The sequence below is a fragment of the Pseudoalteromonas sp. SG43-1 genome (assembly GCF_014164415.1).
Classification (GTDB): domain Bacteria; phylum Pseudomonadota; class Gammaproteobacteria; order Enterobacterales; family Alteromonadaceae; genus Pseudoalteromonas; species Pseudoalteromonas distincta.
The window spans coordinates 1-57,671 of the sequence record NZ_JACJFD010000001.1; the positions used below are offsets into that span (position 1 = coordinate 1).

The window sequence follows — 57,671 nt, forward strand, 5'->3', positions numbered from 1 at the left end:
GTGAAACGAAACAGCGCCGATGATAGTGTAGCATTTGCTATGTGAAAGTAGGACATTACCAGGCTTCAAATTGTAGAGAGCCCGACTAGAAATAGTCGGGCTTTTTTACGTCTGCAGAAAAGTGATTTAGGTATTCCTCTAAGCGAAGCGCTTCTTGGCGAATAATTTGTATCAATCAGCAATAATATTTAATCAATTTGAGGGATTAAATCTGACCCTAACTGCGTTAAAAACCTCAAATATGAAACAACTGGATAACGAATTTTTGTCCTTCTTTTATCGACTCCGCTTAGTTATTGCTCTAATCTCAATTTATGATCTGTTCAATTATGTAGTTTATAAAATGTGACAGAGTTCGTTTAGGTGAAATTAGAATAATAAGGGCTTAATCATGAGTAAAGTTGAAAACCATCCGCATGGTATTTTTTGTTGGTCAGAGCTTTGTACGCACAATTGGAAAGACGGTAAGGCGTTTTATACATCTTTATTTGATTGGGGGCATGACGATCAACCTATTGGAGAGAACATATACTACACCATGCTACAAAAGCAAGGTGATGATATCGCTGCAATGTACGAAATGCCTAAAGAGCAAATTAGTGCAGGTATCCCAAGTCATTGGTTGGCTTACATTGCCGTCGATAATGTTGATGATTGTGCGCTAAAAGCAAAAGAACTGGGTGCTGAAGTTATTGCCGGCCCTCATGATGTTATGAATGCAGGTCGCATGCTTATGCTAAAAGATCCAGTAGGCGCAACTGTTGCACTATGGCAGGGGAATGAGCATACAGGTTGTAAGCACTTAGGTGAATTAAATACGCCTTATTGGCATGAGTTAGCAACAAGAGATAGTAAAGTAAGTCGAGACTTTTACTGTGCTTTACTAGGCTGGGAAAGCGAAATAAAGCCTATGGAAGGGATGGACTACATTTTATTTTTAGTCGATGGACAACCAATTGCCGGTATGCTTGAAATGACAAGTGAATGGCCTGATGATACCCCTGCTCATTGGATGATTTATTTTGCAGTAGAGAGTTGCGATGTAATTGTTAGCAAAGCCGCTAGCTTAGGTGGACAAGTATGTGTTCCTGCAACAGATATCCCCGATGTTGGTCGTTTTAGTGTTATATGCGACCCTCAAGGTGCTGTATTTTCGGTGATCGAATCTGTTATGGATGACGTTTAAACACAGTTACATTAGCTTTAGCGTTAATTTGCTCGCTAGTTTGATATAATACTCGTCAATTAAATCGTCAGAAAGTGCAGAGAACGCAATGGAATTTGAACAAGATAGTAATTTAACCCTCCCTTTATTTCTATTAGATGAATCATTAAGTAATAGAGACTTAGAGCAGCCTGATTTTGAAATATCAATTGGACTTGATGATGAGTTACTTGCTCAAATTTGCCAGAACCCAAGTGAAGATAGCAGTGTCGCTATTACTGTTAGCGGTTATGAGTTGCTTATAACTAATCCACTGTACTTAGCTATATTAGATCAAGAGCACGATGCGCAGATAACATTAACGCATGGCCCTCTTTTAAGTATTGTTTTGAATACTGAAGGTCAGAATACATTCGTTTCTCCTCAAATGGATATGATGCCCACCTTTGATTTAGGTGATGAGGACGACGAATGAGAAAAATACTAATAAGTACGATAGTACTCATTATTTTAAGTGGTTGTGCATATTTGGGAAATGCTCACTACGATGATCTTTTTGGACCTGAACAAACACAAGAGAGAATGGTGCCTCATACAACAGGTGCTGGTGCTGATTTTTTACAAAATGTAAAACCTGTACTCGATACCCGCTGCGTAGTTTGTCATGGTTGTTACGATGCACCATGTCAACTGAAGCTCTCATCCCCTGAAGGTATTGACCGAGGTTTGAGTAAAGAGCTCGTTTACGATGGAACTCGTTTATTGGCAACAACCCCAAGCCGTTTATTATTTGATGCAACTAATACTCAGCAATGGCGAGAGAAAAACTTTACGCCAGTGCTAAATGAGCGCGTGCAAAGTGAAGAAGCTAACTTAGCGGGCAGTGTGTTATTTAATAGCTTAGTGTTAAAGCAAAGCCATGAATTGCCAGTAAATGAAGTGTTAGGTGATGAGTTTGACTTTTCGTTAGCGCGTTCGCAAACCTGCGCAACAATGGGTGAGTTCGATCGATTGGCAAGTGAACAACCTCATGGCGGCATGCCTTATGGTTTACCTGGTGTTTCGCGTGAAGAGTTTAATCACTTACAGAACTGGCTTAAAGGTGGTGGTAAAATGTCACATATTCAGCCACCAAGTAAATATGATCAGAATAAAATAGCGGGCTGGGAAGCATTTTTAAATCAAGATAGCTTAAAGTATCAGTTATCAGCACGGTATATTTATGAGCATTGGTTTTTAGCACATATTTATTTTACTTCAGAAAACCCACAAAGCTTTTTCAAATTAGTTCGCTCAAGTACGCCTCCTGGTGAGGAAATAAAGTTAATTAACACGCGCCGCCCATACGATGACCCTAAAGTTAGCCGTGTTTATTATCGTTTTATGCAAGAACGTACAACCATACTTTCTAAAACACATTTACCACTTGAGCTTAATGAAGCTAAATTACTGCGTTTATATGAGCAGTTTATTGCGCCAGATTATACTGTTACGAAAATGCCTAGTTATGAGGCTAAGGCAGCATCTAACCCTTTTAAAACTTTCGAAGTTATTCCAATTAATTCTAAGTATCAATTTATGCTTGATGAGGCAGAGTTAATTATTATGGGCTTTATAAAAGGGCCTGTTTGTCGTGGTCAGATTGCTTTAAATGTTATAAACGATCATTTTTGGGTGGCTTTTGCTGATCCTAATAAAGTAGCGACTCCGGCTGTAGGGGAAATGCTAATGCAACATGAAGAGGCATTAGAACTTCCTGCCGCTGAGGAAAGTAATGCCTTACCCATTTCTAGCTGGGTTAAATATTCAGTTCGCGAGAAAAAGTATTTACAGGCGAAAGTTGAGCTGGCTAACAAAATGTTCAAAGGTGGTGAGCACCTTACAACAGACTTACTTTGGAAAGGTGATGGGCATAATAAAAATGCGGCACTAACTATTTTCCGCCATTTTGATAGTGCAACTGTAGTTAAAGGTTTTATTGGTCAAGAGCCTAAAACCACCTGGATATTAGATTATGCTTTGTTTGAGCGTATTCACTATTTGCTTGTAGCAGGCTTTGATGTGTACGGAAATATAGGCCATCAATTAGTAACACGCCTATATATGGATTTTTTACGTTTAGAGGGAGAGCAAAACTTTTTAGCATTGTTACCTGAGGCTAAACGTAATCAAATTAAAAAGCAGTGGTATCGTAATTCACCACCTGACTTATCTAAGTTCTTTAAAAATAACCGAGAATTTAGTCAGCCAAGTGGTATTAACTATAAAACTGATGATCCACAGCATGAGCTATATACTTTGATGAAAGAAGCCTTAGCGCCAGTTTTAAGTGAAAGATACAACTACACTGAAGTACCAAAGCCGTTAAATGTAGTAAGTAATATGCCAGCAAAAGCGGTAAACTTGTTACCCCAGCTTTCTTTTGTACTTGTAAAGCAAAAAGATAATAGTCATAAGGGCTACACTATTATTCATCATAATGCGCACTACAATATATCTAGTTTACTAAACGAGGATGGTCAACGTGCTTATGATGAAGATACCGCGACTATTGTTCCTGGCTTTATCGGTGATTACCCAGCAGCTATTTGGTATTTAAATAACGAGCAGCAAGTAAATGCTTTTGCCGAGCAATTGCCTATGATGCAAATAGAAGCCGATTATGGTGCTTTGAAATCTAAGTTTGGTATTCGACGTACTCATCCACAGTTTTGGCAATACAGCGATATATTGCACGATACAGCTAAAAAGTATCGTGGGATAGAATATGGAATGTTCGATTATAATCGATTAGAGAATCGCTAATATAATTTTACTACAATGGCCCAGCTTGATGCTGGGCTTTTTTATTGGGTATTAATAATTCGCTTAATTATTTTGACTGATTCTTCGTTTTAAAAAATTAGTCTACACTTATATAAAAAAACTGGTATATACATGTTCAATATTATTAAAAGCGTGAGAACACGTTACCGATGGGCACTAATTGCAATAGCGCTATTAATAAGTGGCTCTGCTTTATTAATGCAGCATAGTTTTTCTGTTCAAAAGTTTGATGCAAAAATTATTAACATCGCTGGTAGCCAGCGCATGCTCTCACAGAAAATTGCTTGGCACAGTAATGCTATGCTTAACATCAGTAATTACTCGCCAGCTCATACTGAGTCACTTGAGAAGTCCCTCAATACATTTAAAAAGTCCCATCAAACATTATTAACTAAAAACTCTGATGACGAATACATTTACTTAAATCCAGCGTTAGTAGACTTATATTTTGGTGAAACGATAGGGTTAGATAAAGCGGTATTTGACTATATAGAACAAACAGAGCGGCTTTTGTATCAGCAAGGAGAGATAAACCACTCAGTATTTTCTATTAAGCATGTTGAAACGTTATTAACAAAGCTTGATAAGGCAGTGAGCTTATTTGAATCTCAAGCTGTTAAAAAAGTAAATTGGGTCGCCAACCTAGAGATACTATGCTGGTTATTGACAATGACATTATTACTTATTGAGTTAAGATTTGTTTTTATACCAATGGAAAAAGAGGTTTCAGACACGCTTTTAGAGCTACAAAAACAAAAAGATTTTGTTTATCAAACAAGTCAAAATAAAGAACATTTTATTGCCAGAGCTAGTCACGAATTCAGAACACCTTTGCAGGGACTTATTACGTCTATTGAGGAGCTAGAGGTTTCTGATAAACAGCAAAGCGTTAAAACCCAAGCTAACTATTGCGCGCTTAGGTTAATAGCCATATTAGATGAATTACAAGACTTGCAGGCTTTAAGTGCAGGTAAATGGGTACCGCATTTAAATGATGAAAACCTTTTAGAGTCGTGTAATAAAGTAGTAATAGCTTACAAGCATGCGTGTAAGCAAAAAGGCCTAAAACTAGTTAGCTCTTTAGATGAATCGTTAAATTGTGTATGTAAACTGGATCATCAACGTTTGCAGCACACACTTACAGAGTTAATTAGTAACGCTATTAAGTTTACACAAAAAGGTGAAATTACTGTTTCAGCTAAGCTTTTAAATGATGAATTTCATTTAACGGTGAGTGACACTGGCAGTGGCTTTTCGAAGAAGATTACCAGTCTTGAATTTGACTCATTTAAACAAACCAATCACTTTCAAGGGTTAAGAACTGGCCTAACCCGGGTTCAATACGTTGTAAAAGCACTGCATGGTGAAATTACTTTTACAAATAATAAAACTCATGGTGCTTTGGTGTCTTTGTATTTACCAGTGACTATAAGTAAAGCCCTCCCAACACCTCTTAAAGTAAACGACAAGCTAACGTGTTTAGTCGTTGAAGATAACCCATTAAACACTATGTTATTAACCCGCATACTTAGCTTATTAGGTTTAAGCTATGATTGCGCTGAAAATGGTAAAGTCGCGTGTGATATGGTGAGTGAAAATCAGTACGATATTGTTTTTATGGACCTAAACATGCCAGTAATGGATGGGTTTGAGGCGATTAAAAGAATACGTTCCGATCTTAATAAAGTAATGCCAATTATTGTTATAACAGCAAATACCTCACAAAATGATATAGAGCGAGTTTATGAATACGGAGCTAACCTCCATATTCATAAGCCAATAAGCCAGCAAGCAATTAAAGACGCATTAAATAGTATTAGCGTTGTTAGTGAAATAAATTAATTTTGCGGATAACAAGCTTGCTAAGCACTTTTAATATACGTTAACTTGCTGTTTTAAGGTTTATTAGGAAAAGTTAGTGCAGTCAATTACGCTTGAGCAATTTAATGGTTACTTACAAGGGCAAGGTAAAAGCCGTTACGATATATGCAACCTAGATTGGCAAGTAAACCTAGGAGAACATTGGTTACTTTTAGGTGCTAATGGAGCTGGTAAATCTGCACTGACAGCTGCGTTAATCGGTGAGGCTAAGTGCGAAAGTGGTAAGCGTATAAGTAGTATTAATAAGCTTATGCTCGTGTCTTCAGATTCGCATAAACAGTTACTAGCTCAAGAATTAGAGCATGATAAGCACACCCTCGTTAAAGACCTTGTTTTTACAGGGCATAGTAATAATGATGAGTTATTAGCGCAGCTAATAGAGTTATTTAAATTTAGCTCATTACTAAATAGGCATTTTAGAGACCTTTCAACGGGTGAAACTCGTAAACTCCTACTTATAAAAGGACTCAGCTCCCATAGTGAGTTAGTCGTGCTTGATGAGCCATTTCATGGACTCGACGTACAATCTTGCCAGCAGCTTAATAAAATACTCATAGAACTTAGCCAAATTATTACTTTTGTTTTTGTACTAAACCGCCTAGACGAAATCCCTTCATTCATTACTCACTATGGCTATGTAAACCAAGGTTGCTTGTTACATACTTTGGCAAAGCCAGGCAGTGAGCAATTGAGTGATTTACTAAAACTACTTCATTTAGAACATACCTCATTGGATGTGCCATCTCCGGATACTGAACAAGAGCAAAAGGCATTCACCGGTAATACCTTAGTTAAATTGAGTAATGCTAAAGTTAGTTACAGTGATGTAAGCATATTCAAAAATCTCAATTGGACTATAAAAAAGCATCAGCATTGGCAGCTTAGTGGAGCGAACGGTTCAGGCAAAACATGCCTATTAAATTTAATAACAGGTGATAACCCACAGTGTTATAGCAATGACATTGAAGTGTTCGGTTTTAAACGTGGAACAGGGGAGAGTATTTGGGATATAAAACAGCATATTGGTTTTATATCTAACGCGCTACATATGGATTACCGCGTAAGTATATCGGCTTTAAATACTGTTATTTCAGGATTTTACGACAGCATAGGTTTATATCAAAAACCGAGCGACGCACAAATTAATATTGCTCAACAGTGGCTGGCATTTATTGGTTTAAGTGATAAACAAAACACCTCATTCACCCAGCTTTCATACGGCGATCAACGTATGCTTTTAATTGTGCGAGCTATGGTAAAACATCCAACGTTACTTATTTTAGATGAACCCTGCTTAGGCTTAGATGAAGCAAACAGGCAACGTGTACTGCTATTAATAGAGAAGATTTGTGCTGCCAACACAAGTACTGTGATTTATGTAAATCATCATGCGGCAGACAAAATTAAAGGGATAGAGAGCTACTTAAAAATGGAAGACTTTAGGTGTTAGTTCGTTTTTTATATTTTTTATTAATGCTTTGTATTAAATAAATAACAATTTCAATTGCAATAAAAATAGAGGCAAGGATTAACCCACCACTTGGTTTAAAATGCCCCTCTTGGTAGTAATATATTCCATTGATAAAAAGCATCGTGAGAAAAAATAAAATCTCAAATTGAAAACGTTTCATAATTTACCTGAACATTATGAGCTTACTTAGCGAGTTTGTTTACGTAAGCTCTATTGGGGCCATTAATTCTAAAGACGAGTAACGCTAAAGCCTTTATCTCGAAGCTGTTTAAGTAACCCGTGTTTTTCAGGTAAATGCAAAGCGCCTACAGCAATAAATAGCTGCTCGTTTGCTAAGCGCGGTGTGAGTTGTTTAGCCCAATTATTATTGCGGTTAGTTAGCATTACTTGCTCGCTAATTTCACCGTAATTACTGTCATCAAAACTCATGTTGTAGTAATCGGTTAGTGTGTCCATGTCACCGCTTTTCCACGCATTAACTAACTTGATCAAGTAAGTATTAATATCGGCGAGTTGCTCAAAGGTTTCTTCAATCATTTCATTGCTTAATAGTGCCATACCATCAAACATTTGTAGTTGTTGCTCTAGGGTTTCAAGCTCGCCAATTTTAATATTATGCTCTTTAGCATAACTAAGCACTTGCTTATCTATGCCGGTTTTATCCGAATAACCTGCATTTTGAAATTCAATTTGCATCATAGTTACCATAACAGCCCAAGGCTTTAAGCCATTAAACATAGCAATATCAATCGACTTTTTAGCAAAGTAATCTTTTAACTTGGTATAATTTTGTTTTGAAAGCTCAGTTTGCAACGTTTTACCGTCACTTAGCATCATAAATGGCATTGAGCGCTGCTGCATCTCAAGGGGAGTAAGTTTGCTTATATCAACTTCAACAATCACTTCTTTGCTTGCACTAATTGCATCGGTTACATTTTTAGGTAAGCCTTTCATGCTGGCATCACCAACGTGTACAGTGCCAAACAAGTAAGAGCTGACGCCATTTTTTTCTATTTTATATAAAGCAGGAGCTGCATAGCTGTTAAGGCTAAATGTTATAAGTAATGCCACAATAAAAAAGTGGCTAACACGGATAAGAGCATTCATGGTTTGTCCTTAAAATCTCAAAATTAGTAGTGTAAATACTAACCTAAATTTACTTCAGAGGTAACGTTAATATAAACGTTAGCGTATTGCTTTCGGTATTACTGGCCGTAATAGTAAAGCCATTTAAGTTACATAAGCTCTGTACAATAGATAATCCTAAACCATGGCGCTGGTTATTAGTTCTAGATGAATCTAGCTGATAGAGCGGGTCAAAAATAGCAGTGAGCTGTTCACTACTTAGTGGTTTATTTACTTTGTTACTAACAGAGATGGTCATGTTTGTGCTGTTATTTACGGCAGTTAATTTAATTGGTGCCTCAGAGAGTCCATAAAATAGTGCGTTATCGATTAAGTTACATAAAATGGTATTTAAACTAAATTCGTCAGCATTAAGTGTAAACTCGTCAGTTATCTCATTATTTAAACGCGCTTTAATACTTAGGTGCTTAAAGGTCAGCTCATCAACAATTTGATTTACTAGGTTATTTAGAATGATATTTTGTGCATTTAATTGCATTGCACTGCTACTTGAGCGCTGCAACAGTAATAGGTTGCTAACAATCGTTTTCATACGCTGTGAAATATTAAGCACATCACTGGTATAGGTGTCGCTAATGCGTTTATCGTCAGGGTAGCGAATAGCCACCTCTGAGAGGCTTATTAGTTCAGCTATTGGGGTTTTAAGCTCGTGTGCAATGTCGCTTGTTAGGCGTTTTTCATTACTATAGAGTTGCTGATTAACGGTAATAAACTTATTTAGCTCGTTACGTATAGGTTCTATTTCTTCCACTTTAAAGTCGCTTTCTATTGTTTGCGCAACACCGGTAATATCGAGTAACTTAATTTGATCGTTTAAGTTGTGTAGTGGGTGCAGGCCTTTATTTACAATACGTGTCACTAAATAGCGCACACCAAACACACCAAGTACACAGGTTAAAATAAAGACCACATCAATAATAATCAGTACTTTATTAAGTTCGGCTGTCGGCGCTGCGATTGCAAGCGTCATGGTATTAAAAACAGCAGAGTGGGTGGGATTTCTATCATCTTTTTGGGCTACAAAGTGACTTATAAGTGCGCGGCCATCACGCCCGTTAGGAAGCTCGTAATCTATAATTTTAGATTCGTTAATCGGCATTTCTAAAAAAGGCAGGTTAGCATTTTCATAAAGCGCTAATGAGTCCGAGCGCTCAAACACATCACGGCCATGCCATAATTGGTAAAACTCCGTGGCATCGGCTGCTTCATACTCCGACATAAACTCACCAGCAAAATCAAATTCAACCACGTTGTTGTCATCTTCAACTAAGGTTTTTAAGTAGTTAGCTTTGTTAGTTAAAGACTGATTGAACTGATCTTCCACCCAAGTATCAACACTTAAATCAACGGTTAAAAATATGGTGAACAAAATAACCGAGATAACGGCGCTAATATTATTAACGAGTTTACGTTTTATTGAGTGATTTTTATTTTGTTGTTGCGACATAACCAAATCCACGTTTGTTTTTTATCGGGAGCTCGCCATCAAACTGTCTTACTTTTTTACGTATGGTTGAGATGTGTGCTTCAAGCGCATTCTTAGAGAGCATATCAAACTGACCTACCACCGCTTCACTTATAAGTTCAAGCCCCAATACTCGCTCTGGGGCGTTAAATAAGCATTCTATTATTTTGTATTCATTACGCGTGAGCTCAATGGCATGTTGCTTGTAATGAAGAGTTTTAAGGGAGAGATCTAATACGCAATCACCTACGGTAAGGGTATTTTGTTGATTTTGCAGTGAACCACGACGAAGTAATGCAAGGACACGAGCATGGAGTTCTTCAAACGAAAATGGCTTAGTTAAATAATCGTCAGCGCCTTTCATAAGGCCGTTAATTTTATCTTGAGGCTCACTTCGTGCCGATAAAATTAGCACACGGCTTTGGCTATTACTGCTGCGCAGTGCTTGTAAAATACTCATGCCATCAACGCTCGGTAGCATTAAATCAAGTACGAGGAGGTCGTAGTTTCCACTCAGTGCCATACTCAGCCCTTCTGAGCCATCACCAGTTTCATCTACGGTAAAACCAAGGTTGCTAAGGCCAACTTGCAAGCTGCGTCTTAGTGCTTCAGAGTCTTCAATAACGAGGATTTTCATGTTTACTCGGTTTATAAAAATAGCCTTGTTACTTTAACAAGGCTTTATTATCAAGTCACTTGGTTAATGATACCAACCATTTGTATAAGCTAGATTACCTAAGTTCGCGTGGGCTAGGGCTTTTTTAACTAGTTGCTCATCGTTTTCACATGGTACAAGCTGGTTATTGCTATACGTATAGGTGGTTGCTGGTTTTTGTGGTTGTAACACCACCACTTTATTATCGTGCATGTAGGCAAAGTTTTTGTCGTATTGCATCATTGCGCGTTGTTTGTTGTCGCTAATTTTTTTTGATAAATCATGACCTATCATTGGGTGCTTACCACTTGCGCCAATTAAAGACAGTAGAGTAACAGGAATATCGAGCTGACTGGCTAGTTGGCTATCTCGTTTATGGGTAATACCTTTTCCAAAAATAACGGCCGGAATTTTAAAGTGATCAACCGGTACTAAATTTGAACCCGATACGCGCGAGTCGTGATCGGCAATAACTATAAATACAGTATTATCCCAGTAGCTCGATTTTTTAGCTTTTTCGATAAAGGTGCCTAGTGCGTAATCGGCATACTTGGCAGCATTATTACGGGTTTGTTTTTGTTTATCGTACAGCGTTATTTTATCGTCAGGAAAGTCATACGGGCTATGATTAGAGCTTGAAAATATAAGGCTAAAAAATGGTTTGTTTTGATTTTTAAGCTTAGTAAGTTCTATATCGGCTTGGTCGTACAAGTCTTCGTCTGATGCGCCCCACGAGCCATTAAAGTCTATTTTTTTAAAGTTATTTGTATCTACGATACTTTTAAAACCGTTGCCTAAAAAGAAGCTGCGCATGTTATCAAAATGGCTTTCGCCACCATAAATGAACTGCGTGTTGTAATTTTGCTTCGCTAAAAAATCAGCAATGGTAAAAAAGTCGCGTTGTGATTTATCAAGCTTAACAACTGCACGCGAAGGCGTTGGTGTAAACCCTGTAATTACTGCCTCAATTCCACGTACTGAACGAGTGCCCGTGGCGTATAAATTATCAAACCCCCAGCCTTGTTTATAAAGGGCGTCTATATTAGGTGTAAGCGGTAAACCGCCAAGCGTGCCTACATAACGAGCACCTAAACTTTCTTGTAAAATAATGACTAAATTTTTGGGTTTACCTGTATTACTTGCGCCATGAAACGTTTTTGTAGGGGCGGTTACATCACTAAATGTGCCTTGCGTATTTTGCATGTTACTACGCACAATACTAAGTAATTCATCGGTGGGCATTTTACCGTAATAGTCTTGGCTCGATTGCTCATTAGAAAGTTGCTTAACTGCAAACGCGACGCTATAAAGTGAGTTAAGGGTTAAGTCGTTAAGTAAGTGATCAGTAGAAAACGAGACCATGGCGGGGTTAAGTGGTCTGTGTCCTAATGAGTTGCGGGCGCCAAAAATAGTTAAGCATACTAAAATAAGCGCTAAAATTGATTGATTTAAACCTGTTAGTGATGACTTGCTTTGCCATTGATTGCTAAATATTTTACTTGCAAATTTACAGCTTAAAATAAGTGCTATAACAGCAATAAATACTTCTAACTTATAGCCTGAAAAAATCATTTTTGAGACTTCTTTAGGATAAATTAAATATTCTATAAATAAGCGGTTTGGGCGTAAATCGTACTCGTTTATAAACGTAGGCGTAATCACTTCAAAAAAAACAAGTAAAGCAGACATCGTCACTAAATAAATTTTAATGAGGCCGCGTACTTTATTTTGCCACCCTACGCTTTGCATCAGTAAAGTAAGTAGTAATGCGGGCATAATAATGTAGCTTAGAGTGGCTATATCAACTCTTAAACCACCTATAAATATAGATAACCACGCATGCGATCCAAATACACGCTCCCCTTGCCATACACTTAATCCAAAGCGAGCAAGTGTTAAAAAGCTAAGTGCCAAAACAGCAAATACAACAAAAGTCCATACAGGGCCAAGTGCATTTTGTATTTTAGGTATAAAAGTTAGCTTTATGCCCATAACACAGCCCACCAAATAAGTGCGGCAATTAGCATAGCTATAAACACGCTTGCAGAGGCTATATCTTTAGCTAGCCCCGAAAGCTCATGGTATTCACTGCCAATTCTATCAACTACAACCTCAACTGCCGTATTTACCAGCTCAGCAAACAATACAAAAAGCAGGCTAGCTATAAGCAGTAATTTATCCCTTAGTGCAATTTCTTGTAGCCACACAAACACACCGAGTAATGAAAACAGTGCTAGCTCTTGTTGAAACGCCGCTTCAAATCGACTCATCCATTTTAAGCCGTTAAAAGAATGGCTTAAGGTAAAAATAAGGCGCATTAAGCCTTGGCGTTTTATAACGGTTTTATTACTCATAGTTTTATTTCGCTTGGTGTTGTTTGGCAGTTAGCAAGTAAATCAAGTGATGCCTGATACGTTTTGCTTTTAATGCCAATTAAATTTAAAAGGGTGTGAAAAATATTGTTGTGTGAGCGTGCAGCGCGGGTGTCTAAATTAGCTAAACAGGTATTAGTAATGCGCTGATTATGCTCATCAGCCCACATATAAAGAGGAACGTGCGTTTGTGTGCTAGGTGCAAAGCTATACGGAAAACCATGTAAATAAGCACCGGCTTCGCCAAGTGATTCACCATGATCAGAGACATATAAAAACTGCTTATCTATGTTGTTTGGCAGCGCTTTTAATTGCTCAATTACCTGGGCGTTAACAAAGTCGCTGTACGCAATTGTGTTGTCGTAGGTATTAACTAATTCATCGAGTGAGCAGTTTTGAATGTCGCTTCTGTCGCACGTGGGCGTAAATTGCTTAAATTTTTCTGGGTAGCGTTTAAAGTAGGTTGGTCCGTGTGAGCCCATCATGTGTAGGACGATAACGGTATTAGCTTGGTTTAAATTAGCGAGTTTGCGCTTGAGTGGAGCAAGCAGTGCTTCATCAAAACAATATTTTCCATCGCAAAGCGCTGATGGGGTGGTTGGGATATCAATGTTAACAACACGGGTGCATACGTTTTTACAGCCGCTGTTGTTATCAACCCACAGTACGTCGCTGCCAGCTTGTTGTGCTAAGTCAACCAGGTTTTGTTGGTTGTCGGCTGCTAATCGATCAAAGTTATCTTGTGTTTGCAGTGAAAACATACACGGCACAGACACTGCAGTAGCGGTGCCACAAGACGCCACATTATTAAAATACGTCACATTATACTTTTGTGTATAAGGATTGGTGTTGCGCTTATAACCTTGATAAGAAAAGTTTTCTGCTCGTGCGGTTTCGCCAACAACCATAACTGTTACGCTGGTGGTGTTAGGCGCAATTAAGGTAGGTGTTGCATCTATATCTTTAAATTCTATATTGGTATACAGCAGCTGATCGCGCATATATTTATAACCGCTAGAGAGATACTGAAATGGGATGAGTTCTTTTTTCAAAATGCGGTTATTGCGGCCAGTGGCTGCGTAGTCGGCGTAAAAGTTTACGACCACTAAAGCAATTAATGAGCAGCACGCTACAATAAGTTTTATACGACTAATCGCTTCTTCGTGAGGACGGGTAAAGTGTATTTTTACTTTGCTTAATATAAAAACAGGTAGCGCACAAAACAGTAGTAGAAAGCCTATGAGCTGCGGATTTAAATAGCTCAGTGCTTCGCTTGAATCAGTTTCGAACGTGTTTTGAATCATTGAATAGTCAAACACGACGCCGTAATTTAATGAGCCGTAAAGTACGGCACTCGAAATTATCAGTAAAAGGTAGTTAATTGGTTTTAGTAACCACCTAACCGACACTATTGAAAAGAAAATAATTAAAAGGCATAACAAAAGCAGTGGCACTGAAAGTAAAAATAGCCATGAAAAAGATGCAAGGGAGGTGATGGCGTTAAACGAACCTTGAATAAAAGGAATGTTTATAACTAAACAGTAATAACAGGCAATCATCACTACAAAGGCATTTGCACTACAGTGAATGTAAAACCGCTTACTACGATTTGGCTTTTTTTGTGCTGGTGTTTGGCTAGTTATGTTCATATTTAGGCTCGTTTAAAATAACAACGCCATGCTATGCAACAACACTTAAGAGTCGCTTAAGAGAACCTACGCATTACCTGAAGGTGATAAATAATTTTATTTATAAAAATATTCTCAAAAATTAATCAAACCTTAAATAAGGGATATAAGAATAGTGAATTTCTGAGATTAAAATTAGAGCATAAAAAAACCACTACCAGCTTGTATAATGAATTTTAAAACCTGATAAATTGCATTTTAGTCTTTTTGTTAGATTAACTTTGGTGTTGACTTAAAGGGCCTAGCGCGGTACTAATATAAAAAGAGAGCGAAGGAATAACCTTCGCGATAATTGAACAAAATTTGGTATTAATTACATGCTTACAAACGCACTTAACCTAGTCCTGATTATTATCGTGGTGATTATTCCCGCGAGGGCTTCGTAGTGCTTTAAAAACTTAAGCATTAAAAAAGCCCTCCGCACTTAACCGTTCGGAGGGCTTTTTAGTTTTAAGGGTAAAATTTGTAATTGGGTTGTCACTGAGGAATGAGGGTTTATTAATGACAGGCGCAGAACTAACAATCGACTTATTGGCCAAACACGGCGTAAATGAAGTATTTGGCTACCCAGGCGGAGCTATTATGCCAATTTACGATGCGCTGTATGGCGCGCCAGTCAAACACTACCTAACTCGCCATGAGCAAGGTGCAGGGTTTGCAGCAGTTGGTTATGCTCGCAGCACACGTAAATTAGGCGTATGTTTTGCAACATCTGGCCCAGGTGCAACTAATTTAATAACCGCTCTTGCTGATGCGATGATGGACTCAGTGCCATTATTGGCGATCACCGGCCAAGTGCCTACTGCAGCGATTGGTTCAGATGCGTTTCAAGAAATAGATGTACTAGGTATGTCGCTTTCGTGTACTAAGCACAGCTACATGGTAGAACGAGCTGAAGACTTAGCAGAGATATTACAAGAAGCAATTCATTTAGCGCAAAGCGGCCGCCCAGGTCCTGTACTTGTCGATATCCCAAAAGATATTCAAATGGCTCAAGTCCCTTTTAAACCTTGGCTAGCAGCTGATGAATACTTACCAGAGTTAGATTTAAAGCAAGTTGCTATTGCTAATCAATTGTTGAGTGAGGCTAAACAGCCTGTAGCGTATGTTGGTGGTGGTGTACAAGCCGCTGATGCGCAAGACGAACTAATGCAATTTTTAAATAAAACTCAGATGCCAGCTGTATCAACACTTAAAGCGCTGGGCAGTGTATTACCAGATTACGAACATTACTTAGGTATGTTGGGTATGCATGGTGGTCAAGCTGCTAATATCGCAGTGCAAGAATGTGATGTACTTGTATGTATAGGGGCACGCTTTGATGACCGCGTAACAGGCAACTTAGCTAAATTTGCAGCTAAAGCTAAAGTAATCCATTTAGATATAGATGCTGCTGAAGTTGGTAAGCGAAAACCTGCTAAAGCTTCATTAATTGCCGATTTAAAAACGTCGTTACCCGCACTTGAGTGCTTTGTAACACCTAAAGCTTGGTGTGACACAAATAAAGAAATAAATATTAAGCATGCGTGGCGTTACGACTACCCAGGTGAGAAGGTTTTTGCACCGTACTTATTAAACCAACTAAGCCAACGCATGCCAAAAACAGGGGTTGTGTGCTGCGATGTTGGTCAGCACCAAATGTGGGTAGCACAACACATGAAGTTTACTCATCCGAGTAATCATTTAAGCAGTGGTGGTGCAGGCACAATGGGCTTTGGTCTACCTGCGGCTATTGGTGCACAAGTAGCACGCCCTGATGACTTTGTTATCACTGTATCGGGTGATGGTTCTATAATGATGAATATTCAAGAGCTGGCCACTATTCGTCGTAACAATTTACCTGTAAAAATATTAATTTTAGATAACCAGCGTTTAGGGATGGTTCGCCAATGGCAAGAACTATTTTTTGAAGGGCGTTATTCTGAAACTAACCTGTCGGATAACCCAGACTTTGTGCAATTAGCTGCTGTATTTGGTATCCCAGGGCAAACAATTACTCACGCTAACCAAGTTGATGATGCGATAACTGCATTAGTTAACAGTAAAGGTCCGTACATAGTACATGCCTGTATTGATGATAAAGAAAATGTTTGGCCGCTTGTACCACCTGGGGCTGCTAACGACGAAATGATGACGGAGAAAGCAAAATGAAACATAGCCTAACTATTGCATTAAAAAGTCAAAGTATAGCGGTAGAGCGATTTTTACGAGTGGTGCGTCATCGTGGTTTTGACCTTACGCATTTTCAGCTCAATATGGACGATGGTTTTTATAATGTAGACATGACGGTAGATAGTGATAAACCAATTCACCTTTTAACCAGCCAGTTAAATAAGCTGGTGGATGTCAAAGAAGTCACTTTACAAAATTTACAGCAACAACAGGCTGTGTAATTACGAACTGAAAAACAATTTACGAGTAACTGAATCACTCGGTTACTCACCAATTTTAGAATGAGGAATGCCCGCTTATTTTGCGGCAAAAACTGAGGTAACTATGGCTAAATTAAGAAGTGCAACAACAACTGAAGGGCGTAAACGCGCAGGCGCTCGTGCATTATGGCGCGCAACAGGTATGACCGACACCGATTTTGGTAAGCCGATTATTGCCGTAGTTAACTCGTTTACACAATTTGTACCAGGGCATGTTCACCTTAATCAGCTAAGTGAACTTATGGCTGAAACCATTACACAAGCCGGTGGCGTCCCTAAAGAATTTAATACTATTGCGATTGATGATGGTATTGCAATGGGTCACGGCGGCATGCTTTATTCGCTGCCTTCACGCGACTTAATTGCTGACTCGGTTGAGTATATGGTAAATGGTCATTGTGCTGATGCGATGATTTGTATTTCAAACTGCGACAAAATTACTCCAGGAATGATGCTTGCAGCACTACGCTTAAATATTCCGGTAATATTTGTATCAGGCGGTCCAATGGAAGCAGGTAAAACTAAGCTTGCTAACATCGATATTAAACTTGATTTAGTAGATGCCATGGTTAAAGGCGCTGATGAATCGGTAAGTGATGCAGATTCAGAGCAAGTAGAGCGCTCTGCGTGTCCAACATGTGGCTCGTGTTCAGGCATGTTTACTGCAAACTCAATGAACTGTCTGCTAGAAGCGATTGGTTTAGCATTGCCAGGTAACGGTACGACGCTTGCGACTCATAAAGACCGTAAACAACTTTATGTTGAAGCGGGGGCTCGTATTGTTGATTTATGTCGTGAGTATTATCAAAAAGATAATCAAGATGTATTGCCACGTGCTATTGCTAACAAAACAGCCTTTATGAATGCAATGGTTGTTGATATTGCAATGGGTGGCTCGTCAAATACGGTATTGCATTTACTTGCTGCAGCGCAAGAAGCGGGCGTTGATTTTGATATGTCGCACATTGATGCGCTCTCTCGTAAAACACCATTTTTATGTAAAGTTGCACCAGCGACACCTGAATATCACATTGAAGATGTGCACCGCGCAGGCGGCATGATGGCAATCGTACGTGAACTTGGCAAAGCAGGCTTAGTTGATATGTCAGTTAATCATGTTGCAGGGTCAACTATGGCTGAGCTCGTTAAAAAATGGGATGCAACAGATCCTACTAACGAAGCAGCGCGCAAATTTTACCGTGCTGGCCCTGCGGGCATTCGTACCACTAAAGCAATGAGCCAAGAGTGTCGTTGGGACGAGGGCGATAATGACCGTGTTAATGGGTGTATCCGAAGTGTCGAACACGCTTTTCGCCAAGACGGTGGCTTAGCTGTACTTTCGGGTAATTTAGCAGTTGATGGCTGTATTGTTAAAAGCGCTGGCGTTGTTGATGAAATGCTACATTTTGAAGGTACTGCAGTCGTGTACGAGTCACAAGATGATTCTGTAGAAGGTATTTTAAACGATGAAGTAAAAGCCGGTGATATCGTGGTTATTCGTTACGAAGGCCCTAGAGGAGGCCCTGGTATGCAAGAAATGCTATACCCAACTAGCTACTTGAAATCAAAAGGCCTAGCTGAAAAATGTGCACTTATTACTGATGGTCGCTTTTCGGGTGGTACTTCGGGTTTATCAATTGGTCATGTGTCGCCAGAGGCGGCAAGTGGTGGTGCAATTGCTTATGTTGAAAATGGCGACAAAATCATTATTGATATCGCAACACGTGAAATCACATTAGCGTTAAGTGATGAAGAGCTTGAAGCACGTAAACAAAAACAATTAGCACGCGGAAAACTGGCGTACAAACCAGTTGATCGTGAGCGCTATGTATCGTCTGCTTTAAAGGCTTATGCATTACTTGCAACAAGTGCTGATAAAGGCGCAGTGCGTGACTTAGCTAAATTGGAGGCGCTTAGTTAATTATGGTCTCTCAAGAGCTCGATTATTTTCGCGCTATTATTCAAGCAAACATGGAGCCTTTGGCTAAAGTTACCGAGGTCAGCGAAATGGCTGAGCTCGGTGCTAAATTAGGTAACCATGTTTGGTTAAAGCGTGAAGACCAACAGCCCGTGTATTCATTTAAATTACGCGGTGCGTATAATAAATTAAATAAATTACCTAAAGGCTCAGTGGTTATCACTGCTTCAGCGGGTAATCACGCTCAAGGGGTTGCACTAAGTGCTTCTCACTTAGGGCATCAAGCTACAATTGTAATGCCAGTAACAACGCCTGAAATAAAAGTCAGTGCGGTACGTGCGCTTGGCGGTGAAGTTGTGCTACATGGACATCATTTTGATGCCGCAAAAGCACATGCGCTTGAGCTTACAGAGCAACGAAACGGTATATTTGTTCCACCATTTGATGACCCAGACGTCATTGTTGGTCAAGGTACTGTAGCACGTGAGCTTATGCAGCAATTAAACGAGCTCGATGCGGTGTTTATTCCTGTTGGCGGCGGCGGTTTACTTGCTGGGATGGCGGTTTATATTAAATCGCTGCGTCCAGATATAAAAGTAATTGGTGTAGAAGCCGACGAAAGTGCATGTTTACAAGCGGCACTTAAAGCAGGCAAACCGGTAGAGCTTGAACGCGTTGGTAGTTTTGCTGATGGCGTAGCGGTTAAAATTATTGGCACTGAAACATTTCGCTTAGCGCAAAAGTTTTGTGATGAAGTTATAACCGTCACCAGCGACGAAATATGTGCTGCCATGCAGGATATTTTTGTATCTACCCGTGCAATAGCAGAGCCTTCAGGTGCACTTGCAACGGCAGGGCTTAAAAAGTGGAGCCAGCAGTCGGGTTTAAAAGGGTTACATTTAGCGGCTGTTTTATCCGGTGCTAATTTAAACTTTGATCGCCTGCGTTATGTTGCAGAGCGCACTGCGCTGGGTGAAAAAAACGAAGCGTTATTAGCGGTTACTATTAAAGAAGAAAAAGGCAGCTTTAAACAGTTTTGTGCTTCTTTAGGTGGCCGTGCTATTACTGAGTTTAACTACCGTTATGCAGGACCTGGTGAAGCACAAATATTTGTAGGTATTGCCCTGCGCCAAGGCGAGCAAGAGCTTAATGAGCTAAAGCAAGACTTAACAAATAATGACTACCAATTTTGCGATCTGTCGGATAACGAACTCGCTAAATTACATGTGCGCTACATGGTTGGCGGAAAAGCACCCGAGCAATTACATGAGCGCTTACTTCGCTTTGAATTTCCAGAGTATCCAGGTGCGCTTGCACGCTTTTTAGATACTTTAGGTAGTAATTGGAACATTACCTTATTCCATTATCGTAATCACGGTGGTTCGATGGGGAATGTACTGGCAGGTTTTGCTATTGAGCCGAGTCAGTATGAGATGTTTAACGAGCACTTAAACCGTTTAGGTTACAGTGTACAAGATGAAACACAAAATCCGTGCTTTAGCCAATTTTTAACATCAAAGCCCCAAGCAGAAAAAGCCGAAAAACTCGCCTCAGTATAATCCTTCTTTAAAGGCAGGCACCTAACTAGGGTGCTTGCTTTATCGCACGTTTTACATATAGTTACAGGTAATCGTCATACTTTTTGAGGGCACCTAGTTGCTATTTAAAGGATTAATCATTGGATTGTGCTTTTTTTGTAGCCATATCGCGGCGCAAGAATCAGTCACATTACAGCTAAAATGGACACATCAGTTTCAGTTTGCTGGCTACTATATGGCAAAGCAAAAAGGCTTTTATAATGAAGCGGGCCTTGATGTAACCATTAAACAAGCTAATCCAATGAAACCTGATACCTTTGCTCCTGTCGCCAGTGGCGAAGCACAATTTGGAGTAGGGCACTCTGGTATTTTACAGCAACGTATTAATGGACAACCTCTTGTTGCTATGGCTGCCTTATTGCAATTTTCACCTTACTGCTGGATGGTTAAAGACACGTCTGATATTTTTCATCCACGTGACTTTGTTAATAAACGTATCACTGCGGTAAGCAAAAATGATGGTACCGAACTACTTATTATGCTTAAACGCAGTGGCGTTGATGTGGATAAACTCAAAGTTTACGATGGCGAAAATCCAGGCCAGGCTTGGATTGAAAACAAGCTAGATGCTATGCAAGTATATGTTACTACAGAGCCTTATTATATGACTCAACAAGGTGTAGCTCATCGACTTGTTTGCCCACAGCGTTATGGTATGGATGTATATAGCGACATTTTATTTACCAGCGAAAACATGCTTAAGAAAAATCCTCAAACGGTCGAAAAATTCTACCAAGCGAGCCTAAAAGGGTGGCGTTATGCAATGATGAACATGGATGAAGCCATTGCAGTCACCCAGCAAAACTATGCACCGGGTAAAAGCTTTTATCAGCTCGCTTTTGAGGCTGAAGTACTAAAAAGTTATATAACCCCACCCACAACCAGTTTAGGGCATATGTCGATAGCAAAGTGGCGCTTAATTGCGGACTTATATGGCATACCGCAAAACGAATTTGACGAAGTGAAATCTCACTTTATTTATAAATATCAAGAGCCTGAAAAAATGCAGTTATCGTGGATGCTCATGGCAGCTATTTTGGTAAGTATTATTTCAATACCTTTGTATTTACGGCTGATTTTTAGTAAAAATTAACTGCTTAGGTAATTCACGAAACTGATATAATTAATTGTCTTTTTTATTTTTTAAGCTGTTATGACTTTAGCTGAGCAATTTTTAGCACTTGATTCTCTTTTAATACATCATCGTCAGTATTGGCAGTGCACTGCATTTGATTTTGACACTATACCTTGGCCAGAACTACAAGGCATACTTAGCGAACTAACTGATGATCAGGTAAGCGTTCTTGATAACGATCAAAACCAGCTATACCAATTTTTTAGCCAGCACATAAACCAACTTGATGAACTTGCAAAGTTATGCGAGTTACCTAGCACAGCCCACTCCCGAGCTGATTATCCATTTTGGATAAGTAACGGCATTAAAGGTCGTAAGTTTGCACAGTTACAAGATTTTGTATCTGCACTACCTAATACCAAGCAACCTGTTTTAGAGTGGTGCGCGGGTAAAGGGCACTTAGGTCGAATGCTTGCGTTTAATGGCGCAAGTAATGTGCATAGTATTGAACTGCAACAAAGCTTATGCGAGCAAGGACAAAAAAGTGCACAGCAACAAGGCTTAGCAATGCACTTTAGCCAAGCCGATGTATTAAAAGACGATATCACTCAATTTTTTAATACAGATATGCATGCTGTAGCACTTCACGCATGCGGTGGCTTACACCAAGCATTTATGCGCCAAGCAAGTTTAGCGAAAGTACAGCAAATTAGCTTTTCACCTTGTTGCTACCATTTATTCACGGCTAATGAGTACCGTGCAATGAGTGAGGATGCAAATAAAAGTGAGCTTAATCTAACGCATCGTGATTTAAAGCTCGCATTACAAGAAACTGTGACAGCGCCTTCTCGTCTGGAAAAAGTACGTAAAACAGAACTTGAGTGGCGACTTGGTTTTGATGCACTAAGAAAGTCGATCACTGGCGAGCAATATTACGTAAGCGTACCTTCGGTCAACAAAGCTATATTCTCAGATTCGTTTAAATCGTTTTGTGCATGGGCTGCAGATAAAAAGGCATTAAAATTACCTCAAGATACTGATTATGTTAAGTATTTAGAGGTTGGGGTGGCTCGAAAAAAAATAACTGACCGAGTTGAACTGGTTCGACATGTGTTCAGAAGGGCAATTGAAGTTTGGCTTGTGCTCGATCGTGCTTTATATTTGCAACAGCAAGGTTATCAAGTAAGCGTTAAAACGTTTTGTGAAAAGCAGTTAACGCCTCGTAATATTTTGATTCTTGCTAATGTCCATTAAATTTCCGTCCTCGACTTAATAAGAGATGCAATGAGAAAGTTAAAAAATTTATTCGATAACAACAAACGTTGGGCTGCTCGTACAAGTGAAGCAGACCCTGAGTTTTTTAAAATTTTATCTATGCAACAAAATCCAGAGTATTTATGGATTGGTTGTTCAGACTCTCGTGTACCTGCAAATCAAATAGTTGATTTATTACCAGGCGAATTATTTGTACATCGTAACGTTGCTAACGTGGTTGTACACACTGACCATAACTGCTTATCGGTTATGCAGTACGCTGTAGAGGTTTTAAAAGTAAAACATATAATGGTAGTAGGTCACTATGGTTGTGGTGGCGTACAAGCCGTTTTAAACAATGCTAAATTTGGCTTTATTGATAATTGGCTACGCCATGTAGGAGATGTAAAAGAAAAGCATCTTGAACAACTCGACGCAATGCCAGAAAGCGAACGCTTAAGCCGCCTTATTGAGCTAAATGTAATTGAGCAAGTACGTAATGTGTGTCGTACTAACATTGTGCAAGATGCCTGGGAGCGAGGCCAAGAACTAAGCGTTCATGGTTGGGTTTATGGTTTAGAAAACGGCCATCTTCATGATTTAGAATCTGTAGTAACGTGCGCGAGTGAAGAAACACAAAGCTACAAAAAAGCAGTGCAACACGTATTTAAAAAAGTGGGTGAAAATAAATAAATCCATGACTAAAACGGCGGTGTTAACAGGTGCTACAGGCTTGGTCGGTAATGAGTTGCTCCATAAGTTACTTAATAGCGATCGTTATACAAAAGTAGTTACGTTAAGCCGTCGAGCTCTGCCTGTCACACATGCAAAGCTAGTTAATCACGTTATTGATTTTGAAAAATTAACTCAATATGTTGAGCTTTTTAAAGGTGATGTATTGTTTTCGTGTTTGGGCACAACCCGTAAACGAGCGGGCTCGATATACGCTCAGCGTAAAGTTGATTTTGATTATCAGTTTATAGCGGCGCAGTTAGCGGCATGTAATGGCGTTACGCATTATTGCTTAGTGTCATCAAGCGGGGCGAATACGCACAGTAATAGTGCTTATTTGAAAATGAAGGGAGAGCTTGAGCAACATATTAAAGCACTCCCTTTTGATAAAATAAGTATTTTACAACCATCTTTATTATTAGGCGATCGTGAGCAATTTAGAGTGGCAGAAAAGATAGGCAGTATTATTTTTCCTGTTATTACACGATTTGCGTTTTTAAAGCGTTACAAACCAATAACTGGCGAGCAAGTTGCGCAAAAAATGCTGAGTGTGAGTTTAGCTCAGCAGGCTAAGTTGTCTTATTATGTACTTGATGAGCTATTTGAATAAACTTGGTAAAATGCAAAAGGCAGCCTAAGCTGCCTTTTTTGTACATTAAAATTAATACCAATCTTATTAAAAAAATGATCATCCTAGTGTATTAAATAACTCACTAACTACGTTAAAAATTATTTATATAGCACAACTACGTACCATAATTTTAGCCTTGTTATTGAGCTATTTTCTTATCGCTATAATAGAACACTAATTTAATGCAATTGGTATAATTATTCAGCGTCAGTTTTAGCGCTAAGTTGTTGCTCAAGCAATGAAACTTTAGCTTCGAGTTCGGTTAACTTTTCGCGAGTACGAATAAGTACTTGGCTTTGCACATCAAATTCTTCACGGCTCACAAAGTCCATCTCAGCAAGCTTGTTTTGTAGAACTTGCTTTGTTTTACCTTCGAGTGTGTCTGCTAGGTTTTTTACACCTTGCGGCATATTGCTAGTAATTTGCTTAGCAATTTCTTCAAGTTTTGCTGGGTTGATCATATTTGTCCCTTCGGCATTGCCTAAATGATAATAACTAATATTACCTTATACCCACGGCATTTAACACATGATCATCTTTACCTTAATTAATTAAGGCAATTGCTATGCTCGCTGTAATGGTTACGTTAAAATTGCGCGTCTTTTAAATTTCTTTGGTCGTTATGAAACTCAATCCTAAACAAGATGAAGCCGTAAAATATATTAGTGGTCCCTGCTTAGTACTCGCGGGCGCAGGCTCTGGTAAAACCCGTGTTATTACGAATAAAATCGCTTATTTAGTGAAAAAATGTGAGTACAAAGCGCGAAATATAGCCGCTGTTACTTTTACCAATAAAGCAGCCAAAGAAATGCGTGAGCGAGTACTGCAAACGCTCGGTAAGCAAGACGCTAAAGGTTTATGGGTATCAACGTTTCATACACTCGGTTTAGAAATAATAAAAAAAGAGTTGAGTACATTAGGGTTTAAGCCCGGCTTTTCGTTATTTGATGATCAAGATACCAATCAGCTTCTTAGTGAACTCACCGAAGATGAGCTAAAAAAAGACAAGGACTTACTCAAACTACTTAAAATGGAAATTGGTAGTTGGAAAAACGAATTAGTACTGCCAGAGCAAGCAATACGCGAAGCGCGTGATGCGCAAAAGGCATTGTTTGCACAGTTGTATGCTCGATATCAAAACCAGCTACGTGCTTATAATGCACTGGATTTTGATGATTTAATTATGATCCCTACTTTGTTACTTACTAATAACGCCACATCTCGTGAGCGCTGGCAGCAACGCTTTAAATACTTGCTGGTGGATGAGTATCAAGATACCAATACAAGCCAATATCAACTTGTTAAATTGCTAGTAGGCGAGCGTGCCCGTTTTACTGTGGTAGGTGATGACGATCAATCAATTTACTCATGGCGTGGTGCTCGCCCGCAAAACTTAGTGTTATTAGGTAAAGACTACCCAGGGCTTAGACTTATAAAGCTTGAACAAAACTATCGAAGTGCAGGGCGAATACTAAAAGCGGCTAACATTTTAATTGCCAATAACCCACATGACATAGAGAAAAAGTTATTTAGTGAACTAGGTTACGGTGAGCCGATTAAAGTAATAGGGTGCCGCGATGAAGAGCATGAATCTGAGCGTGTGGTTGCTGAAATAATTTCACATAAGTTTATGAAGCGAACCAGCTATAAAGATTACGCGATTTTATATCGTGGTAATCATCAAGCACGTGGCTTTGAAAAATCACTAATGAGTAACCGTATCCCTTATAAAATTAGTGGCGGTATGTCGTTTTTCGCTCGCTCAGAAATTAAAGATATTATGGCGTATTTACGTTTGCTAGTTAATCAAGATGATGACAATGCATTTTTACGTATCGTAAATACACCGCGACGCGAAATAGGTACGGTTACCCTTGAAAAGCTTGGTACGCTTGCTAATGAAAAGCACGCGAGCTTGTTTGCTACCTGTTTTGATAACGATTTAGGCTACAGACTAAAAGGGCGTGGCTTTAATGCGCTTGCTGGATTTGCACGCTGGGTTGTTGAGCTATCTGATAACGCAGTACGCGGTGATACGCTCGAAGCTGTTAAAGACTTAGTGCGTAATATTAATTACGAGGCATATTTGTACGAGTCGTCACCGAGTGCAAAAGCGGCTGAAATGCGTATGAAAAACGTATCAGAGCTGTATCGTTGGATAACAGATATGTTGACCGGTGATGCCGACAACGAACCAATGACATTAGCCGAAGTTGTTAGCAAGCTAACCCTTCGCGATATGCTTGAGCGTAACGAAGAAGAAGATGAAACCGATGCAGTGCACTTATCAACACTACATGCATCAAAGGGCTTAGAGTACCCGTACGTATTTATGGTGGGTATGGAAGAGGGTTTACTTCCGCATCAGGTAAGTATTGATGAGGACAACGTAGATGAAGAACGTCGCTTAGCTTATGTTGGTATTACTCGCGCACAGCAGGAGTTAACACTTACTTATGCAAAGATACGTCGTCAATTTGGTGAAACTTCACAAACTGAATTAAGCCGATTTGTACAAGAGTTACCGCAGGACGATCTTGCGTTCGAAAACAAAAAGGCGCCAAATACCCAAGCAGAGCGCATGGAAAAAGGCCAAGCAAGAGTCGCTAACTTACGAGCGATGTTTAAAAAGCCTGAGTAATACCTCAGGCTAACTTTATAAAGACTGGGTTGCTTGCACTTCAGGTAACTCAGAGCATACTAAAGCGTGTTGTTTACCTACAAAAAATGCCAAACCGTGTTTATCTAATAAAGCTCTAAAATTAAGTATTGATGGGCCTTTAGCAATGACCTTCATTGCTTTGAGCTTTGTAATTGCAAGCACGCCCTGTAGCTGAAAATCGTATCTTTCTTGTTGTAAAACACGTTTACTAAAGGTCGAGCTAAGTAGTAAATAATCAAAATTAATATCGGTTAGTAAATTAAGTTCGCACCTGTCTTTAGCAAAATTGTTTAAACCAATTGAATAACCAAGTTGTGATAGCGTTTTGAGGTTTTTTATTTGCGTTGCACATGCGTGGCGAATTTCTTGTTCATCAAACAATAAACAGAGTTGGCTTTGTCCTTGTTGTTTATTTAGCGTATCGGTAAATAAAACAAATTCGTGTTCCTCAAGTAGCAAACCAGAGCAAGGAACCAATGCCATAGCTACATTTGCAGTAATTGCTTGTGCATAGGCGCGTTGTAATAGTTGTAACTCTACTTGCAGATGCTGCTCTTTATCTGATGCAAACTTTTTCAAAATATCAAAGCTAGTAAAGCCAAGTATTGGGTGTTCACCAAATGCTTCAAATAAAGATTCAGACTGTTGTTGCTCATCAAGCGTAATTATTTCTGAGCTTCTAAAACTCATAGGTAATATATCAAGGTGATGTTGTGCTTTTAGAGTCTGCGCAGGTATTGATTGCGTTAATAGCGGATGAAATAACTCGTAACGATTTTTTCCTGAGTTTTTGGCGTGATACATGGCGGCATCGGCATCACGAATAATTTCATCTGTATGCGTATAGCTTTTCTTTGAGTAGGTTATCCCTATACTTGCGCCACTTTGTAAAGACTCACCTTTAAGATAAAAGGGTTTTTTCATTAAATCTATAATACGATTTGCAACATCTTCTGCTTGTTGAGGTTCAGTTAAATGGGTTAATAAAATAACAAATTCATCCCCGCCTAAACGTGCTAGTAAATCATGCTCGCGTATACATTGAGCAAATAACTCACTTACGTTAATTAAAAATTGATCGCCTGCCTGGTGGCCAAGCTGATCGTTAATATCTTTAAATTTATCTAAATCGATAAACAAAACAGCAAAGTGGTGCTCAGGAAAACGTTGATAATGTTGTAGCGTTTTTTCGAGCTGAGTTAAAAATAGACTACGATTAGGCAAGCTCGTAAGTGAATCGTGATGTGCATCATGATAAAGCTGCTGCTCTATTTTTTTTCGCTCATCTATTTGCATTTGTAAGTGCAGATTAGTTTGACGCAATTCTTTGGTTTTTTCGTTTACTCTAAATTCGAGTTCTTGATGGCTTTTTGCAATTGCTTGATTGACGAGCTTTGTTTGTAAAACAGCTGCAATTTGATGCGATACAAAGGTAATTAACTCGCAATCATCTCGGCTGAAAATATGTTTGTTATCGTAGGCTTGGCAAACAATAAGGCCGATAACACCTTGAGCTGTTTTAAGTGGAGCGCCTAACCAGCTAGTGGCCATTTGCTCTTTTGGTACAGGTGCTGAACGTTGTACCACACCGCTTACTATTAATTCTTTTGCTCTACATGGGTGTATTAGTTGTGTTTCTTCGGTGCTTATTACCAGTTCGCTATAACCTTTAGCAAAGCGTCTTGGCTGTGTATTTTCTTTAAATTCATCTACGCAATAAGGAAAACTAATCCACCCTGTTTCTTTATCATAAAGCGCAATATATAAGTTTTCTGCGTAGGTAATTGTTTTTATTATTTCGTGTATCTTAAAATAAGCGTCATCAAGGTTTTTAGCTTGTGTTGCTATCTCAGATATTTTAAATAGAATTTGTTGGCGTTGAAGTGCGCGTTTACGCTGCTCTATTTCAAGGTTTAGTGCATCGTTACTTTGAGTGAGTGCGCGGGTGCGAATTTTAACTTCTGACTCAAGAAGCTCTCGTTTTTTTACACGCTCTATTGCTGTTGCCAAATAAAGCGACATAAACTCAAGTAATTGTATTTGCTGTGAGCTATAGCCTTGTTTTGTATCGTAACTTTGCGCTGCTAAAACACCGATAATATTATGTTCTTGGTAAACAGGTACGCCTACCCAATGTTCGGCAGGAGTGCCTAATGCTTTAAATAAACCTTCTGCTGCAGCATCTTGCATTTGCTGCTTGGTAAAACATGTGGTTTTACCCTGTTTAAATACATAACCCGTGGCGCCTTCATCAAAGCTATTTGATTGGTTAAGGGCGACGGCAATACCATCTTTTTCATCTGAAAAGTAAGAAAGCTCTAGTGATTGGCTGTATTGATTTAGCAGCACCACATAAAAACTTTTACTAGGTACGTACTTTTGTAAAATGTCATGGATGGCGGGGTATAGCAAGGTTAGCTCGGCCACAGTACTTGCCTGCTCTGATAATTGGATCAGGGCATTTTGTAAGTGATGTGATTGTTTGTATTTTTCGAGAAGCGCTCTAAGGCGTTTATTTTGATACGCCAATTTACTCGATACTGATAGTTTATCTTCCAATGATCTAACCGGCTATTTTTATTGTATAGTTATTAGCCTTATACTTTCACTTTTAGTGCTTATCGTCAAGTTGATATTCCTACTAAAGCAGTAGCTAGACACACTATTTTAGGCATTAAAAAAGGCTTACAGAAGTAAACCTTTTTTGTATATTTCAATCGAGCTTATTTAGATGTCATAAAGTCGATAGCAGCGCTAATCTCATCATCAGAACAATCCATACACGTGCCTTTTGGAGGCATAGCATTAAAGCCATTTAGTGCATGCTCAAGTAAAGTGTCTTTACCTTTAGCAATACGTGGAGCCCAATCGTCAGCCGATTTAGGCGCGCCTAGTGCACCAGTGCCGTGACATGCAAAACATGCACCTTGATATACTTGCTCACCAGAGCGAGGACCGGTAGGCGCCGCTGCAACTGCAGCTTTATCGCCTTCAAGGTATACAGCACCAACCGGCGCGAGACGTGCTTTAATTGCATCTTCAGTCATAGAGTTATCATATGGCTGTGCGTATGCAGTGGTTGCTAGCAATAATAATGCTGCAGCTGTTAATTTTTTCATTTTGCCTTGCTCACTTCGATTTGAACGTGATCAATCACGATTAAAGATGACGGAAATTAAACCGATTATAACTCTCTGGGCCAATTTATAAAATGCTAAGAGCCGTTTTTATTAATAAAACTGACTACTTTTTGCGTTAACGCAATAAAATTTAATTATTTACTGTTTTTTGTTAAGCAATTTAATAAGCGCAATCAGTCATACAATTAACTTTTTAGATCCTAAGATCAAAATCAATTTATTGATAATACGCTACTAACTAGTTTTGCGATCCCTGCGTCGGCTTCAAGAATCGATTCTGCCAACATGTAAGCAGGGGTGGTAACTAACTTATTTGGTTCATCGATAACTACACCGTCAACAGCACAATCTATATGTTTAGCGCCTAATGTGCTTAGCGCTTGTGCTGTCTCTACATCGTTACCAATAGTAAGTGCGGCGTTATCGTAAATAAATGGGATCAATGCGGGTGCAATACACATATAACCTGCAGGCTTATTCGCTTTTGCAAATGATTTACACGCATAAAGTACGTCCTGATTGATATTTGCTTTTGCGCCTTTAATTGCAAAATCGCATAAGTTTTTTGCAGCACCGAAACCGCCAGGTACAATTAATGCGTCAAACTGAGTCACGTCTAGTTCAATCAGCGATTTAATGTCACCTCGTGCAATGCGAGCAGCTTCTGTTAATACATTGCGTTTATCAGGCATTACTTCACCTGTTAAATGGTTAATGGTATGAAGTTGTTCAATATCTGGTGCAAAACACTGATACGTTGCGCCATTTTTGGCTATATGTAATAAAGTTAAAATTGCTTCATTAATTTCACTACCATCGTACACACCAGACCCTGCTAATATTACTGCTACGTTTTTCATGCTTTTGTGCCCCTAAAGTCTTTTTTATAAGTCGATCGGATGGAGTTTAACATGCTCAAAATTTCTCGCGAAAATAAATTTTTAGTACAAAAATCATTCGCAGTGCAAGTCGTTTTGCGGTTTATGCCATTTGCGATCACTTTGCCTTTAAAAAAATTATAAAGGATCGCTATGATCTTCGATCCATTGTGCTAGAATACTCCTCCGGTTATTTAAATGGACGCGAATAATCAAAGTGAATAACAACAGAAGCAGTCGTTAGAAAACCTTTTTCCACATTGGTTTAAAATAATAAAAAAAGAACCTCGTATTATCTTTTTTAAATTAAAACATACAGTTAAAGTATTTTCTAGGCATTTTATAATGCTTTGGAAGAATAGCTCGTGGCTGTTATCTACACACTTATCCACAGCTTGCTCTAGTTTTAATAACACGATAAACAGTAATTCACTGTCGTTTTATTTACTACCTTATGGCATGCTTATAATTACCTTAATTTTTTGCATTTAGGATCCAAATTCACCATGGCTCAGATCCCCGAAAACCCACTTATTTTAGTTGATGGCTCGTCATATTTATTTCGTGCTTATCATTCTCCGCCGCATTTAACTAATTCTAAAGGTGAGGCTACGGGCGCTATTTACGGCGTGATCAACATGCTTAAAAGCTTGATCAGACAATATGATCCCTCACACATGGTGGTTATATTTGATGCTAAAGGCAAAACGTTCCGTAACGATATGTATAGCGAATATAAGGCAAATCGCCCGCCGATGCCGGATGACTTACGTACGCAAATAGCACCAATACATAGCATTATCAAAGCGATGGGTTTTCCGCTAATTAGTATCGAAGGCGTTGAAGCTGATGATGTTATTGGCACATTTGCACGCATTGCAACTGAGCAAAAACGGCATGTCCTTGTCTCCACTGGTGATAAAGATATGGCGCAACTTGTAAATGAACACGTTACATTAATAAACACGATGACCGACAGTATTTCAGATCCTGTTACCGTAGTTGAAAAGTTTGGTGTAGGCCCCGAACTTATTATCGATTACTTGGCACTAATGGGCGATAAGGTCGATAATATCCCAGGTGTTGAAGGCTGTGGTCCAAAAACGGCCGTTAAGTGGTTAGAGAAATATGGCTCGTTGCAAGGTGTAATGGATCACGCAAGTGAGATTAAGGGTAAAATAGGTGAAAAGTTAGCTGCAGCTCTCGATCATCTGCCTTTAAGCTACGAGCTTGCAACAATTAAGTGCGATGTTGAAGTTGAATCAGATCTTGATACGTTCAAACTACAAGAGCCAAATAAAGACGAATTAATTGCACTATATGGTGAATGCGAATTTCGTCGTTGGTTAGCTGAGTTACTAGATAACCCCAAAGATGCAGAAACACATTTAGCTGTACCTACCGAAGCCACTGAATTACCAAAAGTAGAAGACGCTCATTACGAAACTATTTTAACGCAAGCGCAATTTGATACGTTAATAGAGCAATTAAATAGTGCCGAGTTATTTGCATTTGATACAGAAACTACCAGCCTTGATTACATGAAAGCGCAATTAGTGGGTATGAGTTTTGCCGTAAAAGCGGGTGAAGCTGTGTATTTACCTCTAGCGCATGACTACCCGGGTGCGCCTGAGCAATTAAGTCTGGAATTTGTAATGCAAAAGCTAGGTCCAATTTTGGCCGATGAAAACAAAGCTAAAGTAGGGCAAAACCTTAAATACGACAAAAGTGTATTAGCGAATGCAGGTTTTGCGCTAAACGGTATTAAGTTTGACACCATGCTTGAGTCATACGTATTTAATAGCGTGGGTACACGCCACGATATGGACTCGCTAGCACTTAAATATCTAGGTCATAAAAATATTAGCTTTGAAGATATTGCTGGCAAAGGTAAAAAGCAACTTACCTTTAACCAAATTGAACTTGAAAAAGCTGCGCCTTACGCTGCAGAAGATGCCGATATTACTTTGCGCCTACATGAAGTGCTTTGGCCAAAAATAGCGGCTGATGAAAAGCTAAAATCTGTATTCGAAGATATAGAAATGCCACTTGTTAGTGTGATTTCTGATATTGAACGAACCGGCGTTGCAATTGATAGCAATATGCTTGCAGCACATAGTCAACGATTAGGCGAGCGTTTAATTGAGCTTGAAAAAGAAGCATTTGAAATAGCAGGCGAACCATTTAATTTAAGCTCTCCTAAGCAACTACAAGTATTGTTGTTTGAAAAGCTTGGCCTGCCTATTATCAAAAAAACACCTAAAGGTGCACCTTCTACCGCAGAAGAAGTATTGCAAGAGCTTGCTCATGATTATCCACTACCTAAAGTAATTATAGAGCATCGTGGTTTATCAAAGCTTAAATCGACTTATACCGATAAATTACCATTAATGGTGAATGAGAAAACCCAGCGTGTACATACGTCTTATCATCAGGCAATTACAGCAACGGGGCGCTTGAGTTCAACCGATCCTAATTTACAAAATATTCCTATTCGTTCAGAAGAAGGGCGTCGAATTCGTGAAGCGTTTATAGCTGCAGATGGTTATAAAATTGTCGCTGCCGATTACAGCCAAATTGAGCTGCGTATTATGGCGCACCTTTCACAAGACAAAGGTCTATTAAATGCATTTGCTAACGGCTTAGATGTACACAGTGCAACTGCCGCTGAAGTATTTAGTGTAGAGCTTGATGATGTAACTACCGATATGCGCCGCAAGGCGAAAGCAGTAAACTTTGGCTTAATTTACGGTATGTCTGCATTTGGTTTAGCACGTCAACTAGATGTGCCACGCCACGAAGCGCAGCATTACATAGATAAATACTTTGAGCGTTTTCCTGGTGTATTAGAGTACATGGAAACAACACGTGAAAAAGCGGCTGAAAATGGCTATGTTGAAACAATATTTGGTCGCCGCCTACATTTGCCAGAAATAAACGCACGTAATGGGGCGCGCAGAAAAGGAGCCGAACGTGCTGCTATAAACGCACCAATGCAAGGTACTGCTGCTGATATTATTAAAAAGGCAATGCTGAGCGTTAACCGCTGGGTACACGAACAAGCGCCAAATACGATTAAGTTACTTATGCAAGTACACGATGAATTGGTATTTGAAATTAAAACAGACTGCGCACCTGAATACACAAAACATATTTGTGAGCTGATGTCGCAAGCTGCAGCGCTTGATGTGCCGCTTATTGTTGAAGCCGACGAAGGTGACAACTGGGAACAAGCCCATTAATGCAATTTGAGCATTTTAATTAAAGCGCCTTTTGGCGCTTTTTTTATGTTTAATAAAAATGGCGAATAACAGCTATTTAATTAGCTATATGCAAGCTTTAGTTAAAATAAGGTTAATTTAAGCAACTATTTGTATTAAATAGTTATATGTTCGTCAATTCGAGCTGTTTTACAGGAATATGATTGTATTTTAATGCGTGCTTTTGTTAAAGTCCCGCCTGTCCTATCCTGTAGGACATCCTGTTGATGATGCATCTGAAAGGGTGCAACAAATTGATAGCTTCTCCCCAGTTTGCTATACCGGCCTACCAACTTGTTTGGTGGGCCGTTTTTTGTTTTACGCCTAAAAATCCTATCTAATTAATTCTTTTTTGCGCTATACCAATTGTATTGTGCATTCGTCACTTCGAGGTGGTTTGGGTACATCGCAGGTGATACCATCGAAGTGCTATCATTTTTATTCTTTTCATTTTATTACTAAGGAGTGCGTTATGTTTAAAGCATTAGCTATTGCAGGTTTTTCTTTATCAAGTTTAGTTATTTCTAATGTTGCTCAGGCTAATTGGCAGCTAGTGAATGATAAAAGCCAACTAAGCTTTGTTTCAATTAAAAAAGATTCGATTGCTGAAGCTCACCATTTTACTAACCTTGAAGGTATGCTTTCTGATAAAGGTGAGTTTAGCGTTAATGTTGATTTAACATCAGCCGAAACTCTAATCCCTATTCGTAATGAGCGTTTAGCTACATTTTTATTCGAAGCGGCTAAATTCCCCAATGCTGTTTTAACTGCAAATTTAACTAAAGAGCTAAGTAATATCAAAAAGCCTGGTCAATATGTATTGAAGGGTATTACAGCTGAGCTTGATTTTCATGGTAATAAAAAACCATTGGCAATTGATGTACTCGTTAACAGCACGCAAAGTGGTGATTTAACGGTATCATCATTAACACCTATTATTATTAATAGTGATGATTTTGGTGTAACCGAAGGCGTTAAAAAGCTGCAAGAGTTAGCGGGCTTGCCTTCAATTGCAACAGCTGTGCCTGTTACATTTGCAATAACACTTAAAAAACAGTGATTTCTTTAAGTGAGCTTAGCAAGCGATTAAGCGAGCCAAGCAAACCTTTTGATAGTTGGCAGCCTAACCATTGTGGGGAGCTGCCAATTGTTATTAATAATGAAGGGAAATGGTTTTACGATGGCAGCCAAATAACACGCCCAGCCATGGTGAAGCTGTTTGCTTCTGTATTGTGTAAAGAAGGTGAGCAATTTTATTTAAAAACCCCTGTCGAAAAAATAACAATAACGGTTGAAGATGCGCCGTTTATTATTGTTGATTGGCGCTTTGAAAATACAGCGCAAGGGCAAGTGTTGTGTTGTATTGATAATTTAGCTAGGCAGTGGTTAGTGAGCGCTCAGCAGCCCTTGCATATAAAAGACTACAATGGTTCAAAGGTGCCTTATTTAAAGCTACCGTATGGTTGTAGTGCGCGAGTTTCACGCAGTGTATTTTATCAGTGGGCTGAAAAAGCCGAGTCTGATAAGCTCGGCTATTTTATTAAATCTGCAGGAAAGCAGTTTTATTTATCGTAACGCCAGCGTTTAAGCCTCTGGGTTGGTTTCGTCTGTGATTGTTTCATCGCTAGGTGGTACAGCAATAACAGGACCTAAAAACCATTCATCTAGCTTTTTAGCTACTTCTGGTAAACCGGTGCCCTTTAATGATGAAAACGCATGAACTGTAATATCCCCATCAAGCGTGCTTAATTCACGGCGAACTTGCAGTACTTGTGATTTACGAGGGCCTTGCTTTAGTTTGTCGGCTTTAGTTAATAGTGCCAATACTGGAATTTCACTACCAATTGCCCAGTTAATCAAATCACGGTCTAAATCTTTTAATGGATGACGAATATCCATTAAAATAACAATACCTTTTAAGCTTTGACGCTTTTGCAGATATTCACCTAACGACTTTTGCCATTTCTTTTTCATTTCGATTGGTACTTTAGCAAAGCCATAGCCTGGTAAATCGATAAGGCGCATATCGTCAACATCCGCTAAATCGAATGTATTGATTAGCTGAGTACGTCCAGGTGTTTTACTTGTACGTGCTAGCTTCTGATCGGTTAATGCATTTAATGCACTCGACTTACCTGCATTGGAGCGACCGGCAAACGCAACTTCAATTCCCGTATCAGCAGGTAATTTAGTAATGTCGGGAGCGCTTGTTACGAAAGACGCAGTATTATATTTGATACGAGATTTGAGCACAGGCTCTCCTAAAACTTAAAAAAATAACATTGAGTAAACCAAATTCACTCAGGGCGCGTATTTTATACTATAAAGGATGTATTAAAAAGCGTATTTAACCACCTAAAAACAGCACCTATGGTACATTTAAAACATGTTAAAGCTTAATCTAAGTCAAAACCCTGTAAATTATAAGCTTAATATGTGTAGAAAACGTGCCAGAGAATTTATTATCGTGTAGAATATATGTATTACAACATCACGATTGTAGATGATACAGGGTCGGAAACAGAGAATTCACCATGAAAAAAATAGCACTATCTTTAACAATATTGCTTGGTGCGTTGTCAGCAAGCAACGCAACAGCATTTGATGGCGATGTAAACGCAGGTAAAGAAAAATCAGCAACGTGTGCGGCTTGTCACGGCCCAGACGGTAATGCGCCGGTTAATATTTACCCTAAAATTGCAGGTCAACATCCAGATTATATCCTTAAGCAACTTCAGGATTTAAAATTAGGTATGACGTCAGGCGGCAAAGAAGGGCGTATGGATCCAGTAATGAGCGCTATGGCTATGCCACTTAGCGAGCAAGACATGAAAGATCTAGCTGCTTATTTTTCTTCAATCAACATGACTGAAGGTGCTACACCTAAAGATGTTGTTGAAGTTGGCGAAATGCTCTTTAAAGCAGGCGATGCGGAGCGTGGGATTCCATCATGTGCAGCATGTCATGGTCCACGTGGTAACGGTTCATCACTTGCTAAGTTTCCAAAAATTTCTTTTCAGCATCCTGGATATATCAAGTCTCAACTTGAAAAATTCCGTGATGGAACTCGTCACAATGACTTAAATGGCATGATGGGCGATATAGCGAAGAAATTAACAGATAAAGATATTGAAGTACTTTCTCAGTACTTAGGTGGTTTACACTAAAGTCGTATTTATTTAGCAATTAATAATAAATATACTACAATGTTTTACAAAAAGCAGCCTAGGCTGCTTTTTTTGTGTGCAAAATTAACGATATCACCCGTTTAAATGTAAGACATTGACCATGCGTTAGTGTGAGAAAAGTCTTCTTTTTATTTTTTATTCATCATTAACCTATTGTATTTTATTGTTTATTTTGTTTTAAAATGTAATAAGTATAATAAAAGTTATATAAACCAGTTGTAACAAAATCATTAACGAGTAAATTAACCACTGTCGCAAAAGAACAATAACAAAACGGAAACAAGCTATAAGGAAAGTGGCGCGGCATGACTACATAGCACAAGATTGGTGCTACTAAAGGAAATAATAAAAAAGTGTCACGATGACCGAAAATAATAAAATACTCATGGAAGTTTAATAACAAAAACAAAATGGAATGTAACAAGGAACGTAAAAATAATAACAATACGGACTGATAATAATAAAAATAATAAAGACTAAAAAAAGTCGAAGGGAGAAGTGTCCAGATAATGGCGCTCAGATTAGCAGGCGGTAGAGATGTTTTCTCTACCGCCTTTTTATTTGTCCTGTTACAATACCCACCGTTTAAAATTAGCGATTAATTAGCTAAGGCGCTTTTAAATGAGAAACCCAACCTCTATAGCGCAAACTGAATTCTTCTGGCTAGGCCAGCACTGCGATGCCCATTAATTTGCGCTTCGCTCAAAACCTCTTAAGTGAGATGATCAAGATATGAGTAGAACTAAAAAGTCACGCAAAAGCCCAGCAAACGGACCTGTTCGTTTAAGCCAAGATAAGCTTAAAGAAATGCGCGCATTAAAAGAGCAGCGAGTTAAAAAAACCAAAGGCGCAAAGCCCGGTTCTCGTAATGCGCCAGATTTACTGGATAGCGAAAGCCAAAATAGTAATCACGCGCCTAAAGATAAGCGTGTAGGCAGTAAAAAGCCTGTGCCGTTAATCGCAACCGCGCCAGAGCCTAAAGTTGAAATGAAACGCAACTTAAAGCCAACTATTGAGCTGAAAAAAGTAATCGAGCCTGAATTTACACCTGAACAAGAGCTAGAAGCACTTGAGAATGATGAACGTTTACTTAAATTAGTAGAGCGTCATGAAAAAGGTGAAATGCTAACAGGTAAAGATGCTAAGTACTTTAATAGTCGCATTGCCCGTCATCAGGCGTTATGTGAAATTCTTGGTATTGAAGATGAGGACGAAGACGAGTTTGAAGATGACCTTGAAAGCCAAGGCAATTCTGATTTCGATCAATACTTATCTGATGATTTAGCCAACGAATGGTTAGATGAAGACGACAAATAGTAAGGATAAATAATGAGTACCTCGGTAATTTTAGCCTTACTTTTAGGCGCTGCTATCATAGCTGGTTTGGCATTTTATGCGGGTCAGTTGCTGTATAAGTTAAATGCGCAAAAAAAGTTAATTGCTAAAACGCAGGCTGAACAAAAGCAAAAGCTTGAAAAGTCGCGTTTAAAGCGAAACGCAAAACTAGCCGATAGTATTCATTTAATCGCACGTGCAATGAATGAAGAGCAGTGTGAGTTTTCTGAAGGCTGTTTACGTATTTGGGTACTTATGTCTCAGTATGCCTTTGAAAGCGAGCGTGATTTAACGACGCAGTATCCTGGTATTTATAAAATGTATCAGGTAGTTAAAGAAATGCCGACGCACGATGCACGTAAAAAATACTCTAAAAAAGAGATTTTTAAGCTAGATAAGGCTCGCTGGCAAGCTGAAAAAACACTTAAAGATGAAGTTAAAGCGGATTGCGCTAAAATTATTATCGAGTTTAAAGCCGCTCCAGGTAGCGATAAAGTCGTTTTTAATTAAAGCTACAACTTAAATACAAAAAGCAGACCTAGGTCTGCTTTTTTTGTGCCGATGTATTTATTATCCAGAGTTCAGGCTAAATCACCCTTGAAAAGCGCGTTGCGTTAATTTGTTTTTGTAAGTGAGCATCGAAGCACATACAAATAATACGAATGAATAAGTTCCCGCGTGGTGTTACGCTAATTTTATTATCAATTATAGTGACTAGTTCATCTTTTATAAGTGGCGCCAGCGCTACTAATGCATCCTCAAAGTAGTCATTAAATATAAGCGCGTGTTTTTCACTAAAGTCTTGTATATCTAATTCAAATTGGCAAATGAGCTGTTTAATTGCATCAGCACGAATTACATCATCATGTGTTAAGTGCATTCCTTTATTAAGAGCACTACCGCTTTGTGTTTCTACGTTGTGGTAATAATGTTTTAATTCTTTTTGATTTTGTAAAATGGCGGTGCCAATTTGTGAAATTGATGACACGCCTAAACCTAATAAATCACAATTTCCATGGGTTGTATAACCTTGAAAGTTACGATGTAACTTGCCTTCATTTTGCGCAACAGCTAGTTCATTATCAGTTTTTGCAAAATGGTCCATACCAATAAATTGATAGCCTGCTTGCGTCATCTGCTCCAGCGTATTTTTAAACATGGTGAGCTTATTATGAGCACTGGGTAAATCTGCATCTTTAATCTTACGCTGTGCAGCAAAGCGCTCTGGTAAATGCGCGTAGTTAAACACTGATACTCTGTCAGGGCTTAACTCAATAAGTTGCTCTATAGTTTTCTTAAAGCTCTCTGGCGTTTGCAGAGGTAGCCCGTAAATCATATCTGCATTAATAGATTGAAATCCTAGCTCGCGAACTTGTGTAATTAATTGCTTAACGGTATCTGCATTTTGCGGGCGATTAACAGCAAGTTGCACGTCGTCGTTAAAGTCTTGAATCCCAAATGAGACACGGTTAAAGCCAAGCATTCTTAAATCAACAAGCATATTATCGGCAAGTGAGCGTGGGTCTATTTCAATACCGCGCTCTGTTGTGCGTGTAAAATTAAAGTGTTGTTCTAAAAGTTTAATTAAACGGGTCATTTGTTTTGCGGTTAAAAAGGTGGGAGTACCGCCACCTAAATGCAATTGCTCAACCGTGTAGCTTTTAAATAAAGGCGCTTGGGCAGTAATTTCTTTTGCTAAAAAGTCGAGATACGTATCTGCCTTAGATTGATGACGGGTAATTATTTTATTACAGCCACAGTAGTAGCAAAGCTGACTACAAAACGGGATGTGAATATATAAAGAAAGAGAGCGACTTGTTGACGATTCTATAGCGCTTAGTAGGTCTTGTTGCTGATATCCGTCACGCAGTGATAAAGCCGTGGGATAAGAGGTATAACGCGGACCAGACACATTATATTTGTTTATTAGGGTTTCATCCCATTGTGGAAGTTTAATCATCACGCACACCTAAGTATTTATTTATTGGGGATTATAAAAAAGTACTCAGGAAGGCGGTTTGATCTATAACAAAAAAGGTGCCGAAGCACCTTTTTTAATAAAATATAACTTAATACGACCTAATTAATAAGTAATAGTATGAGCATCTTTAAGGTATTGAAATAATTCTTTATAACCTTTACCCGGCTTTTCAGCTTTCGCTTCTTTTGCCGCATTTCGAACCAATTGGCGCATTTGTTGACGATCAAGAGATGGAAACTGCTCAATAGTCTCATTGATAAGGTCATCACCTTGCTCAATTAAATCTGAACGTAATTGCTCAATTTTTTTGACCAATACTTCAGCTTGGTTATTTTTATTAAGCATCACATCGATAATCGCTTTAATATCATCAATGTTTTCTACAGTACGCAGTGTTTTAGCGATGTAATTTAAGTGGCGGCGATACGCGTCGCTTTTGTTACTTATTTTATCAGCAACAACCATCGCTTCTTTTAAATCGTCATTTAATGGCAGGCGTTCGCGCTGTTTTTTACCCATTTTGGCAATTTCAGTACCTAACTGATGAAACTCTTGCGCTTCGCGTTTAAGCTCCGTTCTTGATACATATTCAATTTCTTCTTCAATTTCAGCAGGCTTGCCTTTTTTCTTTGCCATGGGGTGCTCTTAAATAAAAATAACTTTTGCCATTATACATGAATATGATACTTAGGAATATTAGCTGATGTGATGCATTGAGTGTGTTAGCATTTAAATATAAGAAATGCGTGCATTATGCCTCTAAGGCTCAGGACTTAATTTATGAAAAGCCAACAAAACGATCCAATTTATTCTCAAATATCGCAAGTTAAAGATGCGGTAGCAGAAGTACTCGAACATGCTAAAAAATTAGGCGCTACAGCTGCAGAAGCTGCGATGTCTAGCACGTCTGGTTTATCGGTTAGTACACGAATGGGTGAAGTAGAAACCATTGAGTTCAACCAAGACGGCGGCTTAGGCATTAGTGTATATGTTGGTAATAATAAAGGCTCGGCGTCAACGGCTGATTTAAATCCAAAAACATTGCGTACGGTAGTCGAAAAAGCGATTGATATAGCCAAATTTACATCTGATGATCCATTTAACGGCGTTGCTGATAAAGAGTTACTTGAATTTAACCCTAAAGATTTAGATTTATATCATCCTTGGGATGTAAGTCCTGAGGAAGGCATTGAGCTTTGTCATGCTGCTGAGCAAGCTGCATTAAATGCAGATGAGCGTATTGTTAACTCTGATGGTGCGAGTTTTTCATCGCATCAGGGATTACGTGTTTATGGTAACAGCCACGGTTTAATTGCAGGTTTTCCGCGCACTCGTCATAGTATTAGTACTATGGTAATAGGTAAAGATGGCGAACACATGCAGCGCGACTCTGCTTATACAGTTGCTCGCGATCAGGCTGGTTTAAATGATGCTGCGGTAGTGGGTCTTGAAGCGGCAGCTGAAACCTTAGCTAAATTAAAGAGCCAAAAGTTAGGCACAATGAAAGTGCCTGTTATTTTTAGAGCAGATATTGCAAATTCATTGTTTGGTCACTTGGTGTCGGCAATTGGTGGTGGCGCGCTTTATCGTAAATCAAGTTTTTTACTTGATAGCTTAGGCACTCAGGTATTTAGTAATTGTGTGAATATTGCTGAGCGCCCACATATTTTAAAAGGGTTGGCATCGTCACCGTTTGATAGCGAAGGTGTTAAAACATTCGATAGAGAAATAATTCAAGGCGGCGAGTTACAAACTTATTTATTAGCAAGTTATGCTGCGCGTAAAATGAACATGATGCCAACAGGACATGCTGGCGGTATACATAACTGGCTCGTTGAGCAAACTCATAACGATTTAACTGCACTATTAAAAACCATGGGTACTGGCTTATTAGTTACAGAGCTAATGGGGCAGGGCGTAAATACCGTAACGGGTGACTACTCTCGTGGTGCTGCAGGTTTTTGGGTTGAAAATGGTGAAATTCAATATCCGGTAAGTGAAATTACTATTGCTGGTAATTTAAAAGACATGTTTAAAGGTATTTCTGCCATTGGTGGTGATATAGAACGCCGTGGTGGTATTCAAACAGGCTCAGTACTAATAGAGCAAATGCAAATAGCCGGCGCGTAGTATTAATATGCAGTGTATACTTAGACCCAGAGTATTATCTCTGGGTCTAAGTGAGTTTTTACGAGGTGTAAAATGGCTAAAGATAGATATGCACCAAAACCGCTAACCGATATTATGGCGGGGTTAAATAATCGTTTATCGGCTTATGCAGGCAAAAGCCAAGCACTTGATACACAGCAAACCTTATTAAAAGATTTTTTAGGCCCTAAATTGGGTGATAAATGCCGAGTTAGTAATTACCGAGACGGCACGCTAATGATAGAGGCTGTGTCTGCGCCTATCGCGCTTAGGCTTAATTATTTAAAAATGGATATGCTTTCACACTTTAGAGCAGCTGGAATGGCAGAGCTCGGACAAATAAAAATAACTGCAAACCCTCAAGCAACACAGCGATTAAGTACCGCTAATAAATCGGGCAGCCCTACAGTTACCAACTCACGTAAAATGAGTGAGCAAACCGCTAATTACTTAAATGCGATAGCGGCTTCTGCCCCCCCTTCATTAAAAGAAAAACTAGAGCGTTTAGCGCTCCACGGGAAGAATAAAAGTTAGCCTTAGCCACCCACTATATTGTTATTGGTAGGGCTATTTTTGCAGCTCACCGCATTCAAAATACTTTGTTACATATTCCATTTTATTGTTGGTCTAATGAGGTTTATGATACTGCGTGGTGTGCTTTATTATTTAAAGCTCCCTTGATACCCATTCCATTAAGTAAAAGCGTACAGGCAGTGCTATTTTTACTCCTGCTATATTCAAGAATTTAATGGAGTTGGTATGTGATACCAACCTGCATAAATCTTTGATCAATTTAACGAATTAAATTGCACTATAACGTCGTTAAAAATTTTTTATTTAGAACAACTAGATACAAAAACTTTTGCCTAGTTCTAGCGTAATTTTCTTAACGTTAATTAGACCCCATACATAAGCAGATTGGTATGATTTAATTCTAACTAACAAACGGAATCATTATGAATAAAGTAACAATGGCCGCTGCGAGCATAGCGCTTGCACTTGGTCTAGTAGGTTGTGGTGAAAAACAACAAGAAGCTAAAGTAACCGATACTCCTGTAGTAACAGCACCCGCTGAAAAGCCACTAGAGCTTGGTATTGAACTAGCGAATATGGATAGTTCAGTACGCGCACAAGACGATTTTTATTATCATGTAAATGGACAGTGGTTAGCAAAAACTGAAATACCAGGTGATAAGTCTAACTACGGTTCTTTTTCGCAGCTATATGATGAGTCACAAAAAGCGATGAAAATTGCCCTTGAAAACGCAGCCGCGAATAAGGCCGCTAAAAAAGGCAGTGATGAGTATAAAATTGGCGCATTTTATAAAAGCTACATGAATCAATCTGCGCGTAATGAGCTAGGTATTACACCATTACAACCGTCATTAGATACGATTGATAGCGTTAAATCTAAAGCTGACTTAGTGGGTTTAATGGCTAAAATTCAAAAACAAGGCGGTACTTTACCGTTTGGTTGGTTTGTAAATAACGATGCTAAAAACTCGAGCGAGTATGCATTGTATTTATCTCAGTCGGGTCTTGGTTTACCAGATCGTGATTATTACTTAAATGATGACGAAAAATTCACTAAAATTCGTGCTTCTTACGAGCAATACATCACAGATGTTTTAGCAAAATCAGGCGTTAAAAAAGCAGCAGAAGCTGCCAAGAGCGTACTTGCATTTGAAAAAACACTAGCTGATGCTCAGTGGAGCCGTGTGCAAAGCCGTGATGCAACTAAATCTTATAACAAGATGACAGTAGCAGACGCAAGCAAGTTGATGGGGGAGCTTGATTTAGCTGCATTCTTTAAAGATGCAGGTGTGAGTGCAAGTGATATTATTGTACGTCAACCAAGCTACTTAGAAGCACTTGCTACTATTTATAAAGATACTGATTTAGCGACGTGGAAAAACTACTTAAAATTTCATTTTGTAAGTGGTTATGCAGAGCTACTTAGCGAAGATTTAGTTAACCTTAACTTTGACTTTTACAGCACAACACTTCGTGGCGTAGAAGAACAAGCACCTCTTTGGAAGCAAGCGGTTGATGCATCTAACAGTGTACTTGGTGAAATTTTAGGTAAGGTATACGTTAAAGATAACTTCCCGCCAGAAGCTAAAGCACGCATGGAAGAGTTAGTTGATAACGTAATTAAAGGTTATGGCGTTGCTATCGAAAATCTTGAGTGGATGAGCCCTGAAACAAAGCTTGCAGCGAAAGAAAAATTAGACAAATTTACGCCTAAGATTGGTTACCCAGACACGTGGAAAGATTACTCAGAGCTAGAGATTAACTCAGACGAGCTAGTAGGTAATTACATTCGTTATAGCGAATGGGCATACGCAGATATGATTGCTAAATTGGGTAAACCAGTTGATCGCTCTGAATGGCACATGACTCCGCAAACGGTAAATGCGTATTACAACCCAGTAAACAATGAAATTGTATTTCCAGCCGCTATATTACAACCACCATTCTTTAATTTAGAAGCGGATGATGCTGTAAACTACGGCGCAATTGGCGCGGTAATTGGGCATGAGCTTGGCCACGGTTTTGACGACCAAGGTGCTAAATACGACGGTGACGGTAACTTACGTAACTGGTGGAGTGAGACTGACCTTAAGCAATTTGAAGAGCGTACAGCGGCTTTAGTTGCACAGTATAACGAATATAAACCATTTGAAGATGCAAGTGTTAATGGTGAGCTAACGCTTGGCGAAAACATTGGTGACTTAGGTGGTTTAACCGTTGCTCATAAAGCGTATATGCTATCTTTAGGTGATAAAAAAGCACCCGTGATAGATGGTTACACAGGCGATCAACGCTTCTTTATGGGTTGGTCACAAATCTGGCGTCGTAACTACCGCGATGAAGAGTTACGTAATCGTTTATTAACAGACCCTCATTCACCAAGCCACTACCGTGTAATCGGTATCTTGTCGAACATGCCTGAGTTTTACGAAGCGTTTGACGTAAAAGAAGGTGATAAAATGTATATCAAACCAGAAGATCGCGTAAAAATCTGGTAATTGCATTGCTATAAATAACAAAAAACCAGTAAGTTTTTAGCTTACTGGTTTTTTTGTATCTTGAATTTGTTTATCGACTAAGCACGCGTGCATCCATTCTTCGTTACTCAGTATGTTTTTATAAAGCGCGAGTTGGTTTTGTGCTCGCTCTAAATTATGCTCTGCATGAGATACTTTAAAGTACACATCGTTATTTAAGTAATCAGTTAAAAAGCGCACACTTAACATGAGCGGCATTATTTTAGCGCCTAATAATAAGCTTTCTTGCTCTAGTATACTCATGCTATTTTTTAATGGCGTTACATAGCCTTTTACAATGGCTGAAAATATATCTTTTCGAATAACAACGTTGTGTAAGTTTGTTGAATCCTCGGCTTCGGGGGAGCAAAATGTACGTACCATGTCGCCAAAGTCATAAAGCCAAAATCCTGCCATGCAGGTGTCTAAATCAATAACTGCTTTTGCTTTGTGAGTTGTATTACAAAACAGCATATTATTTATTTTTGTATCGTTATGACACACTCTAAGCGGTATGTGTTTAGCTACCTGACTAAGCTCAGTAATTAAATGCTGCTGCGTTAAGCAATATTCTATTTCGTCAGCGCAGTGCTTTACTCTATTAACTACGTTGTTAGTGATTGCGGTATTTAATTGCTCAAAGCGCATCGCTAAGTTATGAAAATCAGGGATTACAGTGTGTAGCTGTTGCGCATCAAAATCTTGTAATGCATGAGCAAATACGCCAAAGGCGTAAGCCGCTTGCTCGCTCTGCTGGGTATTTTTAACAACGTCTTCGCTGTAGCTATCGCTAATATAGTTAAGGACGCGATAATACGCATTATCAATTTTTATTAAGTGTTCGTCGTTTTGTGTAGTTATATGTTTGATTATTTCAAGAGGGTAATTATTTTGCAGTTGTTTAGCATTTAAATGCTGCTCAATTAGTTTTGCATTACTCACTAACTGAGCAGGGTTTTTAAATACCTCAGTATTAAGTTTTTGCACAATAAATTGTTTATCAATACTTGTAAGTAGCCATGTACTATTTATATGACCGCTACCAATCGCACTAACTTGAGTTAACTCAGGGGGCAGTGCTAACAGTTCGCTTAGCTTATTTTGTATTGAGATATTCATTGTGCTCACTTATGCCCTTTTTTTATGCGTATCGGGCAACTATTTTTTCGATAATTTCAGCATTCGCTTCAGGAAAATCATAATTTTCTAATTCAGTAATTGCTACCCATTCGCTAGGTTGCCCTTCAGCGCCATGTGCTTCACCGCTAAAGTTACTTACTACGTGTACATCTAATTTAACGCATTTATCGCCGTAGTCATGTTCAATCACCATCAATTGGCTAGAGCTGTGAATGGTTAGTCCAACTTCTTCAATAAGCTCGCGTTTAAGTGCAACAAACACACTTTCTCCAGCTTCAACTTTACCACCAGGAAATTCCCATAAACCGCCTTGATGTTGTTCATCTGCACGTTTACAAATGAATATAGCGTTATTTTTCTTAATAACACCAACAGCTACATGTACAATTTCTATAGTCATTACTTTAAAACTCCATAAAAAAAAGCGACGCTAGCGCCGCTTTTTAATAAGCTACTGACAATATTGGGTTACTTTAATTTACCGCAACACTGTTTGAATTTTTGACCTGATTTACAAGGACAAGGGTCATTACGACCTACTTTTGGTTCTGTACGAGCCATTACTGTCGCTGTTTCTGGCGCTTCGCCACCTACGTGATCAGCTTCTTCATGTTGGTATTCGCGAGGAGCATTTTCACTTTTACGGTGTTGCTCTTCTACTTTTTCAACATCTTCTTCTGCGCGTACTTGTACTTTACTTAGAATGCTTACAACATCTACTTTTAAGTTTTCAAGCATTTCGGAGAACAGCTCAAACGATTCACGCTTGTACTCTTGCTTAGGATTCTTTTGCGCGTAACCACGTAAATGAATACCTTGGCGTAAATGATCCATTGCAGCAAGGTGATCTTTCCAATGCTGATCAAGACTCTGTAGCATAATCGCTTTTTCGAATTGACGTAAAACAGAATCGCCAACTTGCTCTTCTTTTTGCTTGTATGAATGCTCAACCGCCTGCTCAATACGCTCACGAAGCTTTTCTTCGTATAGTTTATTGTCATCTGCTAACCACTGAGTAATAGGTAACTCAATTAAGAAGTCTTGTTTTAAACGCTCTTCAAGGCCAGGAATGTCCCACATTTCAGCAAGGCTTTGCGGTGCAATGTACTGATCAATTGTATTGCTAAGTACGTCACCACGAATTGCAGTAATAGTTTCTGAAATATCACCTTCTTCAAGTAGTTCGTTACGCTGAGAGTAAACAACACGACGTTGATCGTTTGCTACATCATCGTACTCAAGTAGTTGCTTACGAACGTCGAAGTTACGTGCTTCTACTTTACGCTGTGCATTTTCAATCGCACGGTTTACCCATGGATGTTCAATTGCTTCACCGCGTTGCATGCCTAATTTACGCATCATGTTAGTCATGCGCTCACCGGCAAATATACGCATTAGCGCATCGTCCATCGATAAGTAAAAACGGCTTGAACCAGCATCACCTTGACGACCAGAACGACCACGTAATTGGTTGTCTATACGACGAGATTCGTGACGTTCAGTACCAATGATATGTAAACCGCCGGCATCAATTACTGCATCATGGCGAATTTTCCAAGCTGCTTTAATTTCAGCAATTTGCTCATCAGTTGGGTTTTCAAGTTTTTCAACTTCACTGTTCCAGTTACCACCTAACACGATATCGGTACCACGACCGGCCATGTTTGTTGCAATTGTTACTGTTCCTGGTAGGCCAGCATCTGAAACGATGTCAGCTTCTTGCGCATGAAATTTAGCATTAAGTACATTGTGCTTAATTTTTTCTTTGCGTAAAAACTGCGATAAATACTCAGAGCTTTCAATTGAAATAGTACCAACAAGCACCGGTTGTCCACGGTCTTGGCAGTCTTTAATATCAATTAAAATAGCTTCGTATTTTTCTTCTTGCGTTAGGTAAACTAAATCGGCGCGATCATCACGAATCATCGGCTTATTAGTTGGCATAACAACGGTATCAAGGCCGTAGATTGACTGAAATTCAAATGCTTCAGTATCGGCTGTACCTGTCATACCTGCTAACGTTTCGTATAAACGGAAGTAGTTTTGGAACGTAATAGAGGCAAGTGTTTGGTTCTCGTTTTGAATTTTTACACCTTCTTTTGCTTCAACAGCTTGGTGTAAACCTTCTGACCAACGACGACCTTCCATTGAACGACCCGTATGCTCATCGATAATAATTACTTCGTTTTCTTTTACAACGTAATCAACATCTTTTTGGTATAGCTTATGAGCACGAAGGGCGGCATAAACATGGCTTAGTAGCGTAATGCTTGCTGCTGAATAAAGCGAATCGCCTTCTTCAATTAAGCCGCGCTCAGTAAGTAGCTCTTCTACTTTAATTTGACCACGTTCAGTTAAATGAACTTGCTTAGATTTTTCATCGATAGTGTAATCGCCATCGCCTTCAATACCTTCTTCGTCTTCTTTTTCTTGAAGCTCAAGTAAAGGGACGATGGTGTTTATTTCAGTGTATAGCTCAGAGCTATCCTCAGCTGGACCTGAAATAATAAGCGGGGTACGTGCTTCATCAATTAAGATTGAATCCACTTCATCGACTACAGCATAAAATAATGGACGTTGAACTCGTTCATCAATGCTAAAAGCCATGTTGTCACGAAGGTAGTCAAAACCAAATTCGTTATTAGTACCGTATGTAATGTCGGCAGTATAAGCGAGCTTCTTTTGCTGCGGCATCATACCTGGTACGTTACAGCCTACTGTAAGGCCTAAAAATTCAAATAACGCACGGTTGGTTTCAGCATCACGTTTAGCAAGGTAGTCATTCACGGTAATTACGTGAACACCTTTGCCTGTTAAGCCGTTTAGATAAGCTGGTAGAGTAGCTGTAAGTGTTTTACCTTCACCGGTACGCATTTCTGCAATGCGACCTTGATGTAAAACCATACCACCTAATAACTGCACGTCGAAATGACGCATGCCATTTACACGCTTTGACGCTTCACGTACCACAGCAAAAGCCTCTGGTAGAATGTCGTCAAGGCTTTGTCCGTTATCGTAACGTTCTCTAAACTCAGCTGTTTTAGCTCTTAAATCTTCATCAGAAAGCGCTTCAAGTTGCGTTTCTAGCGCATTGATTAGCGCGACCGTCTTTCTTAAGTTTTTAATAGTGCGGTCATTGCGACTACCAAAAAGCTTGGTAAATAAATTAGATATCATGATAAAACCGTTACAATGTATTCTTTGTCAGCCGAGTATCGGCTAACCCATTTTTAACAATTGGTAATTAATATGTGCTTTTAAGTAACACTTAGAACATATTAATTAGCAATTTTGTATTAAACCGTTCAAAAAGCACTGTTTATTACGTGCGCTACTATACCAGACTCTGCCAAACAACAAACTATCTCAATAAAAAGATCGGTGTATAAAATCGAAAAATTTGATCTGGTTCGTAAAAATCACTTTGTATTACTCAATTACAGTAAAAATAGCAGCGAACTGTAAAGATATGGTGCTAAATAAATTAAAAACAAGGGTTATAGTTGCGCTTAAGTTTTACGCTTAAACACAACTATTAAATACATGTTTTATAATTTAAATTGATTAACCGTTTTGCTAAGCGCCGCAGCTAAATCACTTAAGTCACGAGCTTCGTCAGCGAGGGTGTGCGCATGGTCAGCGGTACTGTTCACTAAGTTATTAATTGCCGAAAGGCTCGTATTAATATCTTCAGCAACAACAGTTTGCTCCTCGGTAGATGTGGCTATTTGATGACTTTGGTCTTGTACTTTAGTAACCGACTGCGCAATATTGTGAAGTGAGCTAAGCACTTCTTTAGTTTGAAGCACTGAGCCCTCGGTTTGATCTTGTCCTTGTTGCATCATTACTGAGGCTTGTTGAGCTATTTGCTGCAAGCGCGAAATCATATTTCGAATATCGTCTGTTGATTCTTGTGTGCGACTTGCTAGTGAACGTACTTCATCAGCAACAACGGCAAAGCCTCTACCGTGTTCACCGGCACGAGCAGCCTCTATGGCCGCATTAAGTGCAAGTAAGTTGGTTTGATCAGCAATGGAATTAATTACATCGACTAATGCACCAATGTTATTACTTTCTTGCTCAAGACCTGCAACCACTTTAGATGCTTCGCCAATATGTAATGCCAGTTCAGTCATTACTGTTTGCGCCTGTGTAGAACGGCTAGCTCCTTCAGCTGTAATTGCTTGTACTTCTTCAGCTGCGTTATTTGTGTGTTGTGCGTTACGTGATATTTCAAGCACAGTAGTCGCCATTTCAGTTACCGCTGCGCTCACGCTATCAACTTGCTGCTTCTCTTGCTGAATTTCAGAATTTGTTTTCTCAGAAACACTTCTTAGCTGGGCCGCTGCATTACTTAGTTGTTCTGCTTGCGCTGCGGTATCAAGCATCATGGCGTGCAACTTATCAATAAAAGTGTTCATGTGGTTGGCCAGCTGTCCCACTTCATCTTGACTATTAATATAAATTTTTTGAGTAAGATCGCCTTCGCCCGATGCTATATCACGCATAATGTGCGTAAGCGTTGTAATGGGTTTTGAAATCATGTGGGTAGCCCATAAAATCATGGCTAATATAATGATTAAGATAATAATTACCGCCGTTGTTGTAGCGGTTACTGCAGCATTTACGGGCTCTTCAATCATAGTAGTTGGGATAAGTAGACCTACATACCAATCTATATAAGGCTGCTCTAGCTGCAGACGATGGTAAACCACATAAAACTGCTCACCTTTAAAAGTAACCATTTGGCTGCCTTCAAGGTTATTTCGCATTTGTGTATTTAACTCTTTAAAGCCTGCTGTATTTGTAAATTGTTGCTCAAGCGCATCGAGCCCTTCTTTACCGTTTGCACCTTCATCTGTAATTGAAAGTTTATGCCCAGTGGCCTTTGAAAAATGAACTACTTTTTGATTACCATCGAGTAAAAATCCATAACCTTGGCCGTTAAAGCGAATATTTTCGACCATGTCGTTAATTTTGTTTAATTGTAAATCAACACCGCCCATACCAATGAGTTTTCGCTGAGCGTTATAAACAGGTTGTTGTACTACTGCGGATGCTACGCCTGTGGTTAAATCAACAGAGATTGGACCTACGTAAAGCTTGTTAACTTGCATGGCTTCTTGCCACCACCCACGCTTGTAAGCGTAATAAGGCTGGCCGTTGTAGTGACTTGTACGCTCGTTTTCTTTAAAGTATTCACCGGTGGTTGCTGAGGCAAAAAAGGCCGATAAAATGTTTTCGTCATTTGAGCTTAAACGCACAAAGTCTTGGTTTACTTCGTTGTAACCTGGCGCGCTTTCGAGTGCTTGATCGCGTGTATCCCAATTTTCAAAAAAGTTGATTAAATGTGGGTTATTAACAAAGGTTGATACCATTTTACCGTACATCGCGAAGTAACTTTGCATTGAAAGTTGCTCGGTCTGTAGATAACTTTGTGCTTCGTTTTCTATGTTTTCTCTAGAGAGATTGGCAATGTGTTTAACAAAAAATGTTGAGGCGATAATTAGTAAAACGGTAATTGTTCCACCAATCAATAATAATATTTTCTTCCGTAATGATAAATTATTTAGCATGAGTACACATATTTTTATTATTTATGAAATTATATCTAATCATATCTTACTTAAAATCTCTATAAAGTTAGATAGAAAGAACTAATTATGCGTTTAAAATAAAGGCTTATACAAAAATGACAAATAAAAGTAATAAATTAGTAGTATTAGGTGCAGGCTGGTTAGGACATGCTTTATGCGTAAGTGCACAAAAAGCTGACTGGCAAGTACAAGGAACGCATAGAACAGATAGACACGAGTTTGACTTTGAGCGTCAGTTTACACTTGAAGATGGGCAATTAAGGCATCAAGTTGATTTACAAGGTGCTTATTGGGTATGTGCTATTCCACCACGTAGCAGACACAGTGAAAGTAATTATCCTGAAACACTCACCGCAGCGCTTAAGCTTTCAAAGGAGCTAAACGCAAAGGGCTTTTTATTGTGCTCATCAACCGGGGTGTACGATAAAGAGCCTGGTGTATATAGTGAAAGTAGCGATATTTCATGCACAAACGAGCGCCAAATAAAGCTTTACGAAGCTGAAGAGCAAGTGCTTGAACAAGATGGCAAAATACTTCGTTTAGCTGGCTTACTAGGGCCTAATAGAGAGCCAGGGCGTTTTGTGGCAGGTAAAGAGCTCAATACATCAAGTGAGCAAGTGGTAAATATGGTGCATCAACAAGATGTAATTAATGCTATTTTTGCGGTGATAGAGCACTGGCAAGTAGGGCAAAATATTTATAATGTGGTTAATCCTGCGCACCCCACAAAAGCTGAATACTACGCGATGAAGTGTCAGCAACATGGTGGTGAAATGCCAACGTTTACAGGAACTGATTCGGCTGAGCGAAAAATATTAGGCTCAGCCATTGAAGCCTTAGGGTTTAGCTATCAGCACGGTATTTAATATGCTGAAGGCAGGGGACTGCTCTCTATAAAGTCGCATAGCTTACCTTCACTTAGTAATGTATTAGCAGCTTCGATATCGGGAGCAAAGTAGCGGTCTTTATCATAATAACTTACATGCTCGCGTAACAATGCTTTAGCGCTTTGCACTTTATCTGATGGTTCAAGCGGCTTTCTAAATTCTAGCCCTTGAACCGATGCCAACCATTCTATTGCCAAAACACCTTGGGTATTATTGGCCATTTCATCTAAGCGCCTTGCTGCAAAGGTTGCCATAGAAACATGATCTTCTTGATTTGCAGATGTAGGCAAGCTATCGACCGAAGCCGGATGCGCTAATGATTTGTTTTCTGATGCAAGCGCTGCTGCGGTAACTTGGGCAATCATAAATCCTGAATTTAAACCGCCGTTTTCAACTAGAAATGGCGGCAATTTGGATAGGTTTGAATCGATAAGTAATGCAATTCGCCTTTCTGCTAATGCGCCAATTTCGGCAATTGCGATTGCTAAGTTGTCAGCGGCCATGGCAACGGGCTCTGCATGAAAGTTTCCTCCCGATATTATGTCGCCTACATCGGCAAAAACTAGCGGATTATCGGTTACACCGTTCGACTCGCATAGCAATACTTCTGCGGCTTGGCGTATCTGAGTTAGGCAAGCACCTAGCACTTGAGGCTGGCAGCGAAGGCAGTATGGATCTTGTACTTTTTCACAATTGACGTGGGAACTACTAATTTGAGAGTGCGTATCGAGTAGCTCTCTAAATACTTGAGCGGTGTCTATTTGTCCGCGCTGTCCGCGAATTTCATGAATACGTGCATCAAATGGCGCGCGACTGCCCATTGCAGCTTCTATGCTTATTGATCCGATAACGCAGCTTTGTGCATATAAGTTCTCGCTTCTAAATAGGCCTTGTAGTGCAAACGCAGTCGACGCTTGTGTGCCATTTAATAATGCTAAGCCTTCTTTGGCTGCAAGTGTTAGGGGTTCAAGTCCCGCTATTTTTAACCCTTGTGCTGCACTAATTATTTTTCCTTTATGTCGCATTTGACCTTCAGCTAATAAAGGTAGGCACATATGCGCAAGAGGGGCTAAATCCCCCGATGCCCCCACAGAGCCCTTTTTAGGCACGCACGGATATACTTCGCTACTAAGCAGCTGCATAAAAAATTGGATTACTTGCAGGCGAATACCCGAGTAGCCACGTGAAAGCGAATTTACTTTTAAGGTGATCATTAACCTTACTGTGCTGTCATCCATGTATTCGCCAATACCCGCAGCGTGTGAAAGCACAATGGAGCGCTGTAATAATTCAAGTTGGTCGTCGGCAATTTTAGTATTGGCTAATAATCCAAAGCCGGTGTTAATTCCGTATACAGTGCGGTGTTCATTAATAACATTTTGAACGGTTTGCGCGCTGGCTGCTATTTGCGACTCGGCATGCTTTGCAAGGCTTAACTTTACCGGTGAATTATTAATTTTTCTTAGTGTGTTTAAATCAAGTGATCCGGGTGTGAGAGTAAGTTCGAACATGATCATTCCTCGTTTAACATAGGTAGGTCTAAATTTTGTTCTTTAGCGCAGTTTTTTGCTATGTCGTATCCGGCATCAGCATGGCGCATTACACCTGTTGCAGGGTCGTTCCACAGTACGCGAGCAATACGCTCTTTAGCTTCATCAGTACCATCGGCAACAATAACTACACCAGAGTGCTGACTAAATCCCATTCCTACACCGCCACCATGATGAAGCGACACCCAAGTAGCGCCACTTGCGGTATTAAGCAGTGCGTTGAGTAATGGCCAATCTGATACTGCATCTGAGCCATCTTTCATGCTCTCTGTTTCGCGGTTAGGGCTGGCAACTGAGCCAGAATCGAGGTGATCGCGACCAATAACTATAGGGGCTTTAAGTTCGCCATTTTTAACCATTTCATTAAAGGCCAGTGCAAGGCGTGCTCTATCTTTTAGGCCAACCCAGCAAATGCGTGCAGGTAAACCTTGGAATTGTATGCGTTCCCGCGCCATATCAAGCCAGTTATGTAAATGTGCATCATCAGGAATAAGCTCTTTTACTTTAGCGTCGGTTTTATATATATCTTCAGGGTCGCCTGATAATGCTACCCATCTAAATGGTCCAATCCCTTCACAAAATAAAGGGCGAATATAGGCAGGCACAAATCCAGGAAAATCAAACGCGTTGGTAACACCCTCATCAAACGCCATTTGACGAATATTATTACCGTAATCAGTAGTGGCGGCACCGGCTTTTTGTAGTGCTAGCATAGCTTTAACTTGGACTGCCATTGATTGTTTAGCGGCTTTTACTACGGCTTTTGGATCTTGCTCACGCATTTTTGCTGCGTACTCCATTGTCCAGCCTTGTGGTAAGTAACCATTTAATGGATCGTGAGCAGATGTTTGATCTGTGACTACATCAGGGGTAATGCCTGTTTTAACCAGTGTACTAAATACATCGGCAGCGTTACCTAGTAAACCCACTGAGAGGGCTTTACCTTTAACACATGCATCGGTTATTAATTGCAGTGCGTGTTCAAGATTTGTTGCTTTTACATCAACGTAGCCTGTTTTTATACGAAAATCGATACGGCTTTCATCACATTCAACAACCAGTGCACTAAACCCAGCCATTGTAGCTGCAAGTGGTTGCGCACCGCCCATACCACCAAGACCACCTGTTAATACCCATTTACCACTAGCGCTACCTGCAAAATGTTGCTTTGCCATAGCTACAAAGGTTTCGTAAGTTCCTTGTACTATGCCTTGCGAGCCAATATAGATCCAAGAACCCGCCGTCATTTGCCCGTACATCATCAAGCCTTTTTTATCGAGCTCGTTAAAGTGCTCCCAATTTGCCCAGTGTGGAACAAGATTTGAGTTAGCAATAAGCACGCGAGGAGCATTACTGTGGGTTTTAAATACACCAACGGGTTTTCCTGATTGTACAAGCAGGGTTTCGTCGCTTTCGAGCCTATCGAGGGTTTCTATAATTTTGTCATAACTTGGCCAATCACGAGCTGCTCGGCCAATACCACCATATACAACAAGTGCATGAGGATGCTCTGCAACTTCAGGGTCTAAATTATTCATTAGCATGCGCTTAGCAGCTTCTGTTTGCCAGCTTTTAGCACTTATTTTATCTCCATGAGGTGCACGTATTACGCGACTTGTGTCGAGTCGGTTGTTCATGTTTTGCTCCTGTTGTATATACAAGATGATTTGTTATAAAAAAGCGCAGTAAGCGCTATTGTTTGTTATTTTTTAAATGTTAAGTGGCCACCTAAGCGATATTTACTGCCTGGTGATACAAGGCGCGCAAAGCTTACAATGCCTTTAACAGACCAGGTGCGTCGGATTACTTGTAAGCATGGCTCTTCATTATATAAATTTAACCATTGGCACATTTCGCTGTTTGGCATAATGGCCTCTACTGTATGCCTTGCTTGGGTAAGTGGGGCAACACTAGATAGATATTCATGAGGTGTAAGCATGCTAAAGTCTTGTTGTAAGTAGCCAGTCGCAAGGGCAGGGTTTACAAAACGCTCTTCTAGCTGCAAAGGGCTGTCGTTTTCGTTATGCACAAGTACACTTCGATATACAACACTGTCAACCTCAACACCAAGTGCAATGGCAATAGGTGCGACTGCATTTATTGATTCGAGTATGAGTACGCTACAGGTGTAGTTGCCGTTACGCTCTTTTACTTCATCAGCAATATTTTTTATTTCAAGTAACGATGACTGCGATTTAAATGTAGCTACAAATGTACCTAACCCTTGGCTGCGGGTTAAAATGCCTGCCTCGGTTAATTCGCTTAGTGCTCTGCGGGCTGTCATCCTGCTTACACTAAATTGACTACTTAGTTCGTTTTCAGAGGGAACACGTTGGTTTTCTTGCCACGTACCGCTGCGTATTTTATCAACAATGAATTGTTTTATTTGCGCAAATTTAGGTGTCGTCATTAAATTTATGGTTACATTAAAAATAAACTATATAAATAAGATGACACAATTACCTTGTATATACAAGATGGGTTGTTAGACTATATTTTCATCACTCTGGGCGTAAAAAGGGCTAAAAAATGCAAAGCACAACACA

At 39.4% G+C, this 57,671-nt stretch carries 46 protein-coding genes (1 of these 46 running past the window's edge); 25 read left to right on the forward strand and 21 right to left on the reverse strand.

Annotation, left to right across the window (positions count from 1 at the left end; translation table 11 throughout):
- Positions 1 to 391 precede the first annotated feature (391 nt).
- The 5 genes from H5159_RS00005 to H5159_RS00025 all read left to right on the forward strand — a co-directional run bounded on the left by H5159_RS00005 (position 392) and on the right by H5159_RS00025 (position 7,322).
- The gene (locus H5159_RS00005) at positions 392 to 1,186 is read left to right on the forward strand and encodes a VOC family protein (protein WP_182779464.1); all 795 of its coding nucleotides are present in this window, start codon (positions 392 to 394) and stop codon (positions 1,184 to 1,186) included.
- 88 nt (positions 1,187 to 1,274) lie between these two features.
- Entirely contained in the window at positions 1,275 to 1,640 is a 366-nt protein-coding gene (locus tag H5159_RS00010) for a hypothetical protein (RefSeq protein WP_002959878.1), read from the forward strand.
- A complete protein-coding gene (locus H5159_RS00015) occupies positions 1,637 to 3,970 on the forward strand; it encodes a fatty acid cis/trans isomerase (RefSeq protein WP_182779465.1) in 2,334 nt (777 codons plus the stop codon). Before H5159_RS00010 ends, H5159_RS00015 begins: the two co-directional genes overlap by 4 nt.
- A 132-nt stretch (positions 3,971 to 4,102) precedes the next feature.
- Entirely contained in the window at positions 4,103 to 5,833 is a 1,731-nt protein-coding gene (locus tag H5159_RS00020) for a response regulator (protein ID WP_182779466.1), read from the forward strand.
- A gap of 76 nt (positions 5,834 to 5,909) precedes the next feature.
- Positions 5,910 to 7,322 (forward strand): ATP-binding cassette domain-containing protein, encoded by a 1,413-nt coding sequence (locus H5159_RS00025; protein ID WP_182779467.1) that lies wholly within the window; start codon positions 5,910 to 5,912, stop codon positions 7,320 to 7,322.
- Here H5159_RS00025 and H5159_RS00030 read toward each other — a convergent pair.
- From H5159_RS00030 to H5159_RS00060, 7 genes are all read right to left on the reverse strand, one after another.
- Positions 7,312 to 7,503: a hypothetical protein gene (locus tag H5159_RS00030; RefSeq protein ID WP_182779468.1), complete on the reverse strand. Its 192-nt coding sequence runs from the start codon at positions 7,501 to 7,503 to the stop codon at positions 7,312 to 7,314. The genes H5159_RS00025 and H5159_RS00030 overlap by 11 nt on opposite strands.
- Positions 7,504 to 7,571: 68 nt before the next feature.
- Positions 7,572 to 8,450: a TraB/GumN family protein gene (locus H5159_RS00035; RefSeq protein WP_182779469.1), complete on the reverse strand. Its 879-nt coding sequence runs from the start codon at positions 8,448 to 8,450 to the stop codon at positions 7,572 to 7,574.
- Between the two features lie 49 nt (positions 8,451 to 8,499).
- Positions 8,500 to 9,936: a HAMP domain-containing sensor histidine kinase gene (locus H5159_RS00040; RefSeq protein WP_182779470.1), complete on the reverse strand. Its 1,437-nt coding sequence runs from the start codon at positions 9,934 to 9,936 to the stop codon at positions 8,500 to 8,502.
- A complete protein-coding gene (locus H5159_RS00045; protein ID WP_007377292.1) occupies positions 9,917 to 10,591 on the reverse strand; it encodes a response regulator transcription factor in 675 nt (224 codons plus the stop codon). The genes H5159_RS00040 and H5159_RS00045 overlap by 20 nt, the downstream gene beginning before the upstream one ends.
- A gap of 63 nt (positions 10,592 to 10,654) precedes the next feature.
- On the reverse strand, positions 10,655 to 12,601 hold the full coding sequence (locus H5159_RS00050; RefSeq protein ID WP_182779471.1) for an LTA synthase family protein: 1,947 nt from the start codon (positions 12,599 to 12,601) through the stop codon (positions 10,655 to 10,657).
- Entirely contained in the window at positions 12,592 to 12,963 is a 372-nt protein-coding gene (locus tag H5159_RS00055) for a diacylglycerol kinase (RefSeq protein WP_007582120.1), read from the reverse strand. The genes H5159_RS00050 and H5159_RS00055 overlap by 10 nt, the downstream gene beginning before the upstream one ends.
- On the reverse strand, positions 12,960 to 14,630 hold the full coding sequence (locus H5159_RS00060; protein WP_182721026.1) for a phosphoethanolamine transferase: 1,671 nt from the start codon (positions 14,628 to 14,630) through the stop codon (positions 12,960 to 12,962). Before H5159_RS00060 ends, H5159_RS00055 begins: the two co-directional genes overlap by 4 nt.
- 540 nt (positions 14,631 to 15,170) lie before the next feature.
- On the opposite strand from H5159_RS00060, the gene ilvG reads away from it, so the two are divergent.
- The 8 genes from ilvG to H5159_RS00100 all read left to right on the forward strand — a co-directional run bounded on the left by ilvG (position 15,171) and on the right by H5159_RS00100 (position 24,288).
- Positions 15,171 to 16,820: an acetolactate synthase 2 catalytic subunit gene (ilvG, locus tag H5159_RS00065; protein WP_024605308.1), complete on the forward strand. Its 1,650-nt coding sequence runs from the start codon at positions 15,171 to 15,173 to the stop codon at positions 16,818 to 16,820.
- Positions 16,817 to 17,062 carry an acetolactate synthase 2 small subunit gene (gene ilvM / locus H5159_RS00070; RefSeq protein WP_002959893.1) on the forward strand — a complete coding sequence of 82 codons (246 nt, stop codon included), beginning with the start codon at positions 16,817 to 16,819 and terminating at the stop codon, positions 17,060 to 17,062. Before ilvG ends, ilvM begins: the two co-directional genes overlap by 4 nt.
- A gap of 103 nt (positions 17,063 to 17,165) precedes the next feature.
- A complete protein-coding gene (ilvD, locus tag H5159_RS00075; protein WP_024596945.1) occupies positions 17,166 to 19,022 on the forward strand; it encodes a dihydroxy-acid dehydratase in 1,857 nt (618 codons plus the stop codon).
- Positions 19,023 to 19,024: 2 nt separating this feature from the next.
- Positions 19,025 to 20,578 (forward strand): threonine ammonia-lyase, biosynthetic, encoded by a 1,554-nt coding sequence (gene ilvA, locus H5159_RS00080; RefSeq protein WP_039485942.1) that lies wholly within the window; start codon positions 19,025 to 19,027, stop codon positions 20,576 to 20,578.
- A gap of 97 nt (positions 20,579 to 20,675) precedes the next feature.
- Complete coding sequence (locus H5159_RS00085) at positions 20,676 to 21,710, forward strand: ABC transporter substrate-binding protein (RefSeq protein ID WP_182696389.1); 1,035 nt, start codon at positions 20,676 to 20,678, stop codon at positions 21,708 to 21,710.
- Between the two features lie 60 nt (positions 21,711 to 21,770).
- Complete coding sequence (locus H5159_RS00090; protein WP_182779472.1) at positions 21,771 to 22,946, forward strand: methyltransferase; 1,176 nt, start codon at positions 21,771 to 21,773, stop codon at positions 22,944 to 22,946.
- Positions 22,947 to 22,976: 30 nt separating this feature from the next.
- Positions 22,977 to 23,639, forward strand: coding sequence for a carbonate dehydratase (gene can, locus H5159_RS00095; RefSeq protein ID WP_002959903.1), 663 nt, complete (start codon positions 22,977 to 22,979; stop codon positions 23,637 to 23,639).
- 4 nt (positions 23,640 to 23,643) lie between these two features.
- A complete protein-coding gene (locus tag H5159_RS00100; protein WP_182724149.1) occupies positions 23,644 to 24,288 on the forward strand; it encodes an NAD(P)H-binding protein in 645 nt (214 codons plus the stop codon).
- Between the two features lie 218 nt (positions 24,289 to 24,506).
- Here the strand turns inward: H5159_RS00100 and ubiK are convergent, their stop codons facing one another.
- The gene (gene ubiK, locus H5159_RS00105) at positions 24,507 to 24,770 is read right to left on the reverse strand and encodes a ubiquinone biosynthesis accessory factor UbiK (RefSeq protein ID WP_002959905.1); all 264 of its coding nucleotides are present in this window, start codon (positions 24,768 to 24,770) and stop codon (positions 24,507 to 24,509) included.
- A gap of 161 nt (positions 24,771 to 24,931) precedes the next feature.
- Here ubiK and rep point away from each other — a divergent pair, with 161 nt between their 5' ends.
- On the forward strand, positions 24,932 to 26,950 hold the full coding sequence (gene rep, locus H5159_RS00110) for a DNA helicase Rep (RefSeq protein WP_024605304.1): 2,019 nt from the start codon (positions 24,932 to 24,934) through the stop codon (positions 26,948 to 26,950).
- 15 nt (positions 26,951 to 26,965) lie between these two features.
- Here the strand turns inward: rep and H5159_RS00115 are convergent, their stop codons facing one another.
- The 3 genes from H5159_RS00115 to elbB form a co-directional block, all read right to left on the reverse strand.
- Entirely contained in the window at positions 26,966 to 29,530 is a 2,565-nt protein-coding gene (locus tag H5159_RS00115; protein WP_182779473.1) for a diguanylate cyclase domain-containing protein, read from the reverse strand.
- Positions 29,531 to 29,694: 164 nt separating this feature from the next.
- Positions 29,695 to 30,090: a cytochrome c5 family protein gene (locus H5159_RS00120; protein WP_002959908.1), complete on the reverse strand. Its 396-nt coding sequence runs from the start codon at positions 30,088 to 30,090 to the stop codon at positions 29,695 to 29,697.
- A 233-nt stretch (positions 30,091 to 30,323) separates the two neighbouring features.
- On the reverse strand, positions 30,324 to 30,971 hold the full coding sequence (gene elbB, locus H5159_RS00125) for an isoprenoid biosynthesis glyoxalase ElbB (RefSeq protein WP_182779474.1): 648 nt from the start codon (positions 30,969 to 30,971) through the stop codon (positions 30,324 to 30,326).
- 524 nt (positions 30,972 to 31,495) lie between these two features.
- Here elbB and polA point away from each other — a divergent pair.
- From polA to H5159_RS00140, 3 genes are all read left to right on the forward strand, one after another.
- The gene (polA, locus tag H5159_RS00130) at positions 31,496 to 34,231 is read left to right on the forward strand and encodes a DNA polymerase I (RefSeq protein ID WP_182779475.1); all 2,736 of its coding nucleotides are present in this window, start codon (positions 31,496 to 31,498) and stop codon (positions 34,229 to 34,231) included.
- Between the two features lie 490 nt (positions 34,232 to 34,721).
- Positions 34,722 to 35,309, forward strand: a complete 588-nt coding sequence (locus H5159_RS00135) for a YceI family protein (RefSeq protein ID WP_182694000.1) — start codon at positions 34,722 to 34,724, stop codon at positions 35,307 to 35,309.
- Positions 35,306 to 35,824: a DUF1285 domain-containing protein gene (locus H5159_RS00140; RefSeq protein ID WP_182716524.1), complete on the forward strand. Its 519-nt coding sequence runs from the start codon at positions 35,306 to 35,308 to the stop codon at positions 35,822 to 35,824. The genes H5159_RS00135 and H5159_RS00140 overlap by 4 nt, the downstream gene beginning before the upstream one ends.
- A 9-nt stretch (positions 35,825 to 35,833) precedes the next feature.
- Here H5159_RS00140 and yihA read toward each other — a convergent pair whose 3' ends face one another.
- Positions 35,834 to 36,502 carry a ribosome biogenesis GTP-binding protein YihA/YsxC gene (gene yihA / locus H5159_RS00145; protein WP_002959920.1) on the reverse strand — a complete coding sequence of 223 codons (669 nt, stop codon included), beginning with the start codon at positions 36,500 to 36,502 and terminating at the stop codon, positions 35,834 to 35,836.
- 281 nt (positions 36,503 to 36,783) lie between these two features.
- On the opposite strand from yihA, the gene H5159_RS00150 reads away from it, so the two are divergent.
- From H5159_RS00150 to H5159_RS00160, 3 genes are all read left to right on the forward strand, one after another.
- On the forward strand, positions 36,784 to 37,416 hold the full coding sequence (locus H5159_RS00150; protein ID WP_182682808.1) for a cytochrome c: 633 nt from the start codon (positions 36,784 to 36,786) through the stop codon (positions 37,414 to 37,416).
- A 753-nt stretch (positions 37,417 to 38,169) separates the two neighbouring features.
- Positions 38,170 to 38,754 (forward strand): Der GTPase-activating protein YihI, encoded by a 585-nt coding sequence (yihI, locus tag H5159_RS00155; protein WP_002959924.1) that lies wholly within the window; start codon positions 38,170 to 38,172, stop codon positions 38,752 to 38,754.
- Positions 38,755 to 38,766: 12 nt separating this feature from the next.
- Positions 38,767 to 39,282 (forward strand): DUF2489 domain-containing protein, encoded by a 516-nt coding sequence (locus H5159_RS00160; RefSeq protein WP_002959926.1) that lies wholly within the window; start codon positions 38,767 to 38,769, stop codon positions 39,280 to 39,282.
- A gap of 76 nt (positions 39,283 to 39,358) precedes the next feature.
- Here the strand turns inward: H5159_RS00160 and hemN are convergent, their stop codons facing one another.
- Together hemN and yjgA are read right to left on the reverse strand one after the other, a co-directional pair.
- Positions 39,359 to 40,732 (reverse strand): oxygen-independent coproporphyrinogen III oxidase, encoded by a 1,374-nt coding sequence (hemN, locus tag H5159_RS00165; RefSeq protein WP_182779476.1) that lies wholly within the window; start codon positions 40,730 to 40,732, stop codon positions 39,359 to 39,361.
- A gap of 123 nt (positions 40,733 to 40,855) precedes the next feature.
- Positions 40,856 to 41,389 (reverse strand): ribosome biogenesis factor YjgA, encoded by a 534-nt coding sequence (gene yjgA / locus H5159_RS00170; protein WP_002959930.1) that lies wholly within the window; start codon positions 41,387 to 41,389, stop codon positions 40,856 to 40,858.
- A 144-nt stretch (positions 41,390 to 41,533) separates the two neighbouring features.
- On the opposite strand from yjgA, the gene pmbA reads away from it, so the two are divergent.
- The 3 genes from pmbA to H5159_RS00185 all read left to right on the forward strand — a co-directional run bounded on the left by pmbA (position 41,534) and on the right by H5159_RS00185 (position 45,933).
- Complete coding sequence (gene pmbA / locus H5159_RS00175) at positions 41,534 to 42,883, forward strand: metalloprotease PmbA (RefSeq protein WP_182779477.1); 1,350 nt, start codon at positions 41,534 to 41,536, stop codon at positions 42,881 to 42,883.
- Positions 42,884 to 42,955: 72 nt separating this feature from the next.
- Entirely contained in the window at positions 42,956 to 43,435 is a 480-nt protein-coding gene (locus tag H5159_RS00180) for a DUF721 domain-containing protein (RefSeq protein ID WP_002959934.1), read from the forward strand.
- A gap of 422 nt (positions 43,436 to 43,857) precedes the next feature.
- Complete coding sequence (locus H5159_RS00185; RefSeq protein WP_182738443.1) at positions 43,858 to 45,933, forward strand: M13 family metallopeptidase; 2,076 nt, start codon at positions 43,858 to 43,860, stop codon at positions 45,931 to 45,933.
- A 36-nt stretch (positions 45,934 to 45,969) separates the two neighbouring features.
- Here H5159_RS00185 and H5159_RS00190 read toward each other — a convergent pair whose 3' ends face one another.
- From H5159_RS00190 to H5159_RS00205, 4 genes are all read right to left on the reverse strand, one after another.
- Positions 45,970 to 47,070, reverse strand: a complete 1,101-nt coding sequence (locus H5159_RS00190) for a phosphotransferase enzyme family protein (RefSeq protein WP_182696200.1) — start codon at positions 47,068 to 47,070, stop codon at positions 45,970 to 45,972.
- A 22-nt stretch (positions 47,071 to 47,092) separates the two neighbouring features.
- Positions 47,093 to 47,491, reverse strand: a complete 399-nt coding sequence (mutT, locus tag H5159_RS00195) for an 8-oxo-dGTP diphosphatase MutT (RefSeq protein ID WP_007377262.1) — start codon at positions 47,489 to 47,491, stop codon at positions 47,093 to 47,095.
- A 68-nt stretch (positions 47,492 to 47,559) separates the two neighbouring features.
- Positions 47,560 to 50,268: a preprotein translocase subunit SecA gene (gene secA, locus H5159_RS00200; protein ID WP_182779478.1), complete on the reverse strand. Its 2,709-nt coding sequence runs from the start codon at positions 50,266 to 50,268 to the stop codon at positions 47,560 to 47,562.
- A gap of 371 nt (positions 50,269 to 50,639) precedes the next feature.
- Positions 50,640 to 52,667 (reverse strand): methyl-accepting chemotaxis protein, encoded by a 2,028-nt coding sequence (locus tag H5159_RS00205; RefSeq protein WP_182779479.1) that lies wholly within the window; start codon positions 52,665 to 52,667, stop codon positions 50,640 to 50,642.
- 116 nt (positions 52,668 to 52,783) lie between these two features.
- Here H5159_RS00205 and H5159_RS00210 point away from each other — a divergent pair, with 116 nt between their 5' ends.
- Complete coding sequence (locus H5159_RS00210) at positions 52,784 to 53,554, forward strand: NADP-binding protein (protein ID WP_182779480.1); 771 nt, start codon at positions 52,784 to 52,786, stop codon at positions 53,552 to 53,554.
- On the opposite strand, the gene hutH is transcribed toward H5159_RS00210, so the two are convergent.
- From hutH to hutC, 3 genes are all read right to left on the reverse strand, one after another.
- A complete protein-coding gene (gene hutH / locus H5159_RS00215; protein WP_182779481.1) occupies positions 53,551 to 55,086 on the reverse strand; it encodes a histidine ammonia-lyase in 1,536 nt (511 codons plus the stop codon). The two genes, H5159_RS00210 and hutH, sit on opposite strands and share 4 nt — an antisense overlap.
- A 2-nt stretch (positions 55,087 to 55,088) precedes the next feature.
- Entirely contained in the window at positions 55,089 to 56,762 is a 1,674-nt protein-coding gene (gene hutU, locus H5159_RS00220) for a urocanate hydratase (protein WP_182712155.1), read from the reverse strand.
- A gap of 65 nt (positions 56,763 to 56,827) precedes the next feature.
- Entirely contained in the window at positions 56,828 to 57,535 is a 708-nt protein-coding gene (gene hutC / locus H5159_RS00225; protein WP_002959947.1) for a histidine utilization repressor, read from the reverse strand.
- A gap of 119 nt (positions 57,536 to 57,654) precedes the next feature.
- Here hutC and hutI point away from each other — a divergent pair, with 119 nt between their 5' ends.
- A protein-coding gene (gene hutI / locus H5159_RS00230; protein ID WP_182779482.1) for an imidazolonepropionase crosses the window boundary here: on the forward strand, positions 57,655 to 57,671 show its 5' portion. It continues 1,231 nt past the right edge of the window; the window shows 17 of its 1,248 coding nt (coding positions 1-17); the start codon lies at positions 57,655 to 57,657; its stop codon lies off the right edge, out of view.

Bases quoted from the DNA above. Each gene is read 5' to 3' on its own strand.
- H5159_RS00005 (WP_182779464.1), top strand. From the start codon at position 392: ATGAGTAAAGTTGAAAACCATCCGCATGGTATTTTTTGTTGGTCAGAG.
- H5159_RS00010 (WP_002959878.1), top strand. From the start codon at position 1,275: ATGGAATTTGAACAAGATAGTAATTTAACCCTCCCTTTATTTCTATTA.
- H5159_RS00015 (WP_182779465.1), top strand. From the start codon at position 1,637: ATGAGAAAAATACTAATAAGTACGATAGTACTCATTATTTTAAGTGGT.
- H5159_RS00020 (WP_182779466.1), top strand. From the start codon at position 4,103: ATGTTCAATATTATTAAAAGCGTGAGAACACGTTACCGATGGGCACTA.
- H5159_RS00030 (WP_182779468.1), bottom strand. From the start codon at position 7,503: ATGAAACGTTTTCAATTTGAGATTTTATTTTTTCTCACGATGCTTTTT.
- H5159_RS00035 (WP_182779469.1), bottom strand. From the start codon at position 8,450: ATGAATGCTCTTATCCGTGTTAGCCACTTTTTTATTGTGGCATTACTT.
- H5159_RS00040 (WP_182779470.1), bottom strand. From the start codon at position 9,936: ATGTCGCAACAACAAAATAAAAATCACTCAATAAAACGTAAACTCGTT.
- H5159_RS00045 (WP_007377292.1), bottom strand. From the start codon at position 10,591: ATGAAAATCCTCGTTATTGAAGACTCTGAAGCACTAAGACGCAGCTTG.
- H5159_RS00050 (WP_182779471.1), bottom strand. From the start codon at position 12,601: ATGGGCATAAAGCTAACTTTTATACCTAAAATACAAAATGCACTTGGC.
- H5159_RS00055 (WP_007582120.1), bottom strand. From the start codon at position 12,963: ATGAGTAATAAAACCGTTATAAAACGCCAAGGCTTAATGCGCCTTATT.
- H5159_RS00060 (WP_182721026.1), bottom strand. From the start codon at position 14,630: ATGAACATAACTAGCCAAACACCAGCACAAAAAAAGCCAAATCGTAGT.
- ilvG (WP_024605308.1), top strand. From the start codon at position 15,171: ATGACAGGCGCAGAACTAACAATCGACTTATTGGCCAAACACGGCGTA.
- ilvM (WP_002959893.1), top strand. From the start codon at position 16,817: ATGAAACATAGCCTAACTATTGCATTAAAAAGTCAAAGTATAGCGGTA.
- ilvD (WP_024596945.1), top strand. From the start codon at position 17,166: ATGGCTAAATTAAGAAGTGCAACAACAACTGAAGGGCGTAAACGCGCA.
- ilvA (WP_039485942.1), top strand. From the start codon at position 19,025: ATGGTCTCTCAAGAGCTCGATTATTTTCGCGCTATTATTCAAGCAAAC.
- H5159_RS00090 (WP_182779472.1), top strand. From the start codon at position 21,771: ATGACTTTAGCTGAGCAATTTTTAGCACTTGATTCTCTTTTAATACAT.
- can (WP_002959903.1), top strand. From the start codon at position 22,977: ATGAGAAAGTTAAAAAATTTATTCGATAACAACAAACGTTGGGCTGCT.
- H5159_RS00100 (WP_182724149.1), top strand. From the start codon at position 23,644: ATGACTAAAACGGCGGTGTTAACAGGTGCTACAGGCTTGGTCGGTAAT.
- ubiK (WP_002959905.1), bottom strand. From the start codon at position 24,770: ATGATCAACCCAGCAAAACTTGAAGAAATTGCTAAGCAAATTACTAGC.
- rep (WP_024605304.1), top strand. From the start codon at position 24,932: ATGAAACTCAATCCTAAACAAGATGAAGCCGTAAAATATATTAGTGGT.
- H5159_RS00120 (WP_002959908.1), bottom strand. From the start codon at position 30,090: ATGAAAAAATTAACAGCTGCAGCATTATTATTGCTAGCAACCACTGCA.
- elbB (WP_182779474.1), bottom strand. From the start codon at position 30,971: ATGAAAAACGTAGCAGTAATATTAGCAGGGTCTGGTGTGTACGATGGT.
- polA (WP_182779475.1), top strand. From the start codon at position 31,496: ATGGCTCAGATCCCCGAAAACCCACTTATTTTAGTTGATGGCTCGTCA.
- H5159_RS00135 (WP_182694000.1), top strand. From the start codon at position 34,722: ATGTTTAAAGCATTAGCTATTGCAGGTTTTTCTTTATCAAGTTTAGTT.
- H5159_RS00150 (WP_182682808.1), top strand. From the start codon at position 36,784: ATGAAAAAAATAGCACTATCTTTAACAATATTGCTTGGTGCGTTGTCA.
- yihI (WP_002959924.1), top strand. From the start codon at position 38,170: ATGAGTAGAACTAAAAAGTCACGCAAAAGCCCAGCAAACGGACCTGTT.
- H5159_RS00160 (WP_002959926.1), top strand. From the start codon at position 38,767: ATGAGTACCTCGGTAATTTTAGCCTTACTTTTAGGCGCTGCTATCATA.
- hemN (WP_182779476.1), bottom strand. From the start codon at position 40,732: ATGATTAAACTTCCACAATGGGATGAAACCCTAATAAACAAATATAAT.
- yjgA (WP_002959930.1), bottom strand. From the start codon at position 41,389: ATGGCAAAGAAAAAAGGCAAGCCTGCTGAAATTGAAGAAGAAATTGAA.
- pmbA (WP_182779477.1), top strand. From the start codon at position 41,534: ATGAAAAGCCAACAAAACGATCCAATTTATTCTCAAATATCGCAAGTT.
- H5159_RS00180 (WP_002959934.1), top strand. From the start codon at position 42,956: ATGGCTAAAGATAGATATGCACCAAAACCGCTAACCGATATTATGGCG.
- H5159_RS00185 (WP_182738443.1), top strand. From the start codon at position 43,858: ATGAATAAAGTAACAATGGCCGCTGCGAGCATAGCGCTTGCACTTGGT.
- H5159_RS00190 (WP_182696200.1), bottom strand. From the start codon at position 47,070: ATGAATATCTCAATACAAAATAAGCTAAGCGAACTGTTAGCACTGCCC.
- mutT (WP_007377262.1), bottom strand. From the start codon at position 47,491: ATGACTATAGAAATTGTACATGTAGCTGTTGGTGTTATTAAGAAAAAT.
- secA (WP_182779478.1), bottom strand. From the start codon at position 50,268: ATGATATCTAATTTATTTACCAAGCTTTTTGGTAGTCGCAATGACCGC.
- H5159_RS00205 (WP_182779479.1), bottom strand. From the start codon at position 52,667: ATGCTAAATAATTTATCATTACGGAAGAAAATATTATTATTGATTGGT.
- H5159_RS00210 (WP_182779480.1), top strand. From the start codon at position 52,784: ATGACAAATAAAAGTAATAAATTAGTAGTATTAGGTGCAGGCTGGTTA.
- hutH (WP_182779481.1), bottom strand. From the start codon at position 55,086: ATGTTCGAACTTACTCTCACACCCGGATCACTTGATTTAAACACACTA.
- hutU (WP_182712155.1), bottom strand. From the start codon at position 56,762: ATGAACAACCGACTCGACACAAGTCGCGTAATACGTGCACCTCATGGA.
- hutC (WP_002959947.1), bottom strand. From the start codon at position 57,535: ATGACGACACCTAAATTTGCGCAAATAAAACAATTCATTGTTGATAAA.